General features: G+C 64.0%; 49 protein-coding genes, 1 tRNA gene and 1 riboswitch. Of the genes, 21 read left to right on the top strand and 29 right to left on the bottom strand.

The window, feature by feature from the left end:
• Positions 1-122 precede the first annotated feature (122 nt).
• From atzF to ACODSK_RS21825, 10 genes are all read right to left on the bottom strand, one after another.
• Positions 123-1,880 (bottom strand): allophanate hydrolase, encoded by a 1,758-nt coding sequence (atzF, locus tag ACODSK_RS21870; RefSeq protein ID WP_489019098.1) that lies wholly within the window; start codon positions 1,878-1,880, stop codon positions 123-125.
• On the bottom strand, positions 1,877-5,461 hold the full coding sequence (gene uca, locus ACODSK_RS21865; RefSeq protein WP_489019097.1) for an urea carboxylase: 3,585 nt from the start codon (positions 5,459-5,461) through the stop codon (positions 1,877-1,879). The genes atzF and uca overlap by 4 nt, the downstream gene beginning before the upstream one ends.
• Positions 5,462-5,620: 159 nt before the next feature.
• Positions 5,621-6,247 (bottom strand): urea amidolyase associated protein UAAP2, encoded by a 627-nt coding sequence (locus ACODSK_RS21860; protein ID WP_489019096.1) that lies wholly within the window; start codon positions 6,245-6,247, stop codon positions 5,621-5,623.
• Positions 6,248-6,257: 10 nt separating this feature from the next.
• Positions 6,258-6,971: an urea amidolyase associated protein UAAP1 gene (locus ACODSK_RS21855; protein WP_489019094.1), complete on the bottom strand. Its 714-nt coding sequence runs from the start codon at positions 6,969-6,971 to the stop codon at positions 6,258-6,260.
• A 2-nt stretch (positions 6,972-6,973) separates the two neighbouring features.
• Positions 6,974-7,753, bottom strand: a complete 780-nt coding sequence (locus ACODSK_RS21850; RefSeq protein ID WP_489019093.1) for an ABC transporter ATP-binding protein — start codon at positions 7,751-7,753, stop codon at positions 6,974-6,976.
• The gene (locus tag ACODSK_RS21845) at positions 7,750-8,565 is read right to left on the bottom strand and encodes an ABC transporter permease (RefSeq protein ID WP_489019091.1); all 816 of its coding nucleotides are present in this window, start codon (positions 8,563-8,565) and stop codon (positions 7,750-7,752) included. Before ACODSK_RS21845 ends, ACODSK_RS21850 begins: the two co-directional genes overlap by 4 nt.
• A 14-nt stretch (positions 8,566-8,579) precedes the next feature.
• Positions 8,580-9,647 carry a putative urea ABC transporter substrate-binding protein gene (locus ACODSK_RS21840; protein WP_489019089.1) on the bottom strand — a complete coding sequence of 356 codons (1,068 nt, stop codon included), beginning with the start codon at positions 9,645-9,647 and terminating at the stop codon, positions 8,580-8,582.
• A gap of 65 nt (positions 9,648-9,712) precedes the next feature.
• Positions 9,713-9,814: riboswitch (guanidine-I (ykkC/yxkD leader) on the bottom strand.
• Between the two features lie 199 nt (positions 9,815-10,013).
• The gene (locus ACODSK_RS21835) at positions 10,014-10,196 is read right to left on the bottom strand and encodes a hypothetical protein (protein WP_489019087.1); all 183 of its coding nucleotides are present in this window, start codon (positions 10,194-10,196) and stop codon (positions 10,014-10,016) included.
• A gap of 111 nt (positions 10,197-10,307) precedes the next feature.
• Positions 10,308-10,757: an anti-virulence regulator CigR family protein gene (locus ACODSK_RS21830; RefSeq protein ID WP_489019086.1), complete on the bottom strand. Its 450-nt coding sequence runs from the start codon at positions 10,755-10,757 to the stop codon at positions 10,308-10,310.
• Between the two features lie 98 nt (positions 10,758-10,855).
• Positions 10,856-11,527 (bottom strand): Bax inhibitor-1/YccA family protein, encoded by a 672-nt coding sequence (locus ACODSK_RS21825; RefSeq protein ID WP_489019084.1) that lies wholly within the window; start codon positions 11,525-11,527, stop codon positions 10,856-10,858.
• A gap of 125 nt (positions 11,528-11,652) precedes the next feature.
• On the opposite strand from ACODSK_RS21825, the gene ACODSK_RS21820 reads away from it, so the two are divergent.
• Positions 11,653-11,740, top strand: a tRNA-Ser gene (locus tag ACODSK_RS21820).
• Positions 11,741-11,902: 162 nt separating this feature from the next.
• On the opposite strand, the gene ACODSK_RS21815 is transcribed toward ACODSK_RS21820, so the two are convergent.
• A complete protein-coding gene (locus tag ACODSK_RS21815; protein WP_489019082.1) occupies positions 11,903-12,913 on the bottom strand; it encodes a bile acid:sodium symporter family protein in 1,011 nt (336 codons plus the stop codon).
• Between the two features lie 138 nt (positions 12,914-13,051).
• Complete coding sequence (locus ACODSK_RS21810) at positions 13,052-13,966, bottom strand: LysR family transcriptional regulator (protein WP_489019080.1); 915 nt, start codon at positions 13,964-13,966, stop codon at positions 13,052-13,054.
• Between the two features lie 104 nt (positions 13,967-14,070).
• Between ACODSK_RS21810 and ACODSK_RS21805 the strand changes: the two genes are divergently transcribed.
• Positions 14,071-15,009, top strand: coding sequence for an AEC family transporter (locus tag ACODSK_RS21805; RefSeq protein WP_489019079.1), 939 nt, complete (start codon positions 14,071-14,073; stop codon positions 15,007-15,009).
• On the opposite strand, the gene ACODSK_RS21800 is transcribed toward ACODSK_RS21805, so the two are convergent.
• Positions 14,993-15,895, bottom strand: a complete 903-nt coding sequence (locus ACODSK_RS21800; RefSeq protein WP_489019077.1) for a LysR family transcriptional regulator — start codon at positions 15,893-15,895, stop codon at positions 14,993-14,995. The genes ACODSK_RS21805 and ACODSK_RS21800 overlap by 17 nt on opposite strands.
• Positions 15,896-16,020: 125 nt before the next feature.
• Between ACODSK_RS21800 and ACODSK_RS21795 the strand changes: the two genes are divergently transcribed.
• Positions 16,021-17,085 carry an AbrB family transcriptional regulator gene (locus ACODSK_RS21795; RefSeq protein WP_489019076.1) on the top strand — a complete coding sequence of 355 codons (1,065 nt, stop codon included), beginning with the start codon at positions 16,021-16,023 and terminating at the stop codon, positions 17,083-17,085.
• A 134-nt stretch (positions 17,086-17,219) separates the two neighbouring features.
• Here ACODSK_RS21795 and ACODSK_RS21790 read toward each other — a convergent pair whose 3' ends face one another.
• From ACODSK_RS21790 to ACODSK_RS21770, 5 genes are all read right to left on the bottom strand, one after another.
• A complete protein-coding gene (locus tag ACODSK_RS21790; RefSeq protein ID WP_489019075.1) occupies positions 17,220-18,467 on the bottom strand; it encodes an OprD family porin in 1,248 nt (415 codons plus the stop codon).
• Positions 18,468-18,543: 76 nt separating this feature from the next.
• Positions 18,544-19,926, bottom strand: coding sequence for a tripartite tricarboxylate transporter permease (locus ACODSK_RS21785; RefSeq protein WP_489019073.1), 1,383 nt, complete (start codon positions 19,924-19,926; stop codon positions 18,544-18,546).
• Positions 19,926-20,378: a hypothetical protein gene (locus ACODSK_RS21780; RefSeq protein ID WP_489019071.1), complete on the bottom strand. Its 453-nt coding sequence runs from the start codon at positions 20,376-20,378 to the stop codon at positions 19,926-19,928. The genes ACODSK_RS21785 and ACODSK_RS21780 overlap by 1 nt, the downstream gene beginning before the upstream one ends.
• A gap of 105 nt (positions 20,379-20,483) precedes the next feature.
• Positions 20,484-21,383: a hydroxymethylglutaryl-CoA lyase gene (locus ACODSK_RS21775; RefSeq protein ID WP_489019070.1), complete on the bottom strand. Its 900-nt coding sequence runs from the start codon at positions 21,381-21,383 to the stop codon at positions 20,484-20,486.
• 2 nt (positions 21,384-21,385) lie between these two features.
• Positions 21,386-22,672: a hydroxymethylglutaryl-CoA reductase, degradative gene (locus ACODSK_RS21770; RefSeq protein ID WP_489019069.1), complete on the bottom strand. Its 1,287-nt coding sequence runs from the start codon at positions 22,670-22,672 to the stop codon at positions 21,386-21,388.
• Positions 22,673-22,823: 151 nt separating this feature from the next.
• Between ACODSK_RS21770 and ACODSK_RS21765 the strand changes: the two genes are divergently transcribed.
• From ACODSK_RS21765 to ACODSK_RS21750, 4 genes are all read left to right on the top strand, one after another.
• Positions 22,824-24,191, top strand: coding sequence for an aminotransferase-like domain-containing protein (locus ACODSK_RS21765; protein WP_489019067.1), 1,368 nt, complete (start codon positions 22,824-22,826; stop codon positions 24,189-24,191).
• 379 nt (positions 24,192-24,570) lie between these two features.
• Positions 24,571-24,867: a hypothetical protein gene (locus ACODSK_RS21760; protein WP_489019065.1), complete on the top strand. Its 297-nt coding sequence runs from the start codon at positions 24,571-24,573 to the stop codon at positions 24,865-24,867.
• 493 nt (positions 24,868-25,360) lie between these two features.
• Positions 25,361-25,834, top strand: coding sequence for a helix-turn-helix domain-containing protein (locus tag ACODSK_RS21755; RefSeq protein WP_489019064.1), 474 nt, complete (start codon positions 25,361-25,363; stop codon positions 25,832-25,834).
• Between the two features lie 8 nt (positions 25,835-25,842).
• The gene (locus tag ACODSK_RS21750; protein ID WP_489019062.1) at positions 25,843-26,121 is read left to right on the top strand and encodes a hypothetical protein; all 279 of its coding nucleotides are present in this window, start codon (positions 25,843-25,845) and stop codon (positions 26,119-26,121) included.
• A gap of 24 nt (positions 26,122-26,145) precedes the next feature.
• On the opposite strand, the gene ACODSK_RS21745 is transcribed toward ACODSK_RS21750, so the two are convergent.
• From ACODSK_RS21745 to ACODSK_RS21735, 3 genes are all read right to left on the bottom strand, one after another.
• Entirely contained in the window at positions 26,146-26,970 is an 825-nt protein-coding gene (locus ACODSK_RS21745) for an aminoglycoside phosphotransferase family protein (RefSeq protein WP_489019061.1), read from the bottom strand.
• The gene (locus ACODSK_RS21740; protein ID WP_489019059.1) at positions 26,967-27,260 is read right to left on the bottom strand and encodes a cupin domain-containing protein; all 294 of its coding nucleotides are present in this window, start codon (positions 27,258-27,260) and stop codon (positions 26,967-26,969) included. The genes ACODSK_RS21745 and ACODSK_RS21740 overlap by 4 nt, the downstream gene beginning before the upstream one ends.
• Before the next feature lie 435 nt (positions 27,261-27,695).
• Positions 27,696-28,325, bottom strand: coding sequence for a LysE family translocator (locus ACODSK_RS21735; RefSeq protein WP_489019058.1), 630 nt, complete (start codon positions 28,323-28,325; stop codon positions 27,696-27,698).
• 135 nt (positions 28,326-28,460) lie between these two features.
• On the opposite strand from ACODSK_RS21735, the gene ACODSK_RS21730 reads away from it, so the two are divergent.
• Positions 28,461-28,943, top strand: coding sequence for an Lrp/AsnC family transcriptional regulator (locus ACODSK_RS21730; RefSeq protein WP_489019056.1), 483 nt, complete (start codon positions 28,461-28,463; stop codon positions 28,941-28,943).
• Here ACODSK_RS21730 and ACODSK_RS21725 read toward each other — a convergent pair.
• Positions 28,924-29,445: a GNAT family N-acetyltransferase gene (locus tag ACODSK_RS21725; RefSeq protein WP_489019055.1), complete on the bottom strand. Its 522-nt coding sequence runs from the start codon at positions 29,443-29,445 to the stop codon at positions 28,924-28,926. The genes ACODSK_RS21730 and ACODSK_RS21725 overlap by 20 nt on opposite strands.
• Before the next feature lie 336 nt (positions 29,446-29,781).
• On the opposite strand from ACODSK_RS21725, the gene ACODSK_RS21720 reads away from it, so the two are divergent.
• The 6 genes from ACODSK_RS21720 (at position 29,782) to ACODSK_RS21695 (ending at position 34,791) form a co-directional block, all read left to right on the top strand.
• Positions 29,782-30,495, top strand: coding sequence for a hypothetical protein (locus ACODSK_RS21720; protein ID WP_489019054.1), 714 nt, complete (start codon positions 29,782-29,784; stop codon positions 30,493-30,495).
• Between the two features lie 125 nt (positions 30,496-30,620).
• On the top strand, positions 30,621-31,607 hold the full coding sequence (locus tag ACODSK_RS21715; RefSeq protein WP_489019052.1) for a DUF1852 domain-containing protein: 987 nt from the start codon (positions 30,621-30,623) through the stop codon (positions 31,605-31,607).
• Between the two features lie 28 nt (positions 31,608-31,635).
• Positions 31,636-32,667, top strand: a complete 1,032-nt coding sequence (locus ACODSK_RS21710) for a methionine synthase (RefSeq protein WP_489019050.1) — start codon at positions 31,636-31,638, stop codon at positions 32,665-32,667.
• A gap of 17 nt (positions 32,668-32,684) precedes the next feature.
• A complete protein-coding gene (locus ACODSK_RS21705; protein WP_489019048.1) occupies positions 32,685-33,194 on the top strand; it encodes a flavin reductase family protein in 510 nt (169 codons plus the stop codon).
• Between the two features lie 17 nt (positions 33,195-33,211).
• Positions 33,212-34,150 (top strand): LysR family transcriptional regulator, encoded by a 939-nt coding sequence (locus ACODSK_RS21700; protein WP_489019047.1) that lies wholly within the window; start codon positions 33,212-33,214, stop codon positions 34,148-34,150.
• A 224-nt stretch (positions 34,151-34,374) separates the two neighbouring features.
• The gene (locus ACODSK_RS21695) at positions 34,375-34,791 is read left to right on the top strand and encodes a VOC family protein (RefSeq protein WP_489019046.1); all 417 of its coding nucleotides are present in this window, start codon (positions 34,375-34,377) and stop codon (positions 34,789-34,791) included.
• Between the two features lie 29 nt (positions 34,792-34,820).
• Here ACODSK_RS21695 and ACODSK_RS21690 read toward each other — a convergent pair whose 3' ends face one another.
• From ACODSK_RS21690 to ACODSK_RS21680, 3 genes are read right to left on the bottom strand one after another with little or no spacing between them, the layout of a single operon-like run.
• The gene (locus ACODSK_RS21690; RefSeq protein WP_489019045.1) at positions 34,821-35,120 is read right to left on the bottom strand and encodes a putative quinol monooxygenase; all 300 of its coding nucleotides are present in this window, start codon (positions 35,118-35,120) and stop codon (positions 34,821-34,823) included.
• On the bottom strand, positions 35,121-36,170 hold the full coding sequence (locus ACODSK_RS21685) for an NADP-dependent oxidoreductase (protein ID WP_489019044.1): 1,050 nt from the start codon (positions 36,168-36,170) through the stop codon (positions 35,121-35,123). It abuts the gene before it with no gap.
• Between the two features lie 36 nt (positions 36,171-36,206).
• Entirely contained in the window at positions 36,207-36,884 is a 678-nt protein-coding gene (locus tag ACODSK_RS21680; RefSeq protein WP_489019042.1) for a type 1 glutamine amidotransferase domain-containing protein, read from the bottom strand.
• 225 nt (positions 36,885-37,109) lie between these two features.
• Here ACODSK_RS21680 and ACODSK_RS21675 point away from each other — a divergent pair, with 225 nt between their 5' ends.
• Entirely contained in the window at positions 37,110-38,048 is a 939-nt protein-coding gene (locus ACODSK_RS21675) for a GlxA family transcriptional regulator (RefSeq protein WP_489019040.1), read from the top strand.
• A 46-nt stretch (positions 38,049-38,094) separates the two neighbouring features.
• Here the strand turns inward: ACODSK_RS21675 and ACODSK_RS21670 are convergent, their stop codons facing one another.
• The 3 genes from ACODSK_RS21670 to ACODSK_RS21660 form a co-directional block, all read right to left on the bottom strand.
• Positions 38,095-40,533 (bottom strand): TonB-dependent siderophore receptor, encoded by a 2,439-nt coding sequence (locus tag ACODSK_RS21670; RefSeq protein WP_489019039.1) that lies wholly within the window; start codon positions 40,531-40,533, stop codon positions 38,095-38,097.
• A gap of 99 nt (positions 40,534-40,632) precedes the next feature.
• Positions 40,633-41,574 carry a FecR domain-containing protein gene (locus tag ACODSK_RS21665; protein ID WP_489019037.1) on the bottom strand — a complete coding sequence of 314 codons (942 nt, stop codon included), beginning with the start codon at positions 41,572-41,574 and terminating at the stop codon, positions 40,633-40,635.
• On the bottom strand, positions 41,571-42,098 hold the full coding sequence (locus ACODSK_RS21660; RefSeq protein WP_489019036.1) for a sigma-70 family RNA polymerase sigma factor: 528 nt from the start codon (positions 42,096-42,098) through the stop codon (positions 41,571-41,573). The genes ACODSK_RS21665 and ACODSK_RS21660 overlap by 4 nt, the downstream gene beginning before the upstream one ends.
• Positions 42,099-42,366: 268 nt before the next feature.
• On the opposite strand from ACODSK_RS21660, the gene ACODSK_RS21655 reads away from it, so the two are divergent.
• A complete protein-coding gene (locus tag ACODSK_RS21655) occupies positions 42,367-44,619 on the top strand; it encodes a TonB-dependent receptor (protein WP_489019035.1) in 2,253 nt (750 codons plus the stop codon).
• 246 nt (positions 44,620-44,865) lie between these two features.
• Entirely contained in the window at positions 44,866-45,891 is a 1,026-nt protein-coding gene (locus ACODSK_RS21650) for an AraC family transcriptional regulator (protein WP_489019033.1), read from the top strand.
• Positions 45,892-46,066: 175 nt separating this feature from the next.
• Here ACODSK_RS21650 and ACODSK_RS21645 read toward each other — a convergent pair whose 3' ends face one another.
• Positions 46,067-47,032 (bottom strand): AraC family transcriptional regulator, encoded by a 966-nt coding sequence (locus ACODSK_RS21645; RefSeq protein ID WP_489019031.1) that lies wholly within the window; start codon positions 47,030-47,032, stop codon positions 46,067-46,069.
• A gap of 210 nt (positions 47,033-47,242) precedes the next feature.
• On the opposite strand from ACODSK_RS21645, the gene antA reads away from it, so the two are divergent.
• From antA to catA, 4 genes are all read left to right on the top strand, one after another.
• A complete protein-coding gene (gene antA, locus ACODSK_RS21640; protein WP_489019029.1) occupies positions 47,243-48,631 on the top strand; it encodes an anthranilate 1,2-dioxygenase large subunit in 1,389 nt (462 codons plus the stop codon).
• Positions 48,628-49,119, top strand: coding sequence for an anthranilate 1,2-dioxygenase small subunit (antB, locus tag ACODSK_RS21635; RefSeq protein WP_489019028.1), 492 nt, complete (start codon positions 48,628-48,630; stop codon positions 49,117-49,119). The genes antA and antB overlap by 4 nt, the downstream gene beginning before the upstream one ends.
• A gap of 11 nt (positions 49,120-49,130) precedes the next feature.
• Positions 49,131-50,162, top strand: coding sequence for an anthranilate 1,2-dioxygenase electron transfer component AntC (gene antC / locus ACODSK_RS21630; protein WP_489019026.1), 1,032 nt, complete (start codon positions 49,131-49,133; stop codon positions 50,160-50,162).
• A 257-nt stretch (positions 50,163-50,419) separates the two neighbouring features.
• Positions 50,420-51,328 carry a catechol 1,2-dioxygenase gene (catA, locus tag ACODSK_RS21625; protein WP_489019025.1) on the top strand — a complete coding sequence of 303 codons (909 nt, stop codon included), beginning with the start codon at positions 50,420-50,422 and terminating at the stop codon, positions 51,326-51,328.
• Positions 51,329-51,513: the final 185 nt, after the last annotated feature.

Genomic DNA, 51,513 nt, shown 5'->3' with positions numbered 1-51,513 from the left:
ACAGATGTGGGAGCGGCTGTTAGCCGCGATGCGCCGCGCGGGCGGCGCTCGATCTCAAGAACACTGCCAGGATCAAGGCAGGCACCTGACAGCCTTGATGCGATTTCGTGGCAAGCGTTCAATTACGCCTTCAGCCAGGCACGCCACCCTCCCCACTCGCTGATATCCCGCGCCCCCTCCAGCCCATAGCCGTCACAGACGAAGCCGGTCTCCCAACGCCCGTCACTCAGCTCGACCTTGCCCAACCCCAGCGGCGCCGGGATTTCGCTGAGGAAGGCGCCAAGGGCAGCGCTGGGCAGTTGCCAGACTTCCACGGCAATGGCCACGCCCCCGCTGGCCACCCGCACCATCCCCGGACGCTGCACCGGTCCGCCAGCCAGGGCGTAGAGACGGTAATGAGGCGAGCTGACGGTGGCCTCGACCAGGGTCGCGCCACGCTGCTTCAACTGCCAGTTGAGTGCCAGCCCGTCCAGGTGGGCACCACAGACCACCACCTTGACCTGATCGTTGCGCGCTGGTCGAGGCGGAGTGTCGAGCCCTTGATAGGCGCTGGCGAGGCTTAGCAGGTACTGATCGGTGAAGACTCGGCCAAACAGGGTCACGCCCCAGGGCAGACCGCTGCCCATGAAGCCGCTGGGCACCGCGACCGCCGCATAGTCCAGCAGGTTCATGAAGTTGGTGTAGTAACCCAGTTCGGCGTTGCGCAGCACCGGTTCCTCGGCCAGCTCGGCCAGGGTCACCGGGCGGCCGATGGTCGGGGTGACGACGCAATCCAGGCCGACCAGCAGGCGGTCGCATTCGGCCTTGAGCTGCTGTAGCCGGTATTGGGCGCGGAAGGTGTCGACGCCAGTGACCTGCGGCGCCTTGGCCAGTACCGCATGGATCACCGGCAGCACCGCCTCGGGCTGCTTGCGCGCCAGCTCGCCGACCACACTGTAGCGCTCGGCCACCCAGGGGCCTTCGTACAGCAAGCGCGCCGCTTCCAGGAATGGCGAAAGGTCCAGCGTCACCGCCTCGCCACCCAGCGCCTGCAAGCGCTCGACCGCTGCCGCGAACAGTACCGGGCCCTCTTCGCAGCCAAAGAACTCAAGGTCCTCAGCCCTTGGCACGCCGAAGCGGAACTTGCCGACCCGGCCAAAGGCGCTGCCCAGGTTCCAGCCGGCATTGGCCCGGCTGTATTCATCGCGCGGGTCCTGCACCGCCAGCAGTTGCAACAACTGGCTGGCCTCCGGCGCGGTGGCGGTGAAGGTGGTCACGCAGTCCAGGGTGCGGCAGGCCGGAACCACGCCGGCGGTGGAGATCAACCCCTTGCTCGCCTTGAGGCCGACCAGGTTGTTCAGTGCTGCCGGAACCCGACCCGAGCCCGCCGTGTCGGTGCCCAGGGCGAAACTGGCCAGGCCCAGGGCCACGGTCAGCGGCGATCCGGCACTGGAGCCGCCCGAGGGATAGTTCTCCAGCACGCTGTTGATCGAGGCGCCATAGGGCGAGCGCGTGCCGTTGAGGCCGGTGGCGAACTGGTCGAGATTGGTCTTGCCCAGCGGCACCGCGCCCAGCTTGATCAACTGCTCGACCACCGTGGCCGAGCGCTCCGGGGTATAGGCGAAGGCCGGACAGGCTGCCGTGGTCGGCACACCGGCAAGATCGATATTGTCCTTGATGGCGAACGGCACGCCGTACAGCGGCAGGCTCTCCAGCGCCGCGTCATCCAGCGCAGCCAGATAGGGCTCCAGCTCGTCGACGCTGAGCAGGTGGATAAAGATGTTGTAGCGCGGATCGAGCTGCGCCGCGCGCTCGCGCAGGGCCAGGATCAGTTGGCGCGGCGACTGCTCGCCCGTGGCGTAAGCCTGGCGCAGTGCGTCCAGTTGCAGATTGACCTTCATGCTTGCTCTCCTTCCAGAACCACTACCCGTTGCCCCGCGCGCACCGCCGAGCCCGGCTCGACCCGCACTTCCCGCACCACCCCGGCACAAGGCGCCAGCAGCGGGATTTCCATCTTCATCGACTCCAGCACCACCAGCGCATCGCCTGCCGCGACCTGCTGGCCGACCGCAACCTGGACCTGCCAGAGATTGCCGGCGACGGCGCTCTCCACGCCGATCTGCCCCGGCGGCAAAGGCGCCTCCTCGCCCACCTCGGCCACCGCCTCGGTGGACTCGAAATGCGCCTGACCGCTGTCGATCCAGCGCTGCCGTTCGGCAGCGAAGGCCGCCTGCTGCTGGTCGCGGAAGACCTGGATGCTGCTGGCTTCCTCGGCGAGGAACTGCTGGTAGTCGGCCAGACGCAACTGGCTCGGCTCGATGCTCAGGTCGAAGCGCCCCAGGGGGAAGTCGCGACGAATGCGCTCCAGCTCTTCGGCGCTGACCGGGTAGAAACGGATCTGGTCGAAGAAGCGCAGCAGCCACGGTTTGCCATCGAATGCCGCGACTTCGCGGTAGCGGTTCCACATCTGCAAGGTGCGCCCGACGAACTGATAGCCGCCCGGCCCTTCCATGCCGTACACGCACATATAGGCGCCGCCGATGCCCACGGAGTTTTCCGCGGTCCAGGTGCGCGCCGGGTTGTACTTGGTGGTGACCAGGCGATGCCGCGGATCCAGCGGCGTGGCCACCGGCGCACCGAGATAGACGTCGCCCAGGCCCATGACCAGGTAGCTGGCGTCGAACACCGTGCGCTGCACCGCGTCGAGGTTCGGCAGGTCGTTGATGCGACGGATGAACTCCAGGTTGCTCGGGCACCAGGGCGCGTCCTTGCGCACCGTGGTCATGTATTTCTCGATGGCCAGCTGGCAGGCCGGGTCGTCCCAGGACAGCGGCAGATGGACGATCCGTGACGGTACTTGCAGGTCTTCGGCGGCACATACGGTCTGCCACTCGGCAGCGACGATCTCCAGCAGATGGCCGAGGGGCAGGCGCTCCGGCTGGTAGTGCACCTGCAACGAACGAATGCCCGGGGTCAGGTCGATCACGCCCTCCAGCGCCCGGGCCTCCAGCGCCTGCATCAGGGCGTGGCCACGGAAGCGCAGGACCAGGTCCAGTTCGGCCGCGCCGATTTCCAGCAGCAGGTGGGTGTCACCGGCGACCCGGGCGACCAGGCGGGTATCGTCCTGGCCGATATCCAGGACGATGGGCGACAGCAACTGCTGTTCCGCCGTTTCCTGGGCAGGCTCCGCCAGCAGCCCGGCGCAGGCCAGTTGCCGGGCGTGTTCCAAGGAGGTCGGGATGAAGCGCACCTTGTCCCCGGCCTTGAGCTGGCCAAGCTGCCAGAGGTCGACCTCGATCACCGTCACCGGGCAGACGAAGCCGCCCAGGCTCGGGCCATCGGGGCCGAGGATCACCGGCATGTCGCCAGTGAAGTCCACGGCGCCGATGGCATAGGGGTTGTCGTGGATATTCGACGGGTGCAGGCCCGCCTCGCCGCCATCGGCGCGAACCCACTCGGGTTTCGGGCCGATCAGGCGCACGCCGGTGCGACTGGAGTTGAAGTGCACTTCCCAGTCGGTGGCGAAGAAGGTGCGGATGTAACTGGCGGTGAAGTATTCCGGCGCACCATGAGGACCGTAGATCACCCGGATATGCCGGACCGAGGCCAGGGCCGCTTGCTCTGGCAGCGTTACACCGGCCGAAGCGTCGCTCAGCGCTGCCAGGTGCAGCACATCCCCTGCCCGCAGCGCGCGGCCGCCATGGCCGCCGAACTGGCCGAGCATGAAGGTGCTCTGGCTGCCCAGGTACTCCGGCACCTGGATGCCGCCACGGATGCACAGGTAGGCCCGGGCGCCCGCACCGGCGATAGTGCCCAGGGCCAGGGTGCTGCCGGCCTTGACCAGCAGGCTGGTGTTCATCGCAACCGCCTGGCCGTCGAGGGTCACCGGCAATACTGCGCCGGTCACTGCCAGCACCGCGTCGCAGTTGAAGCGCAGGGTCGGCCCGTTCATGGTCACTTCGAGTCCCGCAGTGCCTTCCGGATTGCCGAGCAACTGGTTGCCCAGGCGCAGCGCACGACTGTCCATGGGGCCGGACGGCGGCACGCCGACGGCCCAGTAGCCGAGGCGGCCGGGATAATCCTGCACACTGGTCTGAGTACCGCCGCTGAGCACTTCGAAGGTATTGGCGCGGTAGGTCAGGCCTTCCAGGCAGCGGGTCCAGGGCTGGCCGCTGACGAAAGGCGTGTCCTCGAGGATCTGCCGCAGGTAGTCGCGGTTGGTCTCGACGCCGTGGATATGGCTGTCGCCCAGGGCGCGGTGCAACTGCTTGCGGGCCTGCTCACGATCGGCGGCCCAGACGATGACCTTGGCGATCATCGGGTCGAAATACGGCGGGATCTCGCAACCAGCACTGACCCAGGTATCGATACGCAGCGCCTGGCCATCCGCCTCGGGAAAGGCCACGGCGGTGAGCAGGCCAGGGCTGGGCTGGAAGTCCTTGCCCGGATCTTCCGCATACAGGCGCGCCTGCACTGCGTGCCCCTCGGGGCGCAGGTCGGCGGCCAGTTGGCTCAACGGCGGCAGGTCACCGGCAGCCAGCTCGATCATCCAGCGCACCAGGTCCACGCCCCAGACCTGCTCGGTGACGCCGTGCTCGACCTGGAGACGGGTGTTCACTTCAAGGAAATAGAAACGCTGAGCATCGCTGTCGAAGACGAACTCGACGGTGCCAGCGCTGCGGTAATTGACGGCACGAGCCAGCCTGATCGCCGCCTCGCACAGCGCCTCGGCCATGCCCTCGGGCAGGTTCGGCGCCGGGGTTTCCTCCAGCACTTTCTGGTTGCGCCGCTGCACCGAGCAATCGCGCACGCCCAGGGCAAGGACCTCGCCAGCGCCGTCGCCGAACACCTGCACTTCAAGGTGACGGGCGCGTTCGATGTACTTCTCGATAAACACGCCGGCATCGCTGAAGTTGTTCTGCCCAAGGCGCTTGACCGCCTCGAAGGCTTCTTCCAGCTCCGCCGCCGAGCGGCACACGCGCATACCGATGCCGCCACCGCCAGCGGTGCTCTTCAGCATCACCGGGTAGCCCACCGATTGCGCGGCCTGCAAGGCGTCGTCGAGGCTGTCCAGCAGGTCCGTACCCTCCAGCAACGGCAGGCCCTGCTGGCGTGCCAGGTCGCGGGCGGTGTGCTTGAGGCCGAACAGGCGCAGTTGCTCCGGCGTCGGGCCGACGAAGACCAGCCCGGCGGCTTCGCAGGCTTCGGCGAAGGCGGCGTTTTCCGAGAGGAAGCCGTAGCCGGGGTGAATGGCTTGCGCGCCGCTCTCTTTCGCGGCGGCGAGGATCTTGTCCACGGCCAGGTAAGTGCCGGCCGCAGCGCCCTGCCCCAGGCTGATGGCCTGGTCGGCTTCGAGGATATGGCGGCTGGCGAGATCGGCTTCGGAATAGACGGCGACGCCCTGCACCTTGAGCGTGCGCAAGGTACGCAGGACACGACAGGCAATGGCGCCACGGTTGGCGATCAGCAGTTTTTCGAACATGACAACGTCCCCGAAGGGGTTGCGGGCCGTCCCGCAGTTGTTTGGAGGTCTCGGGGTCGTCCCCGGACGGCAATCAGGCGTGCTTGTCGGCTTTCAACTGGCCGAAACGGGCCTGGCAGGCACTGAAGAAGCACAGGCGCAGCTTGCGCAGCAGGGTTTTCAGTTCCATATCAGCAGTTCCGCCGGGGTCGGGTTGTAGCCGTTGCAGGGGTTGTTCAGTTGCGGGCAGTTGGAGATCAGCACCATCACGTCCATCTCGGCCTTGAGCTGCACGTACTTGCCGGCGGCGGAAATGCCGTCCTCGAAGGTCAGGCCGCCTTCCGGGGTGACCGGGACGTTCATGAAGAAGTTGATGTTGGGGCTGATATCGCGCTTGCCCAGGCGCCCGTCGTGGCAGCAGGCGCGCAGGTAGTTGTCGCGGCAGCTGTGCATGTGGCGCTTGTCCAGGGCGTAGCGCACGGTGTTGCTTTCCTGGGCGCAGGCGCCGCCGAGGGTGTCGTGGCGACCGCAGTTGTCTTCGACGATGGTCAGCATCGGCCGGCCGAGGTTGGAATACAGCACGCTGCCGACGCCGAGGTAGACATTGCCCTGACGCCGCAGGGTGCGTTGCACGTCATAGCGCTCGCGGGGGTTGGCGACACTGTAGAACAGTGTGTCGATGGCCTGGTTGCCTTCCAGGTCGAGGATGCGCAGGGTCTGCCCGGCCTTGACCTCGGTGAGCCAGGGCTCGCCAGCGGGGATGGTGGCGCGGTAGATCGCGGTGTCTGCTTGCAGGTTCGAAGTCATGACAAGGGCCTCAGGCGAACAGGCGTTGGGTGTTGATGAAGCCGCGCTCGTTTTCCGGGCGCGAGGTGCGGCAGTGCTCGGCGACGCTGGCATCGGCACGGGCGAAGGTCAGTTGCAGCGGCTTGGGTGCGTACTGGCTGGACGGGTCCATCGGGTGCTGCAGGGCGGTGACGATGAACAGGGTGTCCATCGGCGCGTACAGGGTGATGGCGTCGCCGGGCTGCGAGTTGCCCTCGATGAAGTGCAGGCTGCCGTCGGCGCCCACATCGACGCGGCTGAACAGGTTGAGGGGCATGGTCAGGTCGGACAGCTCCAGGCCCCATTTGCCCATTTCCACCAGCAGATTGTCGGTGCCATTGCGGTGGAAGCGGTTGCGCAGTTCCTGGTAGCGACCGGTGCCGTATTTCTCCTGGACTTCCTCGGCATTGAGCACGCCGCCGATGCTGTCGCTCCAGCCGCAGCTGTCCTCGGTGATCGCCGCCAGCACCCGGCCCATGTCCGAGTACAGGCAGTGGCCGGAAGTGAGCTTGGCGGTGTGCTGGCACTTGAGCGAGTCGGGCAGGTTCAGGCGTTCGCTTTTTTCATGGGCGTTGAACAGCATCAGGCTGACGTTGGCGCCGCCTTCCAGGTCGGTGAAGCGCACCTGCTGGCCGCGCTTGAGGACGAAGGACAGGTGGCCGCCACCGGGCAGCAGGTCTTCGGCGAAGACGTTGGAATCGCTCATGGTTAACCTCTTGCTTGCGAGTGAAGGAGTTCGGCCAGCGCGTCGCCCCGGGCGCCGAGGCGCTTGCCGTTGAGCGGCAGGTCGTAGGTGACGCGGGAACCGAACGCGGTGGGCGCATGGGGGTCGTGGCGCACCTTGTCGAAGACCAGCAGGCGGGTGCCGAGGCTGAAGCCTTCGCTCAGGTCGTGGGTGACCATGAACACGGTCAGCCCGGTCTCGTGCCAGAGTTCGAGGAGCAAGGCATGCATGTCCTTGCGGATCCCCGGGTCGAGGGCGCCGAAGGGTTCGTCGAGCAGCAGCACCTTGGGCTTCATGATCAGCGCCTGGGCGATGGCCAGGCGTTGCTGCATGCCGCCGGAGAGCTGGCTGGGGTATTTGTCGAGGGCGTGGCCGAGGCCGACCTTGTGCAGCAAGGCTGCGGCCTGCTCGCGAGCTTCACGCTTGGCACTGCCAAACAGGCGTCCGAGCAACGGTGCGCGCGGCAGTTCCAGGCCGAGGGCTACGTTGTCCAGCACGCTCAGGTGGGGGAATACCGAATAGCGCTGGAACACCACGCCCCGGGTGGGATCAGGCTCGGCGACCAGGGGCTGGCCATTGAGCAGGATCTGCCCGCGACTCGGCCGTTCCTGGCCCAGCAGCAGGCGCAGGAAGGTCGATTTACCGCAGCCCGAAGCACCGACCATGGTGCAGAACTCGCCCTCGGCGATACTCAGGTTGAGGCCTTCCAGCACCACATGGCCGTCGTATTCCTGCCAGACGTTATTGACCTGGATAAAGCTCATGCCCGTGCCCCCTCGTACCAGGGGAACGCACGGCGGGTCAGGGTCTTGAGCAGCCAGTCGGTGAGCCAGGCGAGCAAGGTGATCCACACCACGTAGGGCAGGATCACGTCCATCGCCAGGTAGCGGCGGACCAGGAAGATCCGGTAGCCCAGGCCATCCTCGGAAGCGATGGCCTCCGCCGCGATCAGGAACAGCCAGGCCGAACCCAGCACCAGGCGCAGGGAAATCAGCAGGCGCGGCAGCAGTTGTGGGAGTACCACCCGCAGGATCAGGGTCCAGGTGCTGGCGCCAAGGGTCTGCGCCTTGATCAGCAGTTCGGCGGGAATCTCCCGAACGCGCTGCTCCAGGTCGCGGGCGAGGACCGGGGTGATGCCGATGACGATCAGCATCACCTTGGACAACTCACCGAGGCCGAAGACGATGAACAGGATCGGCAGGATCGCCAGCGGCGGAATCATCGACAGCACCACCAGCAACGGCGACAGCGGCGCGCCAAAGAGCGGCACCGTACCTGCGGCGATGCCCAGGCACAGGCCGACCGCCGCGCTGATCGCCAGGCCGACGCCGAGGCGTTGCAGGCTGGAAGCAGTGTCCTGCCACAACAGGTAATTACCGCTGCGCTTGTCCTCGACCAGGGCCATGCGCTGCACCGCCGCACCCATCTGGCTGGCGCTTGGCAGCAGCTTGTCGTTCGGGTTGTCGGCCAGGCGCTGCGCCGAACCAACGAAGTAGGCACACAGCACCAGGGCGAACGGCAGCAGCATCAGCAGCAGCCGCGACGGGCGATCAGGATGGCGGTTGATCAAACGCATGGTCTGCTCCTCGCTCACAGCGAACCGTCGACGGCCATGCGCACGTAGGTCGGGTCGAAGCGCAGCTTGAGGTTGTTGCGGTTACCGACGATGACGTCGTTGGCGAAGCTCATGCCCACCGCCTTGCTGTCCTGGGCGCCCTCGCCGAGCAGGCCGTGGTCGAAGGAGAAGCTGGCGACCTTGTCCATGGTCTTCGGCAGTTCGGCACTGCTGACGAAGGTCAGTGCGGCCTTGGGCGTATCGAACAGGTAGGTGGTGGAGAGCTGGCGCTCGAAGCCGTCGACGTCGGTGCCGGAGGCCTTGGCCATGTGCTCTACGGCCTTGGTGCGCTCGGGCGAGTCGCCGGCGATCAGGTCCATTACCTCGTACCAGGCGCCGGTCAGCGCCTTGCCCAGGGCCGGGTTGTCCTTGAGGGTCTGGGTGTTGACCACCATCAGGTCGAGGATCTCGCCGGGGATGCGGCTGGAATCGAAGACCTGGGTCACGCCCGGCTTGTTGCGCACTTCTTCGAGCATCGGGTTCCAGGTGGTCACCGCCTGCACCTGGGCGGTATCGAAGGCGGCAGCGATATCGGCATCCGAGGTGTTGATCACCTTCAGGTCCTTCTCGCGCAGTCCGGCGGAATCCAGGGCGCGGGCCAGCAGGTAATGGGAGACCGACAGCTCGACCAGGTTGACGTCCATGCCCTTGAGGTCGTTCACCGTCTTGCCTGTGCCCTTGAGCACCACACCATCGTTGCCGTTGGAGAAGTCACCGACGATCAGCGCAGTGCTGTCGACGCCGCCGGCGGCGGGGATGGTCAGGGCGTCCATGTTGGTCATCGAGCAGCCGTCGAACTGGCCGGCGGTGTACTGGTTGATCGACTCGACGTAGTCGTTGACCTGGGTGAGCTTGATATGGATACCGTACTTGTTCGCCCATTTATCGACGATGCCCTCGGCGGCGGCGTACTCCCATGGCATCCAGCCGGCGTAAATGGTCCAGCAGATATCGAAATCGGTCTTGGCTGCGGCATTGGCGGCAGGGCTGGCGGACAGGGCCAGGCCGGCAGCGAAAAGAGCGCAAAGCAGGGACTTTGGCATGGAGGGACTCCAGTTGACGGTGGGCGGACCGGGAGCAGCACGACACTCATTGCAGTGAGTGGTCTGTCTCCCGGGCTTTTATCCCGCCGTGTAACCTCGAACTGGAGGTCGTCGGCTCTCGGTCCAGTCGCCCGCCTAAGCGGACCGGAACCCTAGCCGACCTATTTTCGAATTGTGGTGCAATCTAGCTCGCGCTACTCCCGCACACAGGAAGTAATGCCAGAGGCGTGCCAAGTGCTGGAGAGTGGCGTTTGTGCCGGGTTCAGAGGGGGTTTGGAGCAACCGGAGGTGGTTTGACCCGCCGACCGCGCCCGGTATTGGAGCGTGATGCACACTGACGGGGCACGGCGATGGCGAAGTGATTGACTAACTGGCAGCGGGCAGCACGGTGCTCATGAGAAAGGTGGCTGCGGGTGCGATCAGGACGCTCAGGTTGGCCTCCAAAGCATCCATGGCGCTGAAGAACACCACCGCGAGCAGGGAAACGCCGGTCCACAGTCGCCGCCTGGGGGTAAATCGGCTTCGGAGTTTCTGTAGTTGTTTGCCCATCTGTGCTCTATCCCGTTTCCTGAAAATCATTACCTGGTGGCATCTGACCAGCAGATGTTGATTGTGTTCATGGCTATGTCTGGTCTCGCCAGGTTTTGCAAAGATCCCCAGTCAGTCCAGTGCACCGTTGAGCACCTCATAAACGATGCCTGTCGCTACCGCAACCAGAATCAGGTCGACACCCACCTGCATCCATTCATAGCCGTCATACCGAGGCAACTGCCCCAGCAAACGCCCGTCCAGCTTCTTCGCTATCCCGGGTGGCAGCGGTTTGCCACGGGCAAGGTTCTTTTGCACGCCTGGCGGTAGCGCGCTTCCCCGACTCCAGTAGTCGCGATGGCCATCGATGATGCCAATGACATGGCTGCGGTTGACCGAGGGGCCCTTGCGCCAGTCGCCATGACTGGCGTCATGCTTGCCGCCACCGGGCTTATCGTGCCCCTTGCCATGCTGGCCCTGATCCGGGCCTTTTCCGCTGCCCGGGTCGGCGAAGGAAAGGCAGGGAGAAAGGATGAGGGCAAGCGACGTGAAAGTAGCGACGGCGATACGGGATCCGGACATGAGGAGCCTTCCTGCAAGAGATGACTACTCAAATGTAGACGCAACTTGCAGGCATGAAAAAGCCCGCCGAAGCGGGCTTTCTCGTTGCAGCGGGTAGATCAGTCGTCCGAGCTCATGATGCCGAACAGTTGCAGCAGGCTGACGAACAGGTTGTAGATCGATACATACAGGCTGATGGTCGCCATGATGTAGTTGCGCTCGCCGCCGTGGATGATCTGGCTGGTCTGGAACAGGATGCAGACCGACGAGAACAGTACGAAGCCGGCGCTGATCGCCAGTTGCAGGCCGCTGATCTGGAAGAAGAAGCTCGCAACCACTGCGCCCAGCAGGACGAAGAAGCCAGCGGTGATGAAGCCGCTGAGGAAGCTCATGTCCTTGCGGGTGATCAGCACGTAGGCCGACAGGCCACCGAACACCAGGGCGGTCATGGCGAAGGCCGAGCTGACCACTTCGGCGCCACCGGACATGCCCAGGTAGCGGTTGAGGATCGGGCCAAGCAGGAAGCCCATGAAGCCGGTCAGGGCGAAGGTCGAAACCAGGCCCCAGGCGGAATCACGCAGCTTGGCGGTGAGGAAGAACAGACCGTAGAAACCGATCAGTACGACGAAGATGTTGGGATAGCCGACGCGCATCTGCTGTGCAACGAAGGCCATGACGGCACTGAAGACCAAGGTCAGGGCCAGCAAACCGTAAGTGTTGCGCAGGACCCGGCTGACTTCCTGCTGTTCGGCCTGAAGGCCGTGGCCTACGACATAATCCTGTTCGCGCATGGCGACACTCCTGTGGGTTTTGAAACGTTGAGTTGCAAAGATCATATCAGACCCTTGGAAAGCAGCCACGCAGAGAGTTTGACAGCTTGTTTCATTTCGGTATGATGGCGCCCGCATGACAAAGTGGAAGCGTGGCCGAGTGGTTTAAGGCAACGGTCTTGAAAACCGTCGATGGGCAACTATCCTAGAGTTCGAATCTCTACGCTTCCGCCACACTTCTTCATTAAAGCCCTGATTTTTCAGGGCTTTTTTGTTTCTGTCGTATTTTTTCCCATCTTCTTTCTCGCACAAAAAGGCCCCTGCCTCGACGCCAGCGCTGTTTGCGCTGATACCGAAGCAAGGGCCATCACGAACTGTGCCTTTATACGCTGAGCATCACCCCTTGGATTGCGAATCGAGGGCTACCACGTCCTGGACCTGATCATCCGCCCGACGCGCATAACGTTGTGCCAGCGAGGCACAGACCATCAGCTGGATCTGGTGGAACAGCATCAGCGGAAGAATCAGCACACCGATGCTGCTGCCGGCAAACAGCACCTGCGCCATGGGCACACCGGTCGCCAGGCTCTTCTTCGAGCCGCAGAACAGGATGGTGATGCGATCTTCGAGACTGAAGCCCAGCCACTTGCCAAGCAAGGCGGTGATGCCCAGCGCCAGCGCCAGCAGCAAACAGCATCCCAGAACGATGCCGACCAGGACCAGGGGCGGCACTTGCTGCCACAAGCCACCCACCACGGCAGCACTGAAGGCCGAGAACACCACCAGCAGGATGGAGCCCTGGTCAACGAACTTGAGCCATGCCTTGTTCCGCCCAACCCACTCGCCAATCCAGCGCCGCGCAAGCTGACCTGCCACGAACGGCAGGAGCAACTGCACACTGATCTTGCCGATCGCATCAAGGGTCGAACCGCCATCGCCATGCACGCCCATCAGCAAAGCCACGAGCACTGGCGTGATGAAGATGCCGATCAGGCTTGAGGCGGCAGCGCTGCAGATCGCTGCCGGAATGTTGCCTCTGGCCAGCGAGGTGAAGGCGATGGCCGATTGAACCGTCGCCGGCAAGGCACACAGGTACAGGAAGCCCTTGTACAGCTCATTGCCTACCAGCGGCAGCAGCACAGGCTTCAGTGCCAGACCGAGCAGCGGGAACAGCACGAAGGTGCACAGGAACACCAGGGAATGAAGCCGCCAGTGCCCCGCGCCCGCGACAATCGCTTGTCGCGACAGCTTCGCACCATGAAGGAAGAACAGCAGGCCGATCGCAAGGTCGGTGATCCAGTCAAATGCAACTGCGATCTGGCCCTGCGCCGGAAGGAAGGTCGCGGTAAGCACCACCGCAACCAGGGTAAGTGTGAAGTTGTCGGGTAAAAGCCGAGAACGAGCCATAACGAAGATCCTGACGCCAACATGTGTCTGTGGATCTTAGGGCGGCAGCGGCGTATCCGGCTAACGCAACAAGGGCAGAATATATCGACAAACGGACAACCCGGTTCAGAGCCCTGCGCAGTGGTGCAGTATTTTTCATCAATCAACCGCTGCGTCGAGGTCGGCTTGGTCCTGCGATTGCACCAGCGCCAGCCGCTGCAAGAACGCACGCAGACAAGGATTCCCATTGCCCTCGCTCCACGACACCCCCAGCTCGATCTCCGGCGACGCCGCCAGCGGGTAGAAACGCACCCCGGCAAACCCCGGCCTGGCCATGGCCGTGGGCACCACGGAAACGCCCAGCCCTTCCGCCACCAGGTTGAGGATGGTGCCTTGCAGATGGGTGTGCATCCTCACCACCGGTTCGAAACCGGCGCCTTGGCACAGCGCCATGATCTGGTCGAACAGTACCGGGGCGGTGCTGCGTGGACTGAGGATGAAACCGCAGCTGGCCAGTTCGGCCAGGTCGACCTGATCGGCGACGGCCAGCGGATGATCGGCCGGCAAGGCGATGCACAGGGTCTCGGCATGCAGTGGCCGGTATTGCAACGCCCCCTGCCCCACTGGCCGGAACGACAGGCACAGGTCGTTTTCACCGCGCTCCACCGAAGGGCCCAGGTCATTGGGCAGCAGTTCGTTGAGCGACAGGTTCACCGTGGGAAAGGCGTCGGAGAAGTCGCGAATCAGCCGCGGCAGGCCGGTCCAGGCGACCATCGAGGTGAAGGCGATCTTCAGTTCGCCGCGCTCGCCACGGGCCACGGCCTGGGTCGAGCGGATCGCCGATTCGAAGCCGGCCACCACCGCACTGGCGGCGCGTTGCAGTTCCTGCCCCGCCGCCGTCAGCGTCACCGAACGGGAGTTGCGCAGCACCAGTTGGCAACCCAGCTCCTCTTCGAGGCTGGCGATCTGCCGGCTCAGCGATGGCTGGGCCAGGTTCAGGCTGGCGGCGGCCTTGCCGAAGTGCAGGTGCTCGGCAAGGGCGAGGAAATAGCGGACCTGTCGATAGTCGATCATCAATAGCCTCCAGACATCAATGCATGGATCATAAGTCATTGGACCGCATCGATGCTGCTCCTTAAGCTTTGCCTGGCCTCACTTCCCCGCCTCGTTGGAAATCCATGCATACCGTCCTGTTCGTTGTCCTGCCGATCTTCGCCCTGATCCTGGTCGGTTACCTGTGCCGCAAGAGCGGCAAGCTCGGCCCTACGGCCGCTTCGGAAATCAACCGCATGGTGGTCTGGCTGTGCCTGCCGGCCCTGCTGTTCAAGGTGACGGCGACCGCCACCTGGAGCGAGATCTGGCAACCCGGCTTCATCCTCGCCTTCGGCCTCGGCACCCTGGCGATGTTCGCCGCCACCGTGGCCTGGCGCATGCTCAACGGCCACAGCCTGGTGTCATCGAGCATCGACGGCCTGAGTGCGGGCTACGCCAATACCGGCTATATCGGCATCCCCCTGTGTGCGCTGGTATTCGGTCAGCCGGGGCTGCAGCCGGCGCTGATTTCCACGCTGATCGTGGTCTGCGTGCTGTTCGCCATCGCGGTGATCTGCATCGAAGTCGGCCTGCAACAGGAGAAGCACCTGGGCCGCGCCGTGGCCGTGGTGTTGCGTGCGCTGGCGAAAAACCCGTTGGTGATCGCGCCATTGGCCGGAGCGGTCTGGGCCACCACCGGGCTGGGTATCGCGGTGCCGGTGGTGCACTTTCTCGACATGCTGGCGGCGGCGACCACCCCGTGCGCGCTGGTCTCGCTGGGGCTGTTCCTGGCGCAGAAAACCAGCGGCGAACGCACCAGCAACCCCTGGCCGCTGGTGGCGATGAAGCTGGTCGGCCAGCCGCTGGTCACCTGGGTACTGGCCTTCAAGGTGTTTGCCCTGCAACCGATGTGGGCCACCTCGGCGGTGCTGCTCAGCGCACTGCCCACCGGCACCGGGCCGTTCATGCTCGCGGAGTACTACAACCGCGAGGCAGGAGTGATTTCGCGGGTGATCCTGATCTCGACGGTAGGGTCGTTGATCACCCTGGGGATGCTGCTGTACGGGTTCAGGATTTCGGCATGAAGCGCGGCCCGTTCTCGCGCAGCAACTCCACCATCGCCGCCACCGCCGGCGGCAGATAACCTCCCGCCCGCACCGACACTGCAACGGTCCGGCGCATGGTGGTTTCCGCCAGCGGCACCTCGCGCAGCCAACTCATGCCGTGGCCATGTTCCAGCGTCTCGCGGGCGGCAAAGCTGAGCAGCCGGGTCTGGGCGATCAACCGTGGCAACAGCGAGATCGAGTTGGTTTCCACCTGCACCACCGGCGCCGGCAGCTCGCGCGAGGTGAAGGCGTTGTCGATCCAGCGCCGTGCGGTCACCGTCGGCCCGGCGAGCACCCAGCGGTATTGGCACAGGGCCTCCAGGGTGATCGGCCCGTCGAACACCGGGTGATCGGCGCTGGCCACCACCACTGCCTCGTCTTCGAGGATGGGCCAGGTCTGGAAGTCCGGGTCGTTGACGATCAACGGGCGGATGATGGCGTCCAGTTGCCCGTTGCGCAGCGAGGCCTTGAGCACGTCGTCCTGGGCGATGGACAGGGTCAGGGTGAGGTCCGGCGCGCGCTCCAGCAGCGCGGCGGTGAGCTGCGGCAGCAGGTGTTCGGCCATGCTCGCGGCGCAGCCGAGGCGGATGCTGCCGACCATGCCACTGGCGAAGTCACGCACCTCGCGCTCGGTCTCGGCAATGCTGCGTTGCAGCTCGCGACCACGGGCCAGCAGCAGCTCGCCGACATCGGTGAGCTTGATGCGCCGGCCATCGCGCTGGAACAGCTTGGTGCCGAGGGACTCTTCCAGGCGCTGGATGCTTTTGCTCAGCGCCGGCTGGCTGCGATTGAGCTTTTCCGCAGCACGACCGAGGTGGCCGAGATCAGCGATGGTTTCGAAATAGGTGAGATCGCGCAGGTCCATGATTCATGAATTTCAGTTATGGATTCATCGAAAGTAGAAAATAGACTTGATGAGTTCTCCCGTCGATAATTTTCTCCGCACCGCCGCGATGCCTGTTCGCGGCCCCTCTGCCACGGAGGATTTCGATGTCCATCAGTTCGTCTCCCGCCCGCTTCCCCCTCACTCAATGGCTTGCCCTGATTGTCTGTGCCGGCCTGTCCGGTCAACTGCTCCATGCCCTGTCGGTACCGGCCGGGCTGTTTCTCGGGCCGATGCTCACGGCCATCGTCTTTGCCGTCAGTGGCGCCCGCCTCAACCTGCACCGCCAACTGTTCCGCTTCGGCCAGGGCTGCGTCGGCCTGCTGGTCGCCCACTCGGTGACCTGGTCGGTGCTGGCCTCCCTCGCCGACTCCTGGGAACTGATGCTGTTCGCCACCTTTCTCACCGTACTCCTCAGTGCCCTGGTCGGCCTCGGCACCGTGCGCTTCGGCGGCATTCCCGGCAGCACTGCGGCCTGGGGCACGGCGCCGGGCGCGGCCTCGGCGATGGTATCGATGGCCGAGGACAACGGCGCCGACTCGCGGGTAGTCGCGACCATGCAATACGTGCGGGTGGTGTGCGTGGTGATGATCGGTTCGCTGGTCAGCCACCTGCTCGGCGCCAGCGAAGTGGCCGGTGCCGCGGCCAGCGCCCCGCAGATCCTCGACGCTACGCACCTGGGCAACCTGCTGCTGAGCCTTGGGGTGGTGGTGCTCGGCCTGGTCGTCGGCGCGCGGATGCCGGCGGGTGCACTGCTGATGCCGCTGCTGCTCGGTGCCGCGCTGCAACTGGCGGGCCTGCTGACCATCACCCTGCCCAACGGCATACTGGCGTTCGCCTACGGCGCCATCGGCTGCTATATCGGCCTGCGCTTCGACCGGCAGACCGTGCGCTATGTGTGGAAGCGCCTGCCGACCATGATCGCCGGCGCGGTGGCCTTGATCCTGCTGTGCGCCGCCGGCGCCTGGGTGCTGGCGAAGGCGGCGGGCAGCGACTTCCTGTCGATGTACCTGGCCACCAGCCCCGGCGGGCTGGATGCCATGGCGATCATCGCCGTGGAGACCCATGCCGATGTCGGCATGGTCCTGGCGATGCAGACCCTGCGTCTGTTCGGCGTGATCCTCACCGGGGCCTGGTGTGCGCGGCAGATCATTCGGCTGACCCGGGCCTAACACCCTGGCGTGGCTGCTGGCCTCATCGCCGGCAACGCCGGCTCCCACAGGGTTCAGGGTAACCATCAAATTTGTGTCCGACACGGTCACTGTGGGAGCTGGCGTTGCCAGCGATGAGGCCAGCAAGAACACCCTCACAACAACGACAACGGATAACTCACGATCACCCGATGCTCATCGAACTCGTTGCTGCTGAAATCCCGGCGCAGGGTCGAGCTTCTCCATTTCACCGTCAGGTCCCGCAGGCTGCCGCTCTGGATGGTGTACGCCAACTCGGTCTCGCGCCCCCACTCCTTGCCATCGCGCACCGTGCCGATGTGCACCTGGTCACCGCTGATATAGCGGGTCATCAGTTGCAACCCCGGCAGACCGTCCACCGCAAAATCATGGTCATAACGCAACTGCCACGAGCGCTCATGGGCGTTGTCGTAGCTGGAGTTGAAGCTGTCGTTGGCCAGGCTGGTGCCCGCCGTACCATTGACCCGCATCCAGCCGGTATCGCCGCTGACCTTCTGCAAACCAAGGTAGAAGGTGTGGCCACCAGTGCGCGCCGAGAGCATCAGCGAGCCGGTGCGGTTGTCCATGTCCCCGGCCAGGGAACGACCACTGTCCCTGCCGACGAAGTAGCCAAGGTTGGCCCCCAGGGTCCAGCTGCCCACGGCCTGGCGGTGAGTGAGGTTGTAGTACTGCTGCTGGTAGATGTCGCGCAGGTCCGAGTGCCACACGCCGACCAGGGTCGCCTTGTCGTTGAACTGGTATTCGCCACCGAGGATATCCAGGCGGTCCGAAGTCGCCCCCGGTCGCCCGGCCATGAACAGGTCGTCCATGCTCGCGTCGTTGCGCGGGCTGTTGCCGCGAAAACGCGCGCCGTAGAGGGTCAGGTCAGTGATCTCTCGGGAAGTGACCTGGGCGCCCTGGAAGGTCTGCGGCAGCGAGCGGCCGTCGTCCGAGCGCAGCACCGGCAGCATCGGCGACCATTCGCCGACCTTCAGCTCGGTGGCGGAGATCTTCGCCTTGAGCGCCACGCCGAGGCGGCCGAAATCATCCGCCGGACGCCCGTCGTCATGCACCGGCAGCAACTGGGTGTTGGCCGTGCCGCGGCCGCCATCCAGCTTCACCGAGTACAACCCCAATACATCCACGCCAAAACCGACCGTGCCCTGGGTAAACCCGGATTTCGCATCGAGGATAAAGCTCTGGGTCCACTCCTCGGCCTTGCCCTGCGGATACGCCGGGTCGACGAAGTTGCGGTTGATATAGAAGTTGCGCAGGTTGAGCCCGGCCTTGGCGTCGTCGAAAAAGCCTTCGGCCTGGACGGAACCGGCGAGCAGCAGGCAGGCGCAGGCCGTCGGCACGCGGCGTGGGGTGCAAAGGATATTCATTGTTGTTGTTCCTTTCTTGCGGGCGAGTGAAGCCACGCGACCGCCAGGTCGCGTGGGTCAGTAAGGGGAAATCAGGTCAGGCGAATAGCGCGACGATGGCCGGCACGCTGAGCACGGCGGTGTAGTAGCCCATGAACTGCACACCGATGTTGAAACCGATGAAGCGGTAGAGGAAGCCGCCGAGCAGGCCGATGGTAAGGATCACCAGCAAGCCGAGCAGGCCGCCCTCCCACAGGCCGATCACCAGGATCAGGCCGACGAAGGTGGCGATCACTGCCTCGTGGCTGATCCGCCGCGAAACGAACGAAGCCGCGCGGTGGGCGAAGTTCATCGAGAACGGATAGGCAATGAGGATGGCGATCAGCACCGCCAGCATGCCGAAGGCGAGGAACTCGCCGGCACTGAGCAGGTTGTGCAGGTTGTTGACCTGGCCGGTAGCGGCATCCACGGTGAAGCGCGGCGGTGCGTTGAACAGCGGCGCGGCCGGGCCGGCAGCCACCGGGCTGAGCGGCAGACCGAAGGCGATCAGAGGGATCAGCGCCTCGGCGATATAGGTCGACTCGGTCACGCCGTTGCGCACGCTGATCACCGAGGTCAGGCGATGGTAGGCATGCTTGATCCGCGCGCCGACCACTTCACCAAGGATCACCGTCATTGCCACTGGGCTGAAGACGAAGGTGGCACTCGACACCGTGGCGGTGGCCAAGGTCCAACCGGCCTGGCGGCGGTCCAGCACCTTCAGCGGATTGGGGAACCAGCCGCCCCAGCCCTTCACGTCCGGCGACAGCGAGAAAGTACGTGGTTCGCTGCGCTTCATCCGCGCCCGCTCGGCCGGCGCCAGCATGGCGAACAGCGCGGCGATCAACGGGCCGATGGCGATGCCGAGGAAGTAGCTGACGCTGAGCTTGACCCCATGCTGCCCGGTGAGGGTCTGCAGGGCGATGATCACCAGCACGAACGGCAGCAGCGCCAGCACCGAGGCCCAGCGGCCGGCGCTGAAATAGGCGATGGTCACCGCCGCGGCAAGGAACACCCAGGGCGCGCCCTGCTTGATCGCGTCACCGAACGGCGCCAGCAGCACGGCGAACAGCACCGCCAGCGGCACTGCGACCAGGGCGGCGATCACCGCCCCGGAGATCATCTTGCGCAGAGCGATATGCGGCACGCCGAGGTTGCGCAGGAAGTTGGCCTCGCGCATCAGCGGCGTGGCCATGGTGTCGCCGGGAATTCCCAACAGCGCGGTGGGCACCGCGTGGGTCATGTGCTTGGCCACCGCACCGGCGAGGAAGAAGGTGAACACCCCGGCGGCAGGCACGCCGAGCAGCACCACCAGCAGGGTCAGTGGCGCCAGGGTAGTGGTTTCGTCGCTGCCGGAAATCAGGCCGATGGCGGAGAACACCACGGCGCCGATCACGCCCATCAGGGCGGCAATCAGGATCTGGTCGAACAAGGCGTCCATCAGGCGGCACCTCCCTTCAAGGCCGGCGCGGCGTGGCGCGGCATCTCGCGAGTGGCAGGTTCGGCGTTATCGAACAGTTGCTCCAGGCCCAGTTCGCGCAGTTCGTTGCGCACTTCCGGCGGCAGGTCGGCGAGCTGGCCGATGCCGCCGTATTCGGCGCGCAGTTCTTCGATCACCTGCAGGCGCCAGGCCGGGTCGGTGACGTGTTCCACCACATGGCGCTTGGGCTTGAACAGGCAGGCGCTGACCCCGCCGCCCAGCAGCGAGCCGAGGATGCCCAGGAGCATGGCGTAGGCGCGGGCCATCTGGGTCGACTCGACCCAACCGGTCAGCAGGTGCTCGGCGAGAAAGAAAGCGCCCAGGCTGCACACCGCGCCCACGGCGATGGCGGCAAGCAGATGGCGGCTGTCGACGGTATCGCCCCAGACTTCGTAGAGGTTGTCGTCAGCCATGGTGCACCTCCGGAGGGAGGCGATGCAGGCATTGCAGTTTCATCGGAATTCTCCTGCCCTTGCGGGCTTGTTGTTTTTGTTCGGGAGCGGCAGCGGCGTTCGGTGTCAGGCGGCACTCCTTGCCGCCAGGGCGAGGCCGGCGCGGGAGCGGCTGGCGCTGCCCAGTTCGGCGCTGATCCAGGCACCGACCCGCGCCACAGCCTCCAGGTCGACACCGGTTTCGAAGCCCATGCCATGCAGCAGGTACAGCACGTCCTCGGTGGCGACATTGCCGCTGGCCCCTGGCGAATACGGGCAGCCACCGAGGCCGGCCACCGAGCTGTCGAAGGTCCGCACGCCCGACGCCAGGGCGGCATGGATATTGGCGATGGCCATGCCCCAGGTGTCGTGGAAGTGCCCGGCCAGAGCCGCGAGCGGCACAACTTGCGCGCAGTGCTCGATCAAGCGTGCGGTTTCGTCCGGGCGCCCGGCGCCAATGGTGTCGCCCAGGCTGATCTCGTAGCAGCCCAGCGCATACAGGCGCTCGGCAACCGCGGCCACGACCTGCGGTGCCACCGCTCCACTGAGCGGACAGCCAAGCACGCAGGATACATAGCCGCGCACCCGCACACCCGTTTCCCTGGCGGCGCGCAGCACCGGGGCGAAGCGTTCGAAGCTCTCGTCGATGGAACAGTTGATGTTATTGCGCGAGAACGCCTCGGACGCGGCAGCGAACACTGCTACCTCCCGGCAGCCACTGGCCAGCGCCACGCCGAAGCCTTGCAGGTTGGGCACCAGGGCCGAGTAGTTGACCCCGTCGTCGCCAGGCAACTGACGGAACATCGCATCGCTGCCAGCCATCTGCGGTACCCAGCGCGGCGACACGAAAGCGCCGCCCTCGATATGCCGCAAACCGGTGGCGGCCAACTGGCGGATCAGCGCCAGCCGGGTCTCCGGCGACAGGTGCCGGGCCTCGTTCTGCAGGCCGTCACGCGGGCCCACTTCGAAGATCTTCACCGCGTCCATGCTTATTCGCCGCGCTTGGCTTTGAGTAGTTCGACGGCGCGGTCGGCACGCACGTCGTGGTTTTCCACGAGTTGCCGGGCGACCCAATCCACCTCGTCGCCACGGGCACCGGCGACCAGGGCGATATTGCGCGCATGCAGCGCCATATGCCCGCGCTGGATGCCTTCGGTAGCCAGGGCTCGCATCGCCCCGAGGTTCTGCGCCAGGCCCACGGCCACGGCGATTTCCGCCAGGTCCTGGGCGGTCTTGACGCCGAGGATGCGCAACGACAGCTGCGCCAGCGGATGGGTCTTGGTCGCCCCGCCCACCAGGCCCACCGGCATGGGCATTTCCAGGGTGCCGACCAGATGGCCGTTGCCGTCCTTCTCCCAGGTGGTCAGCGAGCCGTAGTGACCGCTGCGGCAGGCATAGGCATGGGCGCCCGCCTCCACCGCGCGCCAGTCGTTGCCGGTGGCGACGATCAGCGGGTCGATGCCGTTCATGATCCCCTTGTTGTGGGTGGCGGCGCGGTACGGGTCGATGGCGGCGAAGGAATAGGCATCGAGAATGCCCTCGATCACCGCCTCGCCGCTGAAATCGGCGGACTTCAATTGCTCCGGGGTGATCCGCACCTGGGCCCGGGCCAGGCGCAGGTCGGCCAGGTTGGAGAGGATGCGCAGGCGCACCTTGCCGCCGGTGATCTCCTCCATCAGCGGCGCCACCGCCTCGGCCATGGTGTTGACCGTGTTGGCGCCCATGGCGTCGCGCACGTCGACGATCAGGTGCGCCACCAGCATCGGCCCGCGCGGGGTGTCGGCGAAGGTGTGCACTTCCACATCGCGGCAACCGCCGCCGAGCTTGTTGAGCAACTGGTCCTTGCGGTTGGCCAGTTCGATGATTTCATCCTTGCGCCGCAGCAGGCTCAGGCGGGCATTGAGCGGATCCTGCACGCCGACGATCTGTACCTGGGCACGCATCAGCGGGGCACTGCTGGAGGTGATGAAACCGCCGTTGGCCCGGGCCAGCTTGGCCATGTACGAAGCGGCGGCGACGATCGACGGCTCTTCCACCACCAGCGGCACCAGCACATCGCGGCCATTGACCTGGAAGTTGCTGGCCACGGCATAGGGCAGTTCGAACTTGCCGATGACGTTTTCGATCATGCCGTTGGCGATCTCCATCGGCAGCGCGCCGTTGTCGGCGAGCAGGCGCACATCGTCGCCACTCAGATTCAACAGGCGGCCGAGTTGATCGAGACGGGCTTCGGGGGACAGGTTGCGGAAATCGGGCAGGCGGGAGTCGAGGCTCATGGGGGCTCCGTTGGAGTCGTTGTTGTTGGGCGGCGGCTTGAGCGCGTCGCCGGCGTAGTGCTAAATGTGCAGCCACTGTGCCCTCCAATAAAGGTACAGTTTTGCCCAACAGTACCCAGACTGTACCCAGGACAGCTCAGGAGATCGCCCCATGGCCCGTGTCACCTTCGCCCAGCAGGTCGCCGACTCGGTGGAACAGCAGATTCGCGCCGGCGTGCTCAAGGCCGGCGATCGGCTGCCCTCGCTGCGCGAATACATGCGCCTGCACGGTCACTCGAAGAACACCGTCATCACCGCCTACGAAACCCTCGCCGCCAAGGGCCTGGTGGAAGCACGCCACGGCCAGGGCTTCTTCGTCTGCGTGCTGTTGCCGGCCAGCGAGGTGGAAGAAGCGCCGCCCTACACCCGGGCCATGGACACCATCTGGATGATGCGCCAGCAGTTCGTCCGCGAGCCGGGCATCGCCCCGCTGGGTGAAGGCTTCGCCCCGGTGTCGTGGCTACAGGACATGCGCCTCGACAAGTTCACCCGCCAGGTCATGCGCAGCGGTGCCGGCAACCTGTTCCGCTACGGCAACCGCCTCGGCAACCCCGGCCTGCGGCAAAGCCTGGTGCGCAAGCTGGCCAGCTACGCCATCAGCGCCAACCCGCGGCAGATCGTCACCACCCACGGCGCCAACCACGCCCTCGACCTGATCATCCGCCGCTTCGTCGCTCCCGGCGACGCCGTGCTGGTGGAAAACCCCGGCTACTACCCGCTGTTCGGCAAGCTGCAACTGCAGGGCGCGCGCCTGCTCAGCGTCCCGCGCCTGGCCGACGGCCCGGACATCGACGCCCTCGAAGCCCTGCTGCGCCGTGAACGGCCGCGGCTGTTCTTCATCCAGTCGGTGTGCCACAACCCCACTGGCTCGGACATCTCCCCGGCCAAGGCGCACCGCCTGCTGCAACTGGCCGAACGGCACGACCTGATCCTGGTGGAAGACGACGCCCTCGCCGACTTCAAGCCCAGCTCGGCGCTCAAGGTCGCGGCGCTGGATCAACTGCGGCGTTCGCTGTACATCGGCAGCTTCTCCAAATCGGTCTCGGCGGCGTTGCGGGTCGGGTATATCGCCGGGAGCAAAGAGATGATCGATGAGTTGGCGGACCTGAAGATGATGCTGCACACCAGTTGCTCGGAGCTGTGTGAGCGCACGGTGGAGGTGATTCTCGGTGAGGGGCACTTTTTGCGGCATCTGATGCGGTTGCAGGATCGGGTTGGCGAGGCCACGGCGCGGGGGCTGGAGGTGCTGGATGGGTTGGGGGCGGAGGTGTTCTGTCGGCCGGAGCAGAGTCTGTATCTGTGGGCGCGGTTTCCGGGGATCGAGGATACGGCGGTGTTGACAAGGGAGGTGCAGGCGAAGGGGGTGATGCTGGCGCCGGGGGCGATTTTTCAGGCGGATCAGAAAGGGGTGGTGCCTTGGACCAGGTTGAATGTGGCTTATTTGGGGGAGGCGGTTTTTGCGGAGTGCATTCGGGGTTAGCCGTGGCGTAAAAAGCGTACGGGTAATGCTGTATTGGCCTACAGCCCTTCACTGATATCCGACTTTTATGTAGGCAATTTCCCAAGCATACTTTTCCGCCTGTTCAGCCGTTGCGCACTTGGAAATCGGCTCCTAGTCTTCGCCGGTCGCTGTGGTTTGGCGGCCGGTTTTGACAGACCGCAACCGAAAGTACCCGCAACGCCCATTTCCCTCGCAGCAGGCGTCCATCGCCTGGGTGATGTGTCATGGCGGCTGTGCGTGGGGCGCATTCGTGCGCGCCGGGGTCCTTTCGGTCCGGTCTGTCAACCCGCGTACAGCTGCCACCCGTTTGTTTGACAGCAACGCTTGGCAGTTCCGATCAATCCGAAAGGAAGTGCCCATGAAAAAGATCGTTCCCGATCCACCCCGTGCCGTCACCCTCCACACCCGCTTTGCCGCCTGTGGAGGCCATCATCCCCCGTTGTTCGCCGTATGCGCCGGTGCCGATGTCGACAAAGCGCTGGCCCATCTCGTCGTGTTATTGCGCTCAGCCTATGAAACCAATCTCCAGGCTTGTGACGTGGTCAAGAATGAGCATCTGGCCGGAATACTCTGGGCGACCCAACACACGCTCGAAGCGTCCCACGCACTGGCAGAGTCGATGATGCGGGGAATAGCGGAGCAAGCGTCTGGCTGAGTCATCTGATTCCACGCCCTGTGGGGAGCTGGCTTGCCAGTGACGAGGTCGGTGAGCTCACTCCCATAATCGCTGGCTACGATCCATTCGGGGCTGCGTCCTTGGCTTTACTGGTGTGTGTTCGCAACTATCACCGTAGATTCAGGCCAGTCCTTCTTGGTTTTTCTTTTGAATCAGATGGTTAGCGGTTAAGTAAGTGCCACTCAAATTTTTCCCCTTTTCGCCTTCCTCTTTTCGTGGTCCAAACCCCGCAGCGGTCCCAAATCCTGTCTATCCAATGCCCCTGAAGAAACGCAGCAGACCGGACACTGTGAGTCCACGATACGGCTTTACCAGAGGCTCGTGCGGGATGGTTTCGGGACCGCTGGCGCGATCCATCGCAGGCAAGCCAGCTCCTACCTGGATCATGCCTACCTCTATTCGAGCCAGAACGAGCCGGCGTGAAGCGGGTATAACGCCTGTGAGGCATAACCATTGGATGAGGAAATAACCTATGCCATTGAACAAGGAACTGGCAGCCGTACTGCGCTCGGCCAGGGCAGTCAGAAGCCTGTCCCAGGAGGATCTGGGCGACGCCAGCGACCGCAAGCATCTATGGCTGATGGAAAGCGCCAGGTCTTCTCCAACGCTGAACAAGTTCAATGAACTGGCCAAAGCGCTGCACTTCAATCCCGTGACGCTGCTTGCGCTGTGCATTTCCCTGCGCGATGACGCTTCGGTCGACGAGGTGCTTGAACTCACCCGGCAAGAGCTTGAAGCCTTCACTGCGGCGGGCGGCAATGCCTTGCTGGCAGAGCATTTCGCTGGCGATGGGCAAAGCACCCGCACCCGGGAACGGCAGCGCAAACTGGAGGCGGTTCTGGCATGCAAGCGACAGGGGCTATCGCAGAAAGCCACGGGCGAAAGACTTGGCATTCCCCGATCCACGGTGAGTGATTTGTGGAAACTGGATGCTGAGAGCCCATGAGGGCTCATTTGGACGTATCCGCCAGTGACCATCTGGTAATCGAATTCCGCAACTCACCTGATGCCGACTGGGAGGCATTGAAAAACAGACTGGTTGAAGAATTGGGCTTCAGGCGTGATGGCACGCCTGTGGTCGGTCTGGATGAAAGCATCTACCCGGATTTCAAACGTTCGAATCTGACGCTCGCAGCAGGTCGGGACAACTGGTCAGGGCATTACCTGCTTTCCCAATGCGCTTCTGGCGACGATTTTCTACGGACGTTGTTTGGCACACTTCAAGCCTATTGAGCCCCAGCCCTTAGGGTGGCAGGCCTAGAACAGCGCCTGTTGAGCAAGCCGTGCCACAGCCAGTTCACCGTCTGCCTTGTCCCGCTCTCCATCCTCCAGGAACCAGGCAGCCGACAACGCGGCATGGGCCATCACCCACTGGAGCAGGCGCTGCCGCTCCAGCCCGGCGACACTGACGACGATCTCGACCTGCCGGGCAAAGCGCAACGGGTCGGCGCAGGTCGGCAGATCAGGGTTGCACAGTACGTTGACGTAGTCGTAGCAGCGCTCGCCGGTCACGCGCTTGGGGTCGATTGCCAACCACCCGCGCTCGCCGAAATCGAGGATGTTGCTGTGGTGCGCGTCACCGTGCAGCACCACCTGCTCGCGCTGTGAGCCCAGTAACTCACCTGCCACCACGGCACACTCGGCCATCAGGCCGCCCTCGCGTTGGGCCATTGGTGGCAGTGACTCGAAAAAGCGTTCAAGCGGCAGCAGCTTTTCAGGCGGCGGCAAGCCCCGCGCTGCATGCAGTTGGCCGATAGTGCGGCAGATGATGCGGGTGGCAAGGTCATCCTCACCCTCCATGGCCATGTTCAGCAGGTCGCCCAAGCCTGTGGCGCGCTCCATCAGCATTGCGCCCGCTGCATCGTCGTAGGCATAGACGCAGGCAGCCCCGTCGCCACCCCACCAGCGCATTACCTGGGCACCAATCTTCTCGTCGATATGCCGTGCGATCTTGATCATCGCCGGGCGACCGCCCGGATGCCCGTCGAGGCGCACTGGCAACAGGTAGCCGGCATGGGTTGCGAAAGGGTCGCCGTCGGGTTGCGCGTTCCAGCGTTGCAGGTAGACATCGAAAAGCGTCATTGCGCAACAACCAGGAACAGCGTTCCGTAACTGCCTTTGAGTACCCGGTGCCGTTTTCCGGCCGGGACAACATGAAAATCCCCTGGTCGCATGGAGATCACCTCGCCTTCGATCTCAAGGCTCATCTGCCCGTCGATAAGCAGAAGGGCCTCATCGAACTCACTGTGGGCTTCATAGGGAATACCCTTCTCGTCCATCCGGATCACTTTGAGATTCGCCCCGCCGGTGGTGCCAAGAATGCGTGATTGCCATGCGTTCGGCAGCAAGGCGGCTTCTTCGATCAGATTCATTGTCGTCCTTCTTCAACTTTCTGATGGTCATTCATGACCGCAAGTGCGGCGCGGTCCAGGTAGGAGCTGCTTTAGCTGCGATGGACCGCGCAGCGGTCCCAAAGCCTGTCAGCTCGGTGAGCCTGGAGAAACGCGTCAGATCAGCCACTGTGAATCCGACACAGTGCTTGTGTCTGGGGTTCGTGCGGGATGGTTTCGGGACCGCTGCGCGGTCCATCGCAGCTAAAGCAGCTCCTACCTTGACCGCGCTGGCCTTCGCTCAAGTTGTGTAGATACCCATGCCTTCGCAGGCAAGCCAGCGCCTACCTGGATAGCCAAGGGCGAGCAGCTTAGAGGAAAGACATGAAGCCGGTATAAGACCTGTAAGGCATAACCATAGGATGAAGGGAGAAAGCTGATATCACTGAACACGGAGCTGACCGCCACATACACCCTTCACGCCTGCTGCATAAACGCAAGCCGCAGCGCAAACCCGACCAACACCCCGCCAAACAACCACTGCTGCACACGCTGCGCAGTCGGGCTGCGCTCCAGCCATCGGCCAACCCAGGTTCCCGCCAGTGCGTAGCTGCTGTCGAACAACAACCCTACGGCCACCAGAACCACCCCAAGCATCACGAACTGCATCATCACCGGCGCTGCCCCAGGGGTGATGAACTGCGGCAACAGCACCGAGCAGAACAGCAAGGCCTTGGGGTTGAGCAGGTTGGTCAGCACACCGCGCTGGATCGCCGATCTCCAGGACGCCCCGCGAGACGCTTCGACCGTGCCAGCCGACGCAACCAACGCGCTCTGCCGGAACAACTGCAAGCCCATCCAAAGCAGATAAGCCGCGCCCGCTATCCGCACCACATCGAAGGTCCACGGCGCCACCTTGAACAAGGTCGCCAGGCCCATCCCCGCCAGCGCCACATGGCAGCTACGGGCAATGGCCAGCCCCAGGGCCGTCGCCAATGCGGCGCCCCGGCCCTGACGCGCGCCCGTTTGCAGCAGCAGGATCATGTCGGGGCCTGGCAGCAGATAGACCATCGCCAGCGCCAGCAAGTACAAGCCGAGGTTGTCCATCGTTCGGTACTCCAGTCGAGTGAGTGCAGAACAGAAGTCTAAGGCCGGAGGCCAGGGCAGGTGCTTGCCTATTCGACCCATAAGAAGCCTATAGTTGGCACATTCTGCCAATAACCAGAACCCATAAGGTCGAACATGCCAAAACCAAAACTGGACGCCTACGATCGCCGCATCCTCGCCGCTCTGCAGCGCGACGGCCGCCTGACCAACGTGCAACTGGCAGACGAGATCGGCCTGTCGGCCTCACCTTGCCTGCGGCGCGTGCGTCATCTGGAGGAAGCGGGGGTGATCAATGGCTATCGGGCGAGCCTCAACCCCGATGAGGTCGGGCTTGGGCTGACGGTGTTCGTCGGCATCAAGGTCGAGCGCCATCACGAAACGGAAGCCGAGCGTTTCCGTGAAGCGGTGCTGGCACTGCCGGAAGTCATCTCGGCTTTTCTGGTATCAGGCGAATCGGATTTCCTGCTGCATGTGGTGGTGCCGGACCTGCGCGGCTACGAGCGCTTTCTCACCGGCACCCTGCTCAAGTTGCCCGGGGTCAGTGATATCCGCAGCAACTTCGCCATTCAGACGGTCAAGGCGCAGAGTCCGCTGCCACTCAATCATTTGCCTGATTGAACGGGCCGGCCTGGAGCGAGGGGGCTACCCACATCATCCCCCGCACCTTGACCTGCGGATGACTCTCCAGCGCCTCCCACTCATCCAGGAAGACGAAGCCCTGCTGCTGGTACAGCCTCACCGCGTGCAGATTCTCCGGCGCGACATCGAGAAAGACCTGTTCATGGCCCTGCTCCACCGCCCGCGTCTTGACCGCCGAAACGAGGCACGCCGCCAGTCCGTATCCCCGGGCATCCGGTTCCAGCCACAAGCCGATCAGGTTGAAGCGCCCTGCCTCGCCGAGTGCCGCACCGACCATCCCCACCGCCCGGCCCTCGACGAAGGCTAGCCAGAACGCCGTCCCCCTCGATGACGCCCGCTCCTGCCATTGTTCATCCGTGTAGCGACTGGCGGTTTCGTGGCTGACCCCAAAAGCTTTCGGCGCATCCAGCAACGCTGCTAGCCGCACTTGCTTCAAGCGCTGCCAGTCGTCGGTCGTCGTCAGACGAATTTTCCTTTCCATTGCCGCTCTCCTCTGTGAATTCATCAACGCCATCGCGGCGGGCCTGCGTCTAGCGGGAACTGTGGGAGTCCGCCCAGCCTTTCAGGCTGCGCTGTCGCGCAGAGAACAGGCTTAAGAGCGGCGCGGACCCTGTGGGAGCGGGTTTACCGGAACGCCGGACCGCCGCGATGGCGTCGGTGATCCCACCATCGTAATCGCGGCTAACAGCCGCACAATGGCCGTGTTGCGCCTGATTGAGATGTGTAGAAACCCATGCTCTGCGCTCCTGAAAATTCCCCAGCCTGACACGTCATACAAACGTGGTGGACGCCACAATCGACCGATCATGAGGGATTTATGAAGAAGTTGCTGCTGATTACCCTGCCCGCAATCGCCCTGAACCTGCACGCGGCCGAACCGGCCAGGCCAGTCAGGACGGGCTATGTCGAAATCTCGATTCACGACCTTCCCGAGGGCAGCACCCAGAACCTTGGCCGCGCCGTGCGCGAGTACATCCGCAAGCTCGACGCGGCCAATGGCGACCGCACGAAGATCGAGCGGCCTCGCTACAACGCCAAAGCGGCAGAAACGCTGGTCGCCTATCCCAAGGAGCATGTCTACGAAGTCGAGAATGCGCAGATGGAGCGCACGCTCGATAAGAGCCGGATCCTGAATGATTACTCGTCACTCATGGTCAAACCCGTGGACCTCGACGCGACCAGCGCCTGCCAACTGCTCGGGACCGTGGCCAACGGGATGTACAACCGCAAAACCAGCCAGTACGCCGGCTTCGTTCGCATCTTCAACTGCCCGGACGGTGACGTATTGACCTGGGACACGACCTTCTACGGGATGCGCAAGATCGTTATCAGGGAACAGAAGAACGTCGATATAAACGGCATCCGCGGCATCATGCATGGCTTCCGGGACAGCAACGGTAACAGCCATACCTCGCTGTCCTGGGTCTCCAACGATATCGATCATCAGGTACAGAAGACCGGCGTCGATGCCGCGACCCGGGAATGGCTGTTGCAGTACGCCCGGGAACTGGTGAGCAAGGAGCGTGATTGATTGCCATCGACGTCATGAACACAACTAAAGCCCCTGTGAATTCAATTCAGTTCCGCCGCTGCAACCGCCAAACCTAAAATACGCCCCATTACAGGGCTTATTGAAATTCGAGCGGAATCCCAACCATGACTCATGACGACCTCAAGTTTTCCATCAAGAGCATTCGCTTCGACGAACACTATCACCCGGCGGAAAACACCCGCCTCACCACCAACTTCGCCAATCTGGCGAGGGGCACGCGCCGCCAGGAAAACCTGCGCAACACCCTGAGCATGATCGATAACCGCTTCAATGCCCTGGCCTATTGGGACAACCCCAAAGGCGATCGCTACAGCGTCGAACTGGCAATCATTTCCGTCGAAATGGACATCGATGCCGGGAGCAGCGACAACGCCCTGCCCCTGATCGAAATACTGAAGACCAGCATCATCGATAAACAAACCGGCGAGCGCATCGCCGGCATGGTCGGAAACAACTTCTCGTCCTACGTGCGTGACTACGATTTCAGCGTATTGCTGTTGGGACACAACAAGGATCAATCGACTTTCAGCACGCCTGAACACTTTGGCGAACTGCATGGCAAGTTGTTCAAGTGCTTCGTCAACTCCAACACGTATAAACAGCACTTCGACAAACCACCGGTCATCTGCCTGAGCGTCTCCAGCAGCAAGACCTATCACCGGACGGAAAACCAGCACCCGGTATTGGGCTTCGAATACCAGCAGGATGAATACTCCCTGACCGACGAGTATTTCGCGAAGATGGGCCTGAAAGTTCGCTACTTCATGCCGCCAAACAGCGTGGCGCCGTTGGCGTTCTATTTCTCCGGCGATTTGCTGAGTGACTACAGCAACCTGGAGCTGATCAGCACCATCAGCACCATGGATACCTTCCAGAAGATCTACCGGCCCGAGATCTACAACGCCAATTCCGGGGCGGGCAAGTCCTACCAGCCCAGCCTGCAGCATCAGGACTACTCGCTGACCCGCATCGTCTATGACCGCGAGGAACGCAGTCGGCTGGCGATCGAGCAAGGAAAGTTCGTCGAGGAACACTTCATCAAGCCGCACCACGCGTTTCTTGAGCAGTGGTCTGCCCGCTACGCCGCCTGATCAACCAGAAAATACAAGGTATGCCTTCGTGAAAAAGCTGTTACCCACTTCGACTGCCGGAAGTTTGCCGAAGCCGTCCTGGCTCGCCCAGCCGGAAACCCTCTGGTCCCCCTGGAAACTGCAAGACCAGGAGCTTATCGACGGCAAGCAGGATGCGCTGCGCTTGTCCTTGCAAGAACAGCAACAGGCCGGCATCGATATCGTCAGTGATGGCGAACAGACCCGCCAACACTTCGTGACCACCTTCATCGAACATCTGAGCGGTGTCGATTTCGAAAAGCGGGAAACCGTCAGGATCCGTGATCGCTACGATGCCAGCGTGCCGACGGTAGTGGGCGCCGTGGCCCGGCAAAAACCGGTGTTCGTCGAGGATGCCAAATTCCTGCGCCAGCAAACCGACCAGCCGATCAAATGGGCCCTGCCCGGCCCGATGACCATGATCGATACGCTGTACGACAGCCACTACAAAAGCCGCGAAAAACTGGCACGGGAATTCGCCAAGATCCTCAACGAGGAAGCCAGGGAACTGGAGGCGGCCGGCGTCGATATCATTCAGTTCGATGAACCCGCCTTCAATGTGTTCTTCGATGAATTGAATGACTGGGGCGTTGCCACCCTGGAACGAGCCATCGAAGGCCTCAAGTGCGAAACCGCCGTGCATATCTGCTACGGCTATGGGATCAAGGCCAACACCGACTGGAAGAAGACCCTGGGGTCGGAATGGCGGCAATACGAAGAGGCCTTCCCCAAGTTGCAGCAATCCAGCATCGATATCATCTCGCTGGAGTGCCACAACTCCCACGTGCCCATGGACCTGATCGAATTGATCCGCGGCAAGAAAGTGATGGTCGGCGCCATCGACGTGGCGAACCACGCTATCGAGACGCCCGAGGAAGTGGCCAACACCCTGCGCAAGGCTCTGCAGTTCGTCGATGCCGACAAGCTCTACCCCTGCACCAACTGCGGCATGGCCCCCCTGCCCCGCCGGGTTGCCAGCGGCAAGCTGAAAGCCTTGAGTGCCGGCGCGGAAATCGTCCGCCGAGAACTCGCGGCCAATTGAAGACCTCAGGACCTCACATGCCACTTTCCAGCACGGCCATCGAGCCATCGCGCTTTCGCGAAGCGCTCGGGCACTACGCGTCCGGTATCACGGTGATCACCTCGCTGATCGATGGCCAGCCGGTCGGTTTCACCTGCCAGTCGTTCTACAGCGTGTCGGTGAACCCGCCGCTGGTGTCGTTCAGCGTGATGTGCAGTTCGGCCAGCTACCCGGCCATCCGCCAGGCGGGTCGGTTCGCGGTCAACATCCTTTCGGGCGGACAGGTCGGTATTTCCAACCAGTTCGCCCGGCGCGGCACGGACAAGTGGCAGGGGGTCCATTGGCACACTTCGCCCCTGGGCAATCCGGTCATTGCCGGCAGCCTGCATTGGCTGGATTGCGAGATCCACGCCGAGCACGCTGCCGGCGATCACCTGATCGTGATTGGCGAAGTGAAAGCGCTGAACCCCCAGGAACCTGCGACCACGCAACCCTTGCTGTATTTCAAAGGACAATATTGCAACCTCGCCGCGCCTGCCGCAGTTTGAGTGCTTGCCCTCTTCCCATGATCGATTTGAGACACCTGCGCACCCTCCACGCCCTGCGGGAAACGGACAGCCTGCCGGACGCCGCGCAACGCCTGCACCTGACCCAGTCGGCGCTGTCCCATCAGTTCCGCGAACTGGAGCATCGCCTTGGCATGCCGGTGTTCGTGCGCAAGTCCAAGCCGGTGCGTTTCACCACTGCCGGGCTCAAGCTGCTGCAACTGGCCGACCAGGTACTGCCGCTGATCCGCACGACGGAACGCAACCTGAACAAACTGGCGGGCGGCAGCGCCGACCGGCTGCATATCGCCATCGAGTGCCACAGTTGCTACCAGTGGCTGATGCCCTCCCTCGACGAATTTCGCGGAAACTGGCCGGAGGTCGAACTGGACCTGGCCTCGGGCCTGGCGTTCGCCCCGCTGCCGGCCCTGGAGCGCGGCGACCTCGACCTGGTGGTGACCTCCGACCCGGTGCAACTGCCGGGGATCACCTACGTACCGCTGTTCGAATACGAGGCCCTGCTGGCCATCGACAAGCACCATGCCCTGCGCGAAAAGCCCTGGCTGGAACCTGCCGACCTCGCCAGCCAGACCCTGATCACCTACCCGATCGAGCGCGACCGCCTGGACATCTTCACCCGCTTCCTCGACCCGGCCGATATCGAACCGGCCCAGGTCCGCACCGCGGAAATGACCGTGATGATGATGCAACTGGTGGCCAGCGGCCGAGGGGTGTGCAGCCTGCCGAACTGGGCGGTGCATGAATACACCTCGCGCGGCTATGTACTTGCCAGGCGCCTGGGCGAGCAAGGGTTGCAGGCCACGCTGTATGCGGCGGTACGCAGTGACATGCTTGAGGTGGCGTATATGAGCGACTTTCTGCTCACCGCCAAGGACATTTCCTTTACCACGCTGGAGGGGGTCAATGTGGTGTTGCAGCACACATCGACCCGTATTTGAGTCGCGCCGAGCGAGTTCCAGTGCTTGGGTCCGCGCAGGCTCGACCCGACGAACTCATGCACTTCGAACCGATTCAGTCAAACTTCCCGCTTGAGGCTTCGCAAATTTGTCCTATCGTCCCTGATTGTTCAGCGATACATGCAAGAATCCGCCGTAAGCTGGCAGACAAGCGCAGTTCAAACCAGCCGACACCGAGATCTGTTGATCTCCAGCAGGAGACAGCCATGAACCCGTTTGAAATCGTGCACCTGGATCACATCGTCCTGCGTGTCGAAGACATGCAGGCCAGCCTGGACTTCTATACCCGGACCCTGGGGTGCCCAATCAGGAAACGCCGCGACGACCTCGGCATGATCCACCTGGGCGCGGGCACAGCGATGATCGACCTGGTGGATGCGCGAGGTCCGCTGGGGCTTCAGGGGGGTGGCCTGGCCGATCCCGGGCACCGCAACCTCGACCACTTCTGCCTGCGCATTGCGCCGTTCGATGAAGAACGCATTCTTGCCTTTCTGCACGCGGCCGGGGTCAAGGCGGAAAAGGCAGCCAGCCGATATGGTGCCGAGGGCGAAGGACTGTCGATCTACTGCTTCGACCCCGATGGCAACCAGGTCGAGTTGAAAGGACCGTCCCACCAGGGCTGATCCACGATCGACAGTCCAGGCCTGCCGGGTCACAGGTGGCTGATATCGTCCAGCAGATGCACCTGGCGCTCGCTCACCAGGCCTTCGGCCTGCTGCGCCATCGCCAGGTAATGCGGCATCTGCCGATGCAACTCGATGGCCGCCATGTCGGCCCAGCGTTCGACAAATACAAAGCGACCCGGCTCATCCTGGCTACGGTGCAGGGCATAGGCCAGGCAACCGGCCTCCGCGTTCGACGGTTCCACGCAGGCGCGCAGCACTTTTTCCAGGGCTTCGGCCTGGCCCTCATGGGCCTTGAGTACCGCTACCACCACGATCGACTCAGTCATTTACACACCCTCCAATTCATCGCTACCGACACGGATCACCAGCTTGCCGAAGTTCTCCCCCCGCAGCAGGCCGATAAACGCCTGCGGCGCATGCTCCAGGCCATCGACCAGCTCCTCGCGGTAATGAATTCGGCCCTCGGCGAGCCATTGCGACATCTGCTGAAGGAACGCAGGAAAGTGCTGGCCGTAGTCGTCGAAGATGATGAAGCCCTGCATGCGGATGCGCTTGCGCAGCAGGGTGCCCATCAGTTGCGGCAGGCGGTCGGGACCGGCCGGCAAGGCGGTGTCGTTGTAATGGGCGATGATCCCGCACACCGGCACCCGCGCCTTGGCGTTGAGCAGCGGGAACACTGCGTCGAACACCTTGCCGCCGACGTTTTCGTAGTACACGTCGATCCCCTGCGGGCAGGCCTGGGCCAACTGCTCGGCGAAGTCGGGCGCATGGTGATCGAGGCAGGCATCGAAGCCCAGCACCTCGAGCGCATGGCGGCACTTCTCGGCACCACCGGCCACACCTACCACGCGGCAGCCCTTGATCTTGCCGATCTGCCCGACGGTCGCCCCCACCGGCCCGGTGGCCGCGGCCACCACCAGGGTTTCCCCGGCTTGCGGCTGGCCGATGTCGAGCAGGCCCATGTAGGCGGTGAAGCCGGGCATGCCCAGCACGCCCAGGGCGTAGGACGGGTGCTGCGGCGCGGCGCCCAGGTTCATCAGGCCGCTGGCGTCCGCCACGGCGTAGTCCTGCCAGCCGTTTTGCGAAAGCACCCAGTCGCCCACGGCGTAGTCGGGGTGATGGGAGGTCACGACGCGGCTGACAGTGCCAGCCACCATCACCCCGCCCAGTGCCACAGGCGGCGCGTAGGACGGCGCGTCACTCATGCGGCCACGCATGTAGGGATCGAGCGACTGGTACACCGTGCGCAGCAGCACCTGGCCAGGGCCGGGCTGCGGCACCGGGGTCTCTTCAAGGCGGAAATTGGCCTCGGTCGGCGCGCCGTGGGGGCGCGAAGCGAGGACCAGGCGGCGGTTGATGGTCGGTTGTTGCGGCATATGCAATTCCTTCGAATGAGTGCTGATGGAGAAGACCTAGCCCAACTGCTGCAACAGGGCTTGGGCAACGCCTTCGGAGCTGGCCGGGTTCTGCCCGGTGATCAGGTGTCCGTCGACCACGGTGAGGGGGTTCCAGTCCGCAGTTTTCTCGTACTGCGCACCGAGGGCCTTGAACTCGTCTTCGATCAGGAACGGCACCACATCGGTCAGTTGCACCGCGGCTTCCTCGCTGTTGCTGAAGCCGGTCACCCGCCGGCCCTGAACCAGCGGCGAACCATCGGCGGCACGCACATGGCGCAGCACGCCAGGGGCGTGGCAGACGAAGGCAATCGGTTTGCCGGCACGCTCGAAGGCTTCGATCAGGGCAATCGACACCGGCGACTCGGCCAGGTCCCACAACGGACCATGGCCACCGGGGTAGAAGACGCCATCGAACTGATCCACGGTGAGCGTATCCAGGCGCACACTGTTGGCCAGCACCTGTTGCGCGGCGCTGTCGGCGTTGAAGCGCCGGGTCATGTCGGTCTGGAAGTCGGGCAGTTCGCTCTTCGGGTCGAGGGGCGGCTGGCCGCCGGCCGGCGAGGCCACGGTAACCTTGGCGCCAGCGTCGATCAGCACGTAGTAGGGAGCAGCGAACTCTTCCAGCCAGAAGCCGGTCTTTTCACCGGTATTGCCCAGTGAGTCGTGCGAAGTCAAAACCATCAGCAGGTTCATGGGGCTGTTCTCCGGAGGATGTGTCGTCAAAGGGGTTGCAACAAGGCAGGCACATGCGGCCTGGTCCCTGCGTCTTGCCTGGCGTGAATGCTAGGCCCCGGGATAAGCGGCAACAATGTCAAATACGCCATGATTTCGGCCAGGCGGCACCTGCCCTGTACAGCGGATTTGCCAACCACGCCGGTTGAGCGAACAATCACGCGCCTATCCACCGGAGCCTTTGCCATGCACCACGTTGCGCTGATCGTCCATCCTCATTTCCAGTCGATGTGCCTGTCGCTGGGCTCGGTGTTCGAATGCGCCAACCTGCTGCGCGGCGAGGCGGCCTATCGCTTTTCCCTGGTGTCGCAGAGCGGCGGGCTGGTGATGTCATCCGAGGGGTTTGCCGTCGAGACCCAGCCCATGCAGTCCGGTGCTTACGACACACTGATCATTAGCGGTTTCCTTGAGGTGGAAACGCCCCCGCCAGGCCTGCTGCACTGCCTGGCCAAGGCGGCCGCGGACTCCCGCCGCGTGGCGGCGCTGTGCACCGGCATCTTCGTGCTGGCCGAAGCGGGCCTGCTGGCCGGCCGTCGCGCCACCACCCATTGGCTGCACGCGCCAGCGTTCAACAAGCGCTACCCGGATATCGCGCTGGAGGATAACCGCCTGTTCGTTGTCGATGGCCAGGTCTGGACCGGGGCCGGCATGAGCGCCGGCACCGACATGGCACTGGCGATGGTCGAAAACGACCTGGGCCGCGACCTGGCACGCCAGGTCGCGCACAAGCTGGTGATGTCCGAACGGCGCAGCGGCGAGCACCCGCAATGCTCGGCGCTGCTGGCGCTGGAGCCCCGCTCCGACCGGATACAACTGGCCCTGGCCTACGCCCGCGAGAACCTGCGCAGCAACCTGTCGGTAGAAGCACTGGCCGAGGTGGCGCGGCTCAGCCCGCGGCAATTCAGCCGGGTGTTTCGCGAGCAGACCGGCGAAACCCCGGCCAAAGGCGTCGAGAAGCTCAGGGTGGAAGCCGCGCGGGTGCTGCTGGAAACCAGTCACCACCCGCTGGAAGTGATCGCCCACGAAACCGGCTTCGGCGACCGTGAACGCCTGCGCCAGGCGTTCCTCAGGGCCTTTGGCAAAGCGCCGCAAGCCCTGCGCAAGGGGGCGGCTGCCAGCGTCTGAGGCGATGGACAGACGTCCGTCGAGGCCACCCCAAAGCCGTCGCTGACTAGTTCTGATAACGCAGGGTGACAGCGAAATTGCGTGGTTCGCCGTAATAGTTTCCGGTGTCCTCACTGAAAATCGCCGTGTAGTACTTCTCGTCAAAAACGTTGTTGAGGTTCAACTGCACGCTCAGGTTCCGATCGATTCGGTAGTTGGCGTTCAGGTCTACCAGGTTGTAGGCGCTCTGCGAGAGATTGTTCAGGTACAGCTTGCTCTGATGGTAGAAGCTGGTACCCACTCGCCATTGCTCCAGCTCGCCTGGCAACTGGTAGGTGGTGGCGGCCTTGAACAGTCGCTGCGGCGAATTCTCCGTGCCGTAGGTGTCCCCCTTTTTCGTCCCTGCCACGTATTTCGGATGACTGTAGGTGTACCCCATCGAAGCATTCCAACCAGGCGTCAGCTCGCCGGAAACCTCGGCATCGAACCCGCGGTTTCGCACCTTGGCACCCTCGACATAGCAGCGCGCGTTGCGCGCTGGCCCGCATACGCGTCCAGCCTCGGGAACCACCTGGGGCAGTCCGCTCTGGTCCACCTGGAAGAGCGCCAGGGCCGTATTCAACCTGCCGTCGAACAGCTCGTTTTTCACACCGACTTCGTAGTTGCTGCCCGTCGTCGGCTCCAGCAGCTTGTTGTCGACGCTGTAGTTGCTTTGCATCTTGTAGATCTCGGTGTAGCTGGCGTAGACCGAGGTGTTGTCATTGACGTCATAGACGACGCCGCCGTAGGGAATCACCTTGCGGTTTTCCTTGAAGCGGTCGGTCTCCCACGGGCCTTGAGTGTCGTAGTCGACCCAGCTCAAGCGGCTGCCGAGAATGACGTGCAGGTCATCCCGCGGGTTGAGGCGAGTGGCGGCGTAGATTCCCTTGTCCTTGCGCACATGCCGGCTGGGCGTCAGGGCGCCGACTATCTGCGGTTTCGGGAATGTCGAGGTGTCGAAGTCGAGAATGTCGACCGTAGGGTTCACGCTGGCCGAACCGGTGACGTACTGCAGCCGGTCGCGCCGCATGTTCGTGCCGATCACCAGTTCATGTTTCTGCCCGAACAGGGTGAATGCGCCGTTGAGCGCGGCATCGAGATTGATCTGCTCGTCATCGTAACGGGCGCTGTTGGGCCAGTACTGCAGGGTCGAATCAGTGGCGTAGGTGTGATAGCCGACCTGGGCAAGAAAGTCGGCATTGGACCAGATCAGGTTGGTGGCGACGGTGAGGTTCCAGTCCTCGTTGAAGCTGTGCTTGATATCGGCGAACAGGTTGCGGTTGATCTTGTCCAGGTAGGCCCACTTTCCAGCGAACGATGTGGAACGCGAGAAGTTGTAAGGGCTGCCATCCAGGTGGGTCGGCAAACCGCCCCAGTCGTATCCGCCGTTATTGTCCTTCTGGAACGACGCCCCCAGCGTCACCGTGGTGGCGTCACTGAGATCGGCTTCGCCGATGGCGTAGAACAGCTGGTTATCCTTGTCAGCGTAGTCCTGGTAGCTATTGCGGTTGTTGTACATCAGCACCGTTCGGCCACGCAGGGTGCCCTCTGCGTTCAGCGGGCCGCCGACGTCGAGCTGGGTGCGGTAGTTGTCCCACGACCCGGCGCCTATTTCCGCCTTGAGCTGGTAATCACGGGTCGGTCGCTTGCGCACCATGTTGATCGCCGCAGACGGATTACCGGCGCCCTGCATCAGGCCGTTCGCGCCTCGAACAATCTCCACCCGGTCATACATGGCCATGTTGTTCACGGACATGACGTCCATCGAAAAGCTTTCCGTGACGCTGCTCGGCAAGCCATCGAACTGCAGGTCGTCGACCAGGAATCCTCGCGAGTAGTAAAGCGGTCGCTCCGTACCGAACCCCTTGACCGTGCTGATCCCTGTGGCTGCCTTGGCAACGTCCTCCAGGGACTGCATGTTCTGATCGTCCATCTGTTGCCGGCTGACGACGCTGACGGACTGCGGTGTTTCACGCAGCGACAGCCCCAGGCGTGTTGCCGTGCTGGTGAGGCCCGTGGTGTAGGAGCCGGTTCCTTCGGTGGTCATGCCCAGGCTCTCACCGGTAATGCTGGTAGCGCCCAGTTGCAGCGTCGAACCGGCCTCGGTGCGGGGCGCGATCACCCAGTTGTCGCCTGCCTGCATGGCCTCCAGTCCACTGTCGGCCAACAGTTGGGCAAAGCCCTGTTCGACGCTGAAGCGGCCTTGCAAGCCGCGGCTGTACCGGCCCTCGGTCAGCGCCGCGTCGAACGACAGCAGCACCCCGGACTCGCGGGCAAAACGGTTCAAGGTCATCACCAGGGTGCCGGGGGCGATGTCGTAGACGCGACCGGCCTGCTCGGCATGGGCCTGGGCGTACGGCGCCCACAGCGGCGCCAGCAGCGCGCCATGCAGGACGATGGCGCTGCCGAGCAGCAGCGGCGTGAGGTGTTTTCGGCGTGGGAGTGGGCAGATTGTCGTTCTAGGCATGACAGCTCCTTCAAATGCCTGTTTGGGCGGTTTTCAGGAGAGCTCGAACGAGAACGGCCAATCCGACAATGCGCCACTGACTTTTTTTCACGCGGTGCTTCAGCCGGCCGGGGTGAGCCTGACCCAGAAGCGCGTCCAGCTATTGACCTTGAGCTTCAGCGCTTGGGCAATCGCCGCCAGGGCGCGGTCGGTGTCGTCCAGCGGATACACCCCTGCCAGGCGCAGCCCGGCCACGTCGTCGCTGCAACTCAACACGCCCGGACGGTAGCGCTGGAGTTCCTCCAGGGCGCGGCGCAACGGCCAACCGTCGAGCACCAGTTGCCCCTCGCGCCATGCCGTGCGGGACAGGTCGGCCGGATGCGGCGCGGCCAGCGTGTCATTGTCGAAGGCCAGGGCCATTCCGGCGTCGACCCGCACCTCACGATCGCTAGCCGCATTGCGCACCGCAACGGCATGCTCGATCACGCTCAGCTCGGTGCGTTCGGCATGCAGGCGCACGGTGAACTGGGTGCCCAGGGCGCGCATGTCGCCATGCACCGTGCGTACCCGCAGCGGGCGCGGGTCGTGGCCGCTGACGACGGCGATCTCACCCTCGACCAGGACGATCAGGCGCTGCTCGACGCTGTAGCGGATATCGACGGCAGACGCGGTATTGAGGGTCAGCAGCGTGCCATCGTCGAGGGTCAGGCTGCGCCGCTCCCCCGTGGCCGTGCGCATATCGGCCAGCCACAGCGGCGACTCGCGGTAGCCGGTCCAGGCCACCCCCGCCACGCCTAGACCGAGCACCAGCCCCTTGAGCACGCTACGCCGTCCAGGCTCGATCTGCCCTGCTGCGAGGGCGTGGCGCGCCAGCGGACCGGGTACGCCAAGCAGACCGGCCTGTAACTGCTGCAGACGCGACCAGGCCCAGCCGTGCACCGGGGATTGGTCGAGCCAGGCTTGCCACTGCCTGCGGGTTTCAGCGCAGTCAGGGGCGCCGTGAAAACGCGCATGCCACTGCGCCGCCTCGCGCAGGGCCTGGCGTTGCGCCGAAGGGTTCATAGCTGCGCATCGAAGGCGAACAACAGGCAGCGCTCCGTCGCCTTGGCCATGTACTTGGTTACCGAACTGACCGACACGCCGAGACGCTGTGCCACCTCCGGATAGGTCAGACCATCCAGTTGCACGTAGAGGAAGGTGTCGCGCACGTTGCGACCCAGTCCATCGAGCATGGTGTTCAGTTGCATCAAGGTTTCCAGCATCAGCAGGCGTTGCTCGGGCGAACACTCCTCGAGCAACGGCTGGCTGGCGAGGAATTCCAGGTACGCCTGCTCCAGGTTGCGCCGACGCAACTGGTCGATCATCACCCGCCGCGCCACCGTGGCCAGGAAGCTGCGGGGCTCCGCCAGGGGCTGGCGCAACGCGCTGCTGATCAGGCGCAGGAAGGTGTCCTGGGTGATATCGGCGGCATGCTCGGCATCCCCCAGGCGCCGACGGATCCAGCCCTGCAACCATTGGCTGTGGTCGCGATACAGGGCGTGCATGTCTTCACCGGGAGAGGATGCGGGCGGCGGCGTGTAGGACACCTGGATGTTCCTGAGTGGAAAGTGCGGATAAGAATTGATCGCAATTATAGGGTTGTGACAAAGCTTTGCAACGAGCAAAGGAACCGAGCTTCGACGCTGCCTGGTCGCACTTCCAGCCTGCGCCCTCGCCGACAGCCCTTCGTCGGGGAAGACCATAAAACATATAGCGAATCATTCTTGTTCGCTATCATGCTACTGTTTGGCCATGCTTCTCCGGCCAAGCTCCTTTGGCCCAAGACGCTCCTATCACCATCCAGCAGGCCCGCACATGCCCAACTTTCCCCGCAACAACACCTTGAAGTCCGTCTGGCTACCCATCGGCCTGATCGCGAGCTTCGCTTCTCCGCTTGCCGTGGCGCAAACGCCCTCGCCTGTGCCGGCGCAGGAGGCGCAACCGACTGGGTCCGCCAGCGACCAGGGTACCGTGCTGGAATTGCAGCAGACCTCGATCTCGGCCAGCGCCGACGCCTCGCGGGACGGCCTGACGCCGGAGTACGAGGGCGGCCAGGTGGCCCGTGGCGGGCGGGTCGGGATCCTGGGCAACAAGGACTACATGGAGACGCCGTTCACCTCCACCTCCTACACCAACCAGCTGATCCAGGACCAGCAGGCCCACAGCGTCGCGGACATCCTGCAGAACGACCCGTCGGTGCGCATCGCCCGTGGCTTCGGCAACTTCCAGGAGCTGTACATGATGCGCGGCTTCCCGCTGTTCTCCGATGACATCGCCTACAACGGCCTGTACGGACTGCTGCCCCGTCAGTACGTGGCCTCCGAGTTCATCGAGCGGGTGGAAGTATTCCGCGGCGCCAGCGCCTTCCTCAATGGCGCAGCACCAGGCGGCACCGGGATCGGCGGGGCGATCAACATCCTGCCCAAGCGTGCGCCGAACGAGCCACTCACCCGACTGACCGTGGGTGCGGAAAACAACGGCTTCGGTACCGTCGCGGCGGATGTGGCACGCCGTTTTGGCGAGGAAGACCGCTTCGGCGTGCGGGTCAACGCGGCCAAGCGCGGCGGCGAAACCTCGGTGGACGACCAGGATCGCAACCTGGACATGTTCGCCCTCGGCCTCGATTACCAGGGCGATCGCCTGCGCCTGTCTGCCGATATCGGCCACCAGTACCACTTCATCGACAACCCGCTGCCGAGCGTCACCCCGACCGGCGCGGTGCCCAGCGCGCCGGATGCGGACAAGAACTACGGCCAATCCTGGACCTACTCGAAAGAGAAGCAGACCTTTGGCACCTTCCGCGCGGAATACGACCTGTCGGACGCCGTGACCACCTGGGCAGCCATCGGCATGCGCAAGGGCGAGGAAAAGAACGTGCTGGCCAACCCCTCCTCCAACGGCGCGGGCGTGACCAGTTCGAGCCGCTTCGACAACTACCGCGAAGAAACCGTGACCACCGGCGAAGTGGGCATGCGCTTCGACCTGCAGACCGGTCCGGTTTCCCATCAGTGGGTGGTTTCCGGGTCGATGTACGACACCAAGGACCGCAACGCCTGGGCCGGTAACTTCAGCGGATTCGCCGGCGATCTCTACGATCCTGTCGATGTTGCCAAGCCGGACAACGTCAGCTTCAGCGGCTCCATGTCCGACCCGCACATCACCGCCCGGACCCACACGCAAAGTCTCGCCATCGCCGACACCCTGGGCTTCTTCGACGACCAGTTGCTGGTCACCCTGGGCGCCCGCCGCCAGGGCATGGACGTGACCGGCTACGACTACAACACCGGCGACAAGACCTCGAAGTACAACCGCTACGAAACCACCCCGGTCGCCGGTGTGGTGTATCAGCTCAACGAGCAGTTCTCGGTGTATGCCAACTACATCGAAGGCCTGACCAAGGGCGATACCGCCGGCGCCACCACCACCCTGCCTGACGGCTCGACGGCCCCCGTACTCAACGCCGGCGCATCGCTGGCCCCCTACGTCGCCAAGCAGACCGAGATCGGCCTGAAGTACGACGGTGGCGGCCTCGGCGGCAGCCTTGCGGTGTTCGAGACGCGCAAGCCGGTGGGCATCGTCGAGGACCAGGTGTTCAAGGACGGCGGCGAGCAACGTAACCGGGGCGTCGAGTTGTCACTGTTCGGCGAGCCGATGCAGGGTGTCCGCCTGCTGGGCGGGGTAACGCTGCTGGATGCCGAACTGACCAAGACCCAGAACGGCGAAAACGATGGCAACGAACCGATCGGCGTACCCAGGACCCAGGCCAATATCGGCGGCGAGTGGGATGTGCCAGGCATCGATGGCCTGACCCTGACCAGCCGCGTGGTCTACACCAGCCGTCAGTACGTCAACAACGACAACAACCTCGACATCCCGTCCTGGACCCGCCTGGACCTCGGTGCGCGCTATGGCTTCAAGGTCGACGACAAGGATGTGACCCTGCGGGCGCGCCTGGATAACGTGGCCGGTCGCGACTACTGGGCTTCCACCGGCGGCTATCCGGGGTCGAACTACCTGGTACTGGGCGCGCCACGCACGCTTTCGGTGAGCGCTTCGGTCGATTTCTGAAGCTTTCTGCTCCTCTCTCGTCACCAGGGCCGCTTTGCGGCCCTTCTTCTTTTCGGCAAGTGCCAGACGATCAACATACAGATTGGTCTGTTCCTTGCTCTGTTACAGGCAAGCCGACGGTGATCGGCACCAAGGATCACACTGCCGCCCTGGCGTTATCCGGATACTGCAGCGGCCATCCGCCAACTGCAGTCACCCCGGGCCAGAACGGTGCAGCCCTGATCGCCTGTGTAACGAGAGGTGACAATGATCTCCAACGAACCAAGCCTTGTGAGCGGTGCGTGCTTCAGCGAACTGGAACTTTTCGCCGAGCAGAACCTGTTGTTCCTGCATTACGACCTCGACAGCGTGCGCAGCAGTGTCGGGCGGATCTTCAAGCCTCATGACCTGACCGCCGTGCGCAGCGGCGAAACGGTGGCGGCGAGCATGCACCATGTGGCGCGCGGCGGCCTGTCGCTGGGCCGCCTGGAATACGCCACCGAGGTGGATATCGACCCCGGGCGGCTGGAGGATTTCTACCTGATCCAGATTCCCATCCACGGCGGCGCGAACATCCGCTGCGAGGGTGTCGAATTCGACTCGTCGCCCCATGTGGCGTCGCTGCTATCGCCCACCCTGCCCGCGCGCATGCGCTGGCAGGCCGGCGCGCCGCAACTGACCTTGCGCATCGAGCAGGCCGACATGGCCTACCACTGCCGCCAGCACATCCCCCAGGCCAGCCAGCGCCTGCCGCAGTTCGACCCGCGCCTGGACTTCTCCCGGGCCGGCGCCGCCTACTTCCTGCAGTTGCTCAACACCCTGGTCAATGCCCTCGGCAGCGCCGAGCACCCGTTGCACCAGCCGCTGGTGCTCAAGCAGTTCGAATCGGCGCTGCTCAATTCACTGCTGTATGGGCAGCCCCATAGCGCCCTGGACAACCTCGACCGCCCGGCGGAAAAGAACATCTCGCCGTACTTCATCAAGCGCACCGAGGCCTATATCCGCGAACACCTGCACGAGCCACTCAGCGTCGAATCGCTGGCCGAGCAGGCCGGGGTCAGCGTGCGTACCCTGTTCGCCGGTTTCCGCAGCTTCCGCAACACCAGCCCGATGGCCTACCTGCGCGAACTGCGCCTGGAGCAGGTGCACGAGGAACTGACCCGTAACGAGCAGGCGTCGGTGACCGATGTGGCGTTCAAATGGGGCTTTGCCCATTTGGGGCGGTTTGCCCAGGAGTACAAGCGGCGGTATGGGGAATTGCCGTCGGCGACGCGGCGGTTTCGGGCTTCTTGAGACGGCGGCTGCTTGACAATGGACTCGTGGGAGCGAGCTTGCTCGCGAAGGACCGCACAGCGGTCCCCAAGGATGTGTGCTGGATGGTTTTGGGGCCGCAACGCGGCCCTTCGCGACGGTTCGGCGCTCCGACAAGCTCGCTCCCACGGTGTCTGCACAGCAGTCTGTCGATACCTCACCGCACCCGCGCCAAAGTAGCCGACGGCGACTCGCCAAACACCTTGCGATAGTCACTGGCAAACCGCCCCAGATGCCCGAACCCCCACTCCAGCGCCACGCTGGAGACGCTGGCCGAGGCGCCGCAATTCAACAGGGCACTGCGTGCTGCGCTGAGCCGGTGATGCTTGAGATAGGCCATCGGCGTCAACCCATGATGACGACGAAACGCATCATAGAGTTTCTCCCGCGAGACCCCCGCCACCTGCTCGACATCCTCCAGCCGCAACACCTCGCGGGCATGCTCGTGGAGAAACTGCCGGGCCCGCACCAGGTACTCGGGAAAACGCTCCTGCCCGCCCCGCTCCAGCTCCGCCGTGTAGTTGCTCGGCTGGGCCAGCAGCAGGCCGCGGATCAGCAAGCTCTCCATGTCCCGGGCCAGGCGTGGCTGGCCATACAGCGCACTCATCTGCGGCCAGTGGTCGAGCACCTGGCGTATGCTCGACCACCAGGCCGCCACCACCGCACACCCGGTGTCCATCTCCGCGCGAAAGCGGATCGGCTCGCCCAGCGGCCGCTGCAACAGCGCCTCGGCCACCTCCTCCAGGGCCTGGCGACGGATCACCACCTGGAGCTTTTCGCAGTCGCCGCCCAGCTCCAGCGAGTGCGCCTCCTGGGGTGACACCACCAGGCCGCAGGCCACGTCGGAACGCACCTGGGCCCGGCCACTGCGCAGGCGCTGGCGGCCGCGCAACGGCAGGCTGATGCTGTAGGCGTCGAGAGAGCGGATATCGATACTCACCGCCGTGCCGTAGGCAATGCGCCCGAGCACCGTACCCAGGGCCGGCAGGCGCGTGCCCAGGTGGCTGAAGCAGAGCTGCTCGGGGTGGCGCGAGCGCAACTGGTGCGGGCCGCAGATCTCGCTCATCCATTGCTGGGCCTGGCCCAGTTCGGCGCAGCGGTTGTCCAGGGTGGCAGCGTGCATGGGACCTCTCCCTTCTATGCGGTGGCGTGCCTCGATTGTCCGGGGCGACATGGCCTCGCCACTATCCATTTTGTGCAGCTATTTGTCCTCGTCCCATCCGCCGGCTGCAACGGCGCAAGAAATGGCTGATCAACGCCCACTAAGTGGCTAGAGCGCCCCCGCCGCCAGCGCTTCAATCCGGCACAGAATCCCAACAACGAGGACCGCCTGATGAGTGCCCGCAGCCTGAGCCAATGGCAAGACTACATCCAGGGTTGCCTGGATTTCCGCCCCGTCGAGGGGGTCTACCGGATCGCCCGCGATATCTTCACCGAGCCGGAACTGTTCGACCTGGAGATGGAGCTGATCTTCGAGAAGCAGTGGATCTACGCCTGCCACGAAAGCGAAATCGCCCAGCCCAACGACTTCATGACCATGCGCGCCGGCCGCCAGCCGATGATCATCACCCGCGACGGCAACGGCGAGTTGCATGCGCTGATCAACGCCTGCCAGCACCGTGGCGCCACCCTGACCCGCCAGGGTTCGGGCAACCAGTCGACCTTCACCTGCCCGTTCCATGCCTGGTGCTACAAAAGCGACGGCCGCCTGGTCAAGGTCAAGGCCCCCGGCGAGTACCCGGAAGGCTTCGACAAGGCCACCCGCGGCCTGCGCAAGGCGCGGATCCAGAGCTACAAGGGCTTCGTCTTCATCAGCCTCGACAGCCAGGCCAGCGACTCGCTGGAAGACTTCCTCGGCGATGCACGGATCTTCTTCGACATGATGGTCGCCCAGTCGCCCACCGGTGAACTCGAAGTGCTGCCGGGCAAGTCGGCCTACACCTACGACGGCAACTGGAAGCTGCAAAACGAGAACGGCCTGGACGGTTACCACGTGTCCACCGTGCACTACAACTACGTGTCCACGGTGCAGCACCGCCAGCAGGTCAACGCGGAAAAAGGCGGCGCTGGCAGCACCCTCGACTACAGCAAGCTCGGCGCCGGCGATGCCGAGACCGACGACGGCTGGTTCAGCTTCAACAACGGCCACAGCCTGCTGTTCAGCGACATGCCCAACCCCACCGTGCGCCCCGGCTATGCCAGCGTCATGCCGCGCCTGGTGGAGGAATACGGCCAGGTCCGCGCCGAGTGGATGATGCACCGCCTGCGCAACCTGAACATCTACCCCAGCCTGTTCTTCATGGACCAGATCAGCTCGCAGTTGCGCATCGTCCGCCCGGTCGCATGGAACAAGACCGAGGTGATCAGCCAGTGCATCGGGGTCAAGGGCGAGTCGGCCGCCGACCGGCGCAACCGCATCCGCCAGTTCGAGGATTTCTTCAACGTCTCGGGCATGGGCACGCCGGACGACCTGGTGGAGTTCCGCGAGCAGCAGCGCGGCTTCCAGGCGCGCCTTGAGCGCTGGAGCGATATTTCCCGCGGCCAGCACCGCTGGGTCGACGGCATCACCGCCAACAGCGAGGCACTGGGCATTCGTCCGGTCCTGACCGGTAGCGAATTCACCCACGAAGGGCTCTACGTCAACCAGCACGGCACCTGGCAGCGCCTGCTGCTCGAAGGCCTGGCCCGCCGCGCCTTGCAACCCAAGGAGGTCCAGGCATGAACAGCGCCCTGCACTACGCCATCGAACAATTCCTGATCCGCAAGGCCGAACTGTGCGACGCCCAGGACTGGGACGCCTACCTGGAGCTGTTCGACGCCGACAGCGAGTACCACCTGCCGCAGTGGATCAGCGAGCACCGCTATGTCGAAGACCCGGACCAGGGCCTGTCGTACATCTACTACGCCGACCGCTCCGGCCTGGAAGACCGGGTGTTCCGCCTGCGCACCGGCAAGTCGGCCGCGTCCACGCCACTGCCCCGCACCCTGCACCAGGTCACTAACCTGCGGGTCCGCGAGCTGGGTGACGGCGAGTACGAAGCCAAGGTGGCCTGGCACACCCTGTACGCCCGCCAGGGTGCCCACGGCAACTTCTTCGGCCATGCCACCTACCGCCTGCGCCAGGTCGGCGAGGACTTCCGCATCCGCCGCAAGCATGTGCTGCTGCTCAACGACACCATCGACTCCGTGCTCGACTTCTACCACCTCTGAGGGCCGCCGCCATGACCCACAACGTTGCCCTCAGCTTTGCCGACGGCAAGACCTTCTTCATCACCGTCAAACCCGCCGAGCTGCTGCTCGATGCCGCGCTGCGCCAGGGCATCAGCCTGCCGCTGGACTGCCGCGAAGGCGTCTGCGGCACCTGCCAGGGCCGCTGCGAGGCCGGCCGCTATGAACAGGAATACGTCGACGACGAAGCCCTCAGCGCCCGCGACCTGGCCGAGCGCAAGGTGCTCGCCTGCCAGACCCGGGTGCAGTCCGACGCGACCTTCTATTTCGACCACGACTCCAGCCACTGCCATGCCGGCGAGCCGTTGCTGCTGCGCAGCCAGGTGACCGGGGTCGAGCTGGTTTCGGCCAGCACAGCAATCCTGCACCTGGATGCCGGCGAGCAGCCGGACACCCTGCACTTCCTGCCCGGCCAGTACGCCCGGCTACAGGTGCCCGGCACCGACCAATGGCGCGCCTACTCCTTCGCCAACCGGCCCAACCCCGGCAACCAGTTGCAGTTCCTGATCCGCCTGCTGCCGGACGGGGTGATGAGCAATTTCCTCCGCGAGCAGTGCAAGCCGGGCATGGAAATGCAGCTGGAGGCGCCGCTGGGCAGTTTCTACCTGCGGCAAGTGGAACGGCCGCTGGTGATGGTGGCTGGTGGCACCGGGCTGTCGGCTTTCCTCGGCATGCTCGACGAGATTGCCGAGCGTGGCGACTGCGCCTATCCGATCCAGTTGTTCTACGGCGTCAACCAGGAGGCCGACCTGTGCGAGATGGCCCGCCTGGAAGCCCTCGGCCAACGCCTGCCCGGCTTCGAGTTCACCCCGGTGATCAGCCAGCCCGGCGCCGACTGGAACGGCCGCCGCGGCTATATCCACGAGCACTTCGACCGCGAACGCCTGGCTGCCACGCCGTTCGACATGTACCTGTGCGGCCCGCCGCCGATGGTCGAGGCGGTGAAAGGCTGGGTCGCCGAACAGACCCCGGACGGGGTGCAGATCTACGCCGAGAAATTCCTGCAAAGCGCTACCCGACGTTGACCATGGATATCTAACCCACGAAACGACAGGACGCCGCGTACCTGTGGGAGCGGCTGTTAGCCGCGAATGGGCGCGAAGCGGCCATAAAAGCTGTGCCCTCGGTGTGTCAGACAAACATGGGACTCAGGTTTTACGACGGCTACGCCGCCGTTCGCGGCTAAAGCCGCTCCCACAGGGTCCGCGCTGCACCACACCAGAGATGTGCAGACCCATACGACGTTGAACCCCGAACAATCACAACAAGAGAGGCAAACACCATGACCGTAGCCATTTCCCAACAGGCCGAGGTACAGCAGTTCTTCGAACAGGCTGCCGGCTACCGCAACGACGACGGCAACCCGCGCATGAAGCGCATCGTCCTGCGGGTCTTGCAGGACGCCGCGCGGCTGATCGAGGAGTTGCAGATCAGCGACGACGAGTTCTGGACCGCCGTCGACTACCTCAACCGTCTTGGCGGGCAGAACGAAGCCGGGCTGCTGGTGGCCGGGCTGGGCCTGGAGCACTTCCTCGACCTGCTCCACGACGCCCGCGACGCCGAGGCCGGCCAGGTCGGCGGCACCCCGCGGACCATCGAAGGGCCACTGTACGTGGCCGGCGCACCGTTGTCCGAGGGCGAGGCGCGGCTGGACGACGGCAGCGAGGATGGCCAGGCCACCCCGCTGTTCCTCGAAGGCCGGGTGCTGGACCTGGACGGCGCGCCGATCGCCGGCGCCATCGTCGACCTGTGGCAGGCCAACACCAAGGGCAACTACTCGTACTTCGACCAGAGCCAGTCCGAGTACAACCTGCGCCGGCGCATCGTCACCGACACCGAGGGCCGTTATCGCGCGCGCAGCATCGTGCCCAGTGGCTATGGCTGCAATCCCCAGGGCCCGACCCAGGAATGCCTCGACCAGCTCGGCCGCCACGGGCAACGGCCGGCGCATATCCACTTCTTCATCTCGGCGCCGGGGTATCGGCACCTGACCACCCAGATCAATTTGTCGGGGGATCAATACCTGTGGGACGACTTCGCCCATGCCACCCGGGACGGGCTGGTGGGTGAGGTGGTGATCCGCGAAGGTAGGGCTGATATGACTTTCGACTTCCAGCTGCAGCAGGCGGCCAGTGCCGGGGATGAGCAGCGCAGCGGGCGGCCACGGGCGTTGCAGGTGCAAGGCGCCTAGGCCTCATCGTCGGCAACGCCGACTCCCACAGGGATCTCGGCAAGCCACAGGATCTGTGTCCAGCACAGACCCTGTGGGAGCTGGCATTGCCAGCGATGAGGCCGGTCAAGACAAAGAGGTTGCCCGGTCCGACCTCATCGTCGGCAAGCCGACTCCCACAGGGGCCTCGGCAAGCCACAGGATCT

It is taken from the genome of Pseudomonas sp. FG98 (genome assembly GCF_057808595.1).
The sequence above is the reverse complement of the archived record's forward strand: the minus strand, read 5'-3'. Positions and strand labels throughout refer to the sequence as shown.

Bases quoted from the DNA above. Each gene is read 5' to 3' on its own strand.
- atzF (WP_489019098.1), bottom strand. From the start codon at position 1,880: ATGAAGGTCAATCTGCAACTGGACGCACTGCGCCAGGCTTACGCCACG.
- uca (WP_489019097.1), bottom strand. From the start codon at position 5,461: ATGTTCGAAAAACTGCTGATCGCCAACCGTGGCGCCATTGCCTGTCGT.
- ACODSK_RS21860 (WP_489019096.1), bottom strand. From the start codon at position 6,247: ATGACTTCGAACCTGCAAGCAGACACCGCGATCTACCGCGCCACCATC.
- ACODSK_RS21855 (WP_489019094.1), bottom strand. From the start codon at position 6,971: ATGAGCGATTCCAACGTCTTCGCCGAAGACCTGCTGCCCGGTGGCGGC.
- ACODSK_RS21850 (WP_489019093.1), bottom strand. From the start codon at position 7,753: ATGAGCTTTATCCAGGTCAATAACGTCTGGCAGGAATACGACGGCCAT.
- ACODSK_RS21845 (WP_489019091.1), bottom strand. From the start codon at position 8,565: ATGCGTTTGATCAACCGCCATCCTGATCGCCCGTCGCGGCTGCTGCTG.
- ACODSK_RS21840 (WP_489019089.1), bottom strand. From the start codon at position 9,647: ATGCCAAAGTCCCTGCTTTGCGCTCTTTTCGCTGCCGGCCTGGCCCTG.
- ACODSK_RS21835 (WP_489019087.1), bottom strand. From the start codon at position 10,196: ATGGGCAAACAACTACAGAAACTCCGAAGCCGATTTACCCCCAGGCGG.
- ACODSK_RS21830 (WP_489019086.1), bottom strand. From the start codon at position 10,757: ATGTCCGGATCCCGTATCGCCGTCGCTACTTTCACGTCGCTTGCCCTC.
- ACODSK_RS21825 (WP_489019084.1), bottom strand. From the start codon at position 11,527: ATGCGCGAACAGGATTATGTCGTAGGCCACGGCCTTCAGGCCGAACAG.
- ACODSK_RS21815 (WP_489019082.1), bottom strand. From the start codon at position 12,913: ATGGCTCGTTCTCGGCTTTTACCCGACAACTTCACACTTACCCTGGTT.
- ACODSK_RS21810 (WP_489019080.1), bottom strand. From the start codon at position 13,966: ATGATCGACTATCGACAGGTCCGCTATTTCCTCGCCCTTGCCGAGCAC.
- ACODSK_RS21805 (WP_489019079.1), top strand. From the start codon at position 14,071: ATGCATACCGTCCTGTTCGTTGTCCTGCCGATCTTCGCCCTGATCCTG.
- ACODSK_RS21800 (WP_489019077.1), bottom strand. From the start codon at position 15,895: ATGGACCTGCGCGATCTCACCTATTTCGAAACCATCGCTGATCTCGGC.
- ACODSK_RS21795 (WP_489019076.1), top strand. From the start codon at position 16,021: ATGTCCATCAGTTCGTCTCCCGCCCGCTTCCCCCTCACTCAATGGCTT.
- ACODSK_RS21790 (WP_489019075.1), bottom strand. From the start codon at position 18,467: ATGAATATCCTTTGCACCCCACGCCGCGTGCCGACGGCCTGCGCCTGC.
- ACODSK_RS21785 (WP_489019073.1), bottom strand. From the start codon at position 19,926: ATGGACGCCTTGTTCGACCAGATCCTGATTGCCGCCCTGATGGGCGTG.
- ACODSK_RS21780 (WP_489019071.1), bottom strand. From the start codon at position 20,378: ATGGCTGACGACAACCTCTACGAAGTCTGGGGCGATACCGTCGACAGC.
- ACODSK_RS21775 (WP_489019070.1), bottom strand. From the start codon at position 21,383: ATGGACGCGGTGAAGATCTTCGAAGTGGGCCCGCGTGACGGCCTGCAG.
- ACODSK_RS21770 (WP_489019069.1), bottom strand. From the start codon at position 22,672: ATGAGCCTCGACTCCCGCCTGCCCGATTTCCGCAACCTGTCCCCCGAA.
- ACODSK_RS21765 (WP_489019067.1), top strand. From the start codon at position 22,824: ATGGCCCGTGTCACCTTCGCCCAGCAGGTCGCCGACTCGGTGGAACAG.
- ACODSK_RS21760 (WP_489019065.1), top strand. From the start codon at position 24,571: ATGAAAAAGATCGTTCCCGATCCACCCCGTGCCGTCACCCTCCACACC.
- ACODSK_RS21755 (WP_489019064.1), top strand. From the start codon at position 25,361: ATGCCATTGAACAAGGAACTGGCAGCCGTACTGCGCTCGGCCAGGGCA.
- ACODSK_RS21745 (WP_489019061.1), bottom strand. From the start codon at position 26,970: ATGACGCTTTTCGATGTCTACCTGCAACGCTGGAACGCGCAACCCGAC.
- ACODSK_RS21740 (WP_489019059.1), bottom strand. From the start codon at position 27,260: ATGAATCTGATCGAAGAAGCCGCCTTGCTGCCGAACGCATGGCAATCA.
- ACODSK_RS21735 (WP_489019058.1), bottom strand. From the start codon at position 28,325: ATGGACAACCTCGGCTTGTACTTGCTGGCGCTGGCGATGGTCTATCTG.
- ACODSK_RS21730 (WP_489019056.1), top strand. From the start codon at position 28,461: ATGCCAAAACCAAAACTGGACGCCTACGATCGCCGCATCCTCGCCGCT.
- ACODSK_RS21725 (WP_489019055.1), bottom strand. From the start codon at position 29,445: ATGGAAAGGAAAATTCGTCTGACGACGACCGACGACTGGCAGCGCTTG.
- ACODSK_RS21720 (WP_489019054.1), top strand. From the start codon at position 29,782: ATGAAGAAGTTGCTGCTGATTACCCTGCCCGCAATCGCCCTGAACCTG.
- ACODSK_RS21715 (WP_489019052.1), top strand. From the start codon at position 30,621: ATGACTCATGACGACCTCAAGTTTTCCATCAAGAGCATTCGCTTCGAC.
- ACODSK_RS21705 (WP_489019048.1), top strand. From the start codon at position 32,685: ATGCCACTTTCCAGCACGGCCATCGAGCCATCGCGCTTTCGCGAAGCG.
- ACODSK_RS21700 (WP_489019047.1), top strand. From the start codon at position 33,212: ATGATCGATTTGAGACACCTGCGCACCCTCCACGCCCTGCGGGAAACG.
- ACODSK_RS21695 (WP_489019046.1), top strand. From the start codon at position 34,375: ATGAACCCGTTTGAAATCGTGCACCTGGATCACATCGTCCTGCGTGTC.
- ACODSK_RS21690 (WP_489019045.1), bottom strand. From the start codon at position 35,120: ATGACTGAGTCGATCGTGGTGGTAGCGGTACTCAAGGCCCATGAGGGC.
- ACODSK_RS21685 (WP_489019044.1), bottom strand. From the start codon at position 36,170: ATGCCGCAACAACCGACCATCAACCGCCGCCTGGTCCTCGCTTCGCGC.
- ACODSK_RS21680 (WP_489019042.1), bottom strand. From the start codon at position 36,884: ATGAACCTGCTGATGGTTTTGACTTCGCACGACTCACTGGGCAATACC.
- ACODSK_RS21675 (WP_489019040.1), top strand. From the start codon at position 37,110: ATGCACCACGTTGCGCTGATCGTCCATCCTCATTTCCAGTCGATGTGC.
- ACODSK_RS21670 (WP_489019039.1), bottom strand. From the start codon at position 40,533: ATGCCTAGAACGACAATCTGCCCACTCCCACGCCGAAAACACCTCACG.
- ACODSK_RS21665 (WP_489019037.1), bottom strand. From the start codon at position 41,574: ATGAACCCTTCGGCGCAACGCCAGGCCCTGCGCGAGGCGGCGCAGTGG.
- ACODSK_RS21655 (WP_489019035.1), top strand. From the start codon at position 42,367: ATGCCCAACTTTCCCCGCAACAACACCTTGAAGTCCGTCTGGCTACCC.
- ACODSK_RS21650 (WP_489019033.1), top strand. From the start codon at position 44,866: ATGATCTCCAACGAACCAAGCCTTGTGAGCGGTGCGTGCTTCAGCGAA.
- ACODSK_RS21645 (WP_489019031.1), bottom strand. From the start codon at position 47,032: ATGCACGCTGCCACCCTGGACAACCGCTGCGCCGAACTGGGCCAGGCC.
- antA (WP_489019029.1), top strand. From the start codon at position 47,243: ATGAGTGCCCGCAGCCTGAGCCAATGGCAAGACTACATCCAGGGTTGC.
- antB (WP_489019028.1), top strand. From the start codon at position 48,628: ATGAACAGCGCCCTGCACTACGCCATCGAACAATTCCTGATCCGCAAG.
- antC (WP_489019026.1), top strand. From the start codon at position 49,131: ATGACCCACAACGTTGCCCTCAGCTTTGCCGACGGCAAGACCTTCTTC.
- catA (WP_489019025.1), top strand. From the start codon at position 50,420: ATGACCGTAGCCATTTCCCAACAGGCCGAGGTACAGCAGTTCTTCGAA.